The organism is Pseudomonas sp. 43NM1 (genome assembly GCF_002836905.1).
Classification (GTDB): Bacteria; Pseudomonadota; Gammaproteobacteria; order Pseudomonadales; family Pseudomonadaceae; genus Aquipseudomonas; species Aquipseudomonas prosekii.
The window spans coordinates 165,172-211,146 of sequence record NZ_MKGS01000001.1 but is presented as its reverse complement, the minus strand read 5'-3'; the positions used below and the strand labels follow the sequence as shown (position 1 = coordinate 211,146).

At 59.0% G+C, this 45,975-nt stretch carries 49 protein-coding genes and 1 pseudogene (1 of these 50 only partly in view); 31 read left to right on the top strand and 19 right to left on the bottom strand.

Annotated elements, in window-relative coordinates:
- Positions 1 to 310 precede the first annotated feature (310 nt).
- The 7 genes from BI292_RS01055 to BI292_RS01020 all read left to right on the top strand — a co-directional run bounded on the left by BI292_RS01055 (position 311) and on the right by BI292_RS01020 (position 8,738).
- Positions 311 to 1,570 carry an AGE family epimerase/isomerase gene (locus BI292_RS01055; RefSeq protein WP_101206634.1) on the top strand — a complete coding sequence of 420 codons (1,260 nt, stop codon included), beginning with the start codon at positions 311 to 313 and terminating at the stop codon, positions 1,568 to 1,570.
- A 117-nt stretch (positions 1,571 to 1,687) separates the two neighbouring features.
- Positions 1,688 to 2,980, top strand: coding sequence for an ABC transporter substrate-binding protein (locus tag BI292_RS01050; RefSeq protein WP_092278875.1), 1,293 nt, complete (start codon positions 1,688 to 1,690; stop codon positions 2,978 to 2,980).
- A 147-nt stretch (positions 2,981 to 3,127) separates the two neighbouring features.
- Positions 3,128 to 4,036 carry a carbohydrate ABC transporter permease gene (locus BI292_RS01045; protein ID WP_092278877.1) on the top strand — a complete coding sequence of 303 codons (909 nt, stop codon included), beginning with the start codon at positions 3,128 to 3,130 and terminating at the stop codon, positions 4,034 to 4,036.
- Positions 4,029 to 4,874, top strand: coding sequence for a carbohydrate ABC transporter permease (locus BI292_RS01040; RefSeq protein WP_092278879.1), 846 nt, complete (start codon positions 4,029 to 4,031; stop codon positions 4,872 to 4,874). The genes BI292_RS01045 and BI292_RS01040 overlap by 8 nt, the downstream gene beginning before the upstream one ends.
- A 2-nt stretch (positions 4,875 to 4,876) precedes the next feature.
- Positions 4,877 to 6,037, top strand: coding sequence for an ABC transporter ATP-binding protein (locus tag BI292_RS01035; RefSeq protein ID WP_092278881.1), 1,161 nt, complete (start codon positions 4,877 to 4,879; stop codon positions 6,035 to 6,037).
- A gap of 171 nt (positions 6,038 to 6,208) precedes the next feature.
- The gene (locus tag BI292_RS01030) at positions 6,209 to 7,555 is read left to right on the top strand and encodes a carbohydrate porin (RefSeq protein ID WP_092278883.1); all 1,347 of its coding nucleotides are present in this window, start codon (positions 6,209 to 6,211) and stop codon (positions 7,553 to 7,555) included.
- 328 nt (positions 7,556 to 7,883) lie between these two features.
- Complete coding sequence (locus BI292_RS01020; RefSeq protein ID WP_101206631.1) at positions 7,884 to 8,738, top strand: D-hexose-6-phosphate mutarotase; 855 nt, start codon at positions 7,884 to 7,886, stop codon at positions 8,736 to 8,738.
- 168 nt (positions 8,739 to 8,906) lie between these two features.
- Here BI292_RS01020 and BI292_RS01015 read toward each other — a convergent pair whose 3' ends face one another.
- A complete protein-coding gene (locus BI292_RS01015; RefSeq protein WP_177331417.1) occupies positions 8,907 to 9,767 on the bottom strand; it encodes a MurR/RpiR family transcriptional regulator in 861 nt (286 codons plus the stop codon).
- A gap of 226 nt (positions 9,768 to 9,993) precedes the next feature.
- Between BI292_RS01015 and zwf the strand changes: the two genes are divergently transcribed.
- The 4 genes from zwf (at position 9,994) to BI292_RS00995 (ending at position 13,856) form a co-directional block, all read left to right on the top strand.
- A complete protein-coding gene (gene zwf, locus BI292_RS01010) occupies positions 9,994 to 11,463 on the top strand; it encodes a glucose-6-phosphate dehydrogenase (RefSeq protein ID WP_101206629.1) in 1,470 nt (489 codons plus the stop codon).
- Complete coding sequence (gene pgl, locus BI292_RS01005) at positions 11,450 to 12,163, top strand: 6-phosphogluconolactonase (RefSeq protein WP_101206627.1); 714 nt, start codon at positions 11,450 to 11,452, stop codon at positions 12,161 to 12,163. Before zwf ends, pgl begins: the two co-directional genes overlap by 14 nt.
- Before the next feature lie 17 nt (positions 12,164 to 12,180).
- Positions 12,181 to 12,846: a bifunctional 4-hydroxy-2-oxoglutarate aldolase/2-dehydro-3-deoxy-phosphogluconate aldolase gene (locus tag BI292_RS01000; protein ID WP_092278891.1), complete on the top strand. Its 666-nt coding sequence runs from the start codon at positions 12,181 to 12,183 to the stop codon at positions 12,844 to 12,846.
- Positions 12,847 to 13,133: 287 nt separating this feature from the next.
- Positions 13,134 to 13,856 (top strand): intradiol ring-cleavage dioxygenase, encoded by a 723-nt coding sequence (locus BI292_RS00995; RefSeq protein ID WP_101206626.1) that lies wholly within the window; start codon positions 13,134 to 13,136, stop codon positions 13,854 to 13,856.
- A 24-nt stretch (positions 13,857 to 13,880) separates the two neighbouring features.
- On the opposite strand, the gene BI292_RS00990 is transcribed toward BI292_RS00995, so the two are convergent.
- On the bottom strand, positions 13,881 to 15,062 hold the full coding sequence (locus tag BI292_RS00990; RefSeq protein ID WP_101206624.1) for an aminotransferase class V-fold PLP-dependent enzyme: 1,182 nt from the start codon (positions 15,060 to 15,062) through the stop codon (positions 13,881 to 13,883).
- A gap of 16 nt (positions 15,063 to 15,078) precedes the next feature.
- On the bottom strand, positions 15,079 to 15,315 hold the full coding sequence (locus BI292_RS00985; RefSeq protein ID WP_092278897.1) for a DUF3820 family protein: 237 nt from the start codon (positions 15,313 to 15,315) through the stop codon (positions 15,079 to 15,081).
- A 203-nt stretch (positions 15,316 to 15,518) separates the two neighbouring features.
- On the opposite strand from BI292_RS00985, the gene BI292_RS00980 reads away from it, so the two are divergent.
- Positions 15,519 to 15,986 carry a PA2169 family four-helix-bundle protein gene (locus BI292_RS00980; protein ID WP_101206622.1) on the top strand — a complete coding sequence of 156 codons (468 nt, stop codon included), beginning with the start codon at positions 15,519 to 15,521 and terminating at the stop codon, positions 15,984 to 15,986.
- Between the two features lie 238 nt (positions 15,987 to 16,224).
- Here BI292_RS00980 and BI292_RS00975 read toward each other — a convergent pair whose 3' ends face one another.
- Entirely contained in the window at positions 16,225 to 16,695 is a 471-nt protein-coding gene (locus tag BI292_RS00975; protein ID WP_054044906.1) for a MaoC family dehydratase, read from the bottom strand.
- Positions 16,696 to 16,773: 78 nt separating this feature from the next.
- Positions 16,774 to 17,718: an alpha/beta hydrolase gene (locus BI292_RS00970; RefSeq protein ID WP_101206621.1), complete on the bottom strand. Its 945-nt coding sequence runs from the start codon at positions 17,716 to 17,718 to the stop codon at positions 16,774 to 16,776.
- Between the two features lie 248 nt (positions 17,719 to 17,966).
- Between BI292_RS00970 and fadD2 the strand changes: the two genes are divergently transcribed.
- Both fadD2 and fadD1 read left to right on the top strand, forming a co-directional pair.
- On the top strand, positions 17,967 to 19,655 hold the full coding sequence (fadD2, locus tag BI292_RS00965; protein WP_101206619.1) for a long-chain-fatty-acid--CoA ligase FadD2: 1,689 nt from the start codon (positions 17,967 to 17,969) through the stop codon (positions 19,653 to 19,655).
- Between the two features lie 353 nt (positions 19,656 to 20,008).
- Complete coding sequence (gene fadD1, locus BI292_RS00960) at positions 20,009 to 21,700, top strand: long-chain-fatty-acid--CoA ligase FadD1 (protein ID WP_092278905.1); 1,692 nt, start codon at positions 20,009 to 20,011, stop codon at positions 21,698 to 21,700.
- A 179-nt stretch (positions 21,701 to 21,879) separates the two neighbouring features.
- On the opposite strand, the gene BI292_RS00955 is transcribed toward fadD1, so the two are convergent.
- The gene (locus BI292_RS00955) at positions 21,880 to 22,257 is read right to left on the bottom strand and encodes a hypothetical protein (RefSeq protein ID WP_092278907.1); all 378 of its coding nucleotides are present in this window, start codon (positions 22,255 to 22,257) and stop codon (positions 21,880 to 21,882) included.
- A 199-nt stretch (positions 22,258 to 22,456) separates the two neighbouring features.
- Between BI292_RS00955 and BI292_RS00950 the strand changes: the two genes are divergently transcribed.
- The 3 genes from BI292_RS00950 (at position 22,457) to def (ending at position 24,316) form a co-directional block, all read left to right on the top strand.
- Entirely contained in the window at positions 22,457 to 22,648 is a 192-nt protein-coding gene (locus BI292_RS00950; RefSeq protein ID WP_092278909.1) for a CsbD family protein, read from the top strand.
- 172 nt (positions 22,649 to 22,820) lie between these two features.
- Positions 22,821 to 23,774: a YihY/virulence factor BrkB family protein gene (locus BI292_RS00945; protein WP_092278911.1), complete on the top strand. Its 954-nt coding sequence runs from the start codon at positions 22,821 to 22,823 to the stop codon at positions 23,772 to 23,774.
- A gap of 2 nt (positions 23,775 to 23,776) precedes the next feature.
- Complete coding sequence (def, locus tag BI292_RS00940) at positions 23,777 to 24,316, top strand: peptide deformylase (protein WP_101206617.1); 540 nt, start codon at positions 23,777 to 23,779, stop codon at positions 24,314 to 24,316.
- A 125-nt stretch (positions 24,317 to 24,441) separates the two neighbouring features.
- On the opposite strand, the gene BI292_RS00935 is transcribed toward def, so the two are convergent.
- Both BI292_RS00935 and gstA read right to left on the bottom strand, forming a co-directional pair.
- Complete coding sequence (locus tag BI292_RS00935) at positions 24,442 to 24,849, bottom strand: GNAT family N-acetyltransferase (protein WP_101206615.1); 408 nt, start codon at positions 24,847 to 24,849, stop codon at positions 24,442 to 24,444.
- A 287-nt stretch (positions 24,850 to 25,136) separates the two neighbouring features.
- Positions 25,137 to 25,739 carry a glutathione transferase GstA gene (gene gstA / locus BI292_RS00930; RefSeq protein ID WP_101206614.1) on the bottom strand — a complete coding sequence of 201 codons (603 nt, stop codon included), beginning with the start codon at positions 25,737 to 25,739 and terminating at the stop codon, positions 25,137 to 25,139.
- Between the two features lie 490 nt (positions 25,740 to 26,229).
- On the opposite strand from gstA, the pseudogene BI292_RS29390 reads away from it, so the two are divergent.
- Positions 26,230 to 27,006 (top strand): annotated as a pseudogene (locus tag BI292_RS29390) (PAS domain-containing protein); the annotation flags it as partial.
- Positions 26,980 to 27,549 (top strand): methyl-accepting chemotaxis protein, encoded by a 570-nt coding sequence (locus BI292_RS29385; RefSeq protein WP_371918699.1) that lies wholly within the window; start codon positions 26,980 to 26,982, stop codon positions 27,547 to 27,549. The pseudogene BI292_RS29390 and the gene BI292_RS29385, both read left to right, overlap by 27 nt.
- A gap of 48 nt (positions 27,550 to 27,597) precedes the next feature.
- Here the strand turns inward: BI292_RS29385 and BI292_RS00920 are convergent, their stop codons facing one another.
- From BI292_RS00920 to BI292_RS00900, 5 genes are all read right to left on the bottom strand, one after another.
- On the bottom strand, positions 27,598 to 28,044 hold the full coding sequence (locus tag BI292_RS00920; RefSeq protein WP_101206611.1) for a hypothetical protein: 447 nt from the start codon (positions 28,042 to 28,044) through the stop codon (positions 27,598 to 27,600).
- Positions 28,045 to 28,203: 159 nt separating this feature from the next.
- Positions 28,204 to 28,755, bottom strand: a complete 552-nt coding sequence (locus BI292_RS00915) for a hypothetical protein (RefSeq protein WP_101206609.1) — start codon at positions 28,753 to 28,755, stop codon at positions 28,204 to 28,206.
- A 136-nt stretch (positions 28,756 to 28,891) separates the two neighbouring features.
- Positions 28,892 to 30,316, bottom strand: a complete 1,425-nt coding sequence (locus BI292_RS00910; RefSeq protein WP_101206607.1) for an MFS transporter — start codon at positions 30,314 to 30,316, stop codon at positions 28,892 to 28,894.
- Between the two features lie 174 nt (positions 30,317 to 30,490).
- Positions 30,491 to 31,123 (bottom strand): glutathione S-transferase family protein, encoded by a 633-nt coding sequence (locus BI292_RS00905; protein ID WP_092278927.1) that lies wholly within the window; start codon positions 31,121 to 31,123, stop codon positions 30,491 to 30,493.
- Between the two features lie 42 nt (positions 31,124 to 31,165).
- Positions 31,166 to 31,600, bottom strand: a complete 435-nt coding sequence (locus BI292_RS00900; protein ID WP_092278929.1) for a PACE efflux transporter — start codon at positions 31,598 to 31,600, stop codon at positions 31,166 to 31,168.
- Positions 31,601 to 31,720: 120 nt separating this feature from the next.
- On the opposite strand from BI292_RS00900, the gene BI292_RS00895 reads away from it, so the two are divergent.
- Positions 31,721 to 32,593, top strand: a complete 873-nt coding sequence (locus BI292_RS00895; RefSeq protein WP_101206606.1) for a LysR family transcriptional regulator — start codon at positions 31,721 to 31,723, stop codon at positions 32,591 to 32,593.
- Between the two features lie 62 nt (positions 32,594 to 32,655).
- On the opposite strand, the gene BI292_RS00890 is transcribed toward BI292_RS00895, so the two are convergent.
- Positions 32,656 to 33,687 carry a LacI family DNA-binding transcriptional regulator gene (locus BI292_RS00890; RefSeq protein ID WP_092278933.1) on the bottom strand — a complete coding sequence of 344 codons (1,032 nt, stop codon included), beginning with the start codon at positions 33,685 to 33,687 and terminating at the stop codon, positions 32,656 to 32,658.
- A gap of 216 nt (positions 33,688 to 33,903) precedes the next feature.
- On the opposite strand from BI292_RS00890, the gene BI292_RS00885 reads away from it, so the two are divergent.
- Together BI292_RS00885 and BI292_RS00880 are read left to right on the top strand one after the other, a co-directional pair.
- On the top strand, positions 33,904 to 34,437 hold the full coding sequence (locus BI292_RS00885) for a gluconokinase (protein ID WP_092278935.1): 534 nt from the start codon (positions 33,904 to 33,906) through the stop codon (positions 34,435 to 34,437).
- Positions 34,438 to 34,519: 82 nt separating this feature from the next.
- A complete protein-coding gene (locus BI292_RS00880; protein WP_101206605.1) occupies positions 34,520 to 35,872 on the top strand; it encodes a GntP family permease in 1,353 nt (450 codons plus the stop codon).
- 130 nt (positions 35,873 to 36,002) lie between these two features.
- Here the strand turns inward: BI292_RS00880 and alaC are convergent, their stop codons facing one another.
- Positions 36,003 to 37,220, bottom strand: coding sequence for an alanine transaminase (alaC, locus tag BI292_RS00875; RefSeq protein ID WP_092278939.1), 1,218 nt, complete (start codon positions 37,218 to 37,220; stop codon positions 36,003 to 36,005).
- A gap of 139 nt (positions 37,221 to 37,359) precedes the next feature.
- Between alaC and BI292_RS00870 the strand changes: the two genes are divergently transcribed.
- The 3 genes from BI292_RS00870 to BI292_RS00860 all read left to right on the top strand — a co-directional run bounded on the left by BI292_RS00870 (position 37,360) and on the right by BI292_RS00860 (position 39,175).
- Positions 37,360 to 38,022 (top strand): LysE family translocator, encoded by a 663-nt coding sequence (locus BI292_RS00870; protein ID WP_092278941.1) that lies wholly within the window; start codon positions 37,360 to 37,362, stop codon positions 38,020 to 38,022.
- Between the two features lie 90 nt (positions 38,023 to 38,112).
- A complete protein-coding gene (locus tag BI292_RS00865) occupies positions 38,113 to 38,598 on the top strand; it encodes a GyrI-like domain-containing protein (RefSeq protein ID WP_101206604.1) in 486 nt (161 codons plus the stop codon).
- An 88-nt stretch (positions 38,599 to 38,686) separates the two neighbouring features.
- A complete protein-coding gene (locus BI292_RS00860) occupies positions 38,687 to 39,175 on the top strand; it encodes a GNAT family N-acetyltransferase (protein ID WP_101206602.1) in 489 nt (162 codons plus the stop codon).
- 162 nt (positions 39,176 to 39,337) lie between these two features.
- On the opposite strand, the gene BI292_RS00855 is transcribed toward BI292_RS00860, so the two are convergent.
- Together BI292_RS00855 and BI292_RS00850 are read right to left on the bottom strand one after the other, a co-directional pair.
- Positions 39,338 to 39,943, bottom strand: coding sequence for a pyridoxamine 5'-phosphate oxidase family protein (locus BI292_RS00855; protein WP_101206601.1), 606 nt, complete (start codon positions 39,941 to 39,943; stop codon positions 39,338 to 39,340).
- Between the two features lie 24 nt (positions 39,944 to 39,967).
- Positions 39,968 to 40,453 (bottom strand): N-acetyltransferase, encoded by a 486-nt coding sequence (locus BI292_RS00850; RefSeq protein WP_101206599.1) that lies wholly within the window; start codon positions 40,451 to 40,453, stop codon positions 39,968 to 39,970.
- A gap of 141 nt (positions 40,454 to 40,594) precedes the next feature.
- Between BI292_RS00850 and BI292_RS00845 the strand changes: the two genes are divergently transcribed.
- The 4 genes from BI292_RS00845 to BI292_RS00830 all read left to right on the top strand — a co-directional run bounded on the left by BI292_RS00845 (position 40,595) and on the right by BI292_RS00830 (position 43,265).
- A complete protein-coding gene (locus BI292_RS00845; protein WP_101206598.1) occupies positions 40,595 to 41,020 on the top strand; it encodes a nuclear transport factor 2 family protein in 426 nt (141 codons plus the stop codon).
- A 93-nt stretch (positions 41,021 to 41,113) separates the two neighbouring features.
- On the top strand, positions 41,114 to 41,458 hold the full coding sequence (locus tag BI292_RS00840) for a YciI family protein (protein ID WP_101206596.1): 345 nt from the start codon (positions 41,114 to 41,116) through the stop codon (positions 41,456 to 41,458).
- Positions 41,459 to 41,538: 80 nt separating this feature from the next.
- Positions 41,539 to 42,030, top strand: a complete 492-nt coding sequence (locus BI292_RS00835; protein WP_092278957.1) for an SRPBCC family protein — start codon at positions 41,539 to 41,541, stop codon at positions 42,028 to 42,030.
- Complete coding sequence (locus BI292_RS00830) at positions 42,030 to 43,265, top strand: RNA polymerase sigma factor (RefSeq protein WP_101206595.1); 1,236 nt, start codon at positions 42,030 to 42,032, stop codon at positions 43,263 to 43,265. Before BI292_RS00835 ends, BI292_RS00830 begins: the two co-directional genes overlap by 1 nt.
- Positions 43,266 to 43,305: 40 nt before the next feature.
- Here BI292_RS00830 and BI292_RS00825 read toward each other — a convergent pair whose 3' ends face one another.
- Entirely contained in the window at positions 43,306 to 44,160 is an 855-nt protein-coding gene (locus BI292_RS00825) for a LysR family transcriptional regulator (RefSeq protein ID WP_101206594.1), read from the bottom strand.
- Positions 44,161 to 44,249: 89 nt separating this feature from the next.
- On the opposite strand from BI292_RS00825, the gene BI292_RS00820 reads away from it, so the two are divergent.
- Positions 44,250 to 44,687 (top strand): multidrug/biocide efflux PACE transporter, encoded by a 438-nt coding sequence (locus tag BI292_RS00820; RefSeq protein WP_101206592.1) that lies wholly within the window; start codon positions 44,250 to 44,252, stop codon positions 44,685 to 44,687.
- 102 nt (positions 44,688 to 44,789) lie between these two features.
- Here BI292_RS00820 and BI292_RS00815 read toward each other — a convergent pair whose 3' ends face one another.
- Positions 44,790 to 45,548 carry an SDR family NAD(P)-dependent oxidoreductase gene (locus BI292_RS00815; RefSeq protein WP_101206591.1) on the bottom strand — a complete coding sequence of 253 codons (759 nt, stop codon included), beginning with the start codon at positions 45,546 to 45,548 and terminating at the stop codon, positions 44,790 to 44,792.
- Between the two features lie 118 nt (positions 45,549 to 45,666).
- Here BI292_RS00815 and BI292_RS00810 point away from each other — a divergent pair, with 118 nt between their 5' ends.
- A protein-coding gene (locus BI292_RS00810) for a LysR family transcriptional regulator (protein ID WP_101206589.1) crosses the window boundary here: on the top strand, positions 45,667 to 45,975 show its 5' end (the start). It continues 591 nt past the right edge of the window; the window shows 309 of its 900 coding nt (coding positions 1–309); its start codon is at positions 45,667 to 45,669; its stop codon lies off the right edge, out of view.

The following is a 45,975-nucleotide window of genomic DNA, read 5'->3' as shown; positions in this document are numbered from 1 at the left end:
CCTTAGACCCACCCCTCACCCCAGCCCTCTCCCCAGAGGGGAGAGGGGGAAAGGGAGCCGATCGGGGATTTTTCAGAACCTGAGTTCGACTCGGTAGTTCAGGTCGATGTACCTCCAAGAACAACTCGGTCGGCCCCCTCTACCCCTTGGGGAGAGGGCTGGGGTGAGGGGTGGCTCTTAAACTCAACACAAAACCAAAATCCCAACACATTTGTCACAACTCGGTGACAAAACCCGTCCCCTTCGTTACCTGCCGTTCCTCGGCCGTTGTTTAGACTGCCCGCAGTCATAACAACAAAAAAGGTACCCCATGGACACCTTCCAACCGAGCTTCGACAGTTGGCTCAATGCGCCTGCCCATCAGCACTGGCTCGCCGCCGAAGGCCTGCGCCTGCTGACGTTTGCCAAGGCTTCGAAGCTGCCGGCAGGCTTCGGCAATCTCGATGAAAAGGGCCTCCTCGCGCCCGACGCTCACGCAGAAACCATGAATACCGCGCGCATGACGCACAGCTTCGCCATGGCGCATATTCAAGGCCTGCCGGGGTTTGCCGAGTTGGTTGATCACGGTGTCCGAGCCCTCAGCGGTCCGCTGCGCGATGCCGAACATGGCGGCTGGTTCGCGGTCGCCGGGCATCGCGATGACAACACCGGCAAAGCCGCGTACCTGCACGCTTTCGTTGCGCTCGCCGCCAGTTCGGCCGTGGTCGCCAAGCGCCCTGGCGCGCAGGCGTTGCTCGATGAAGCGATCCGCGTGATCGACGCGCATTTCTGGAGCGAAGAGGAGGGCGCCATGCGCGAATCCTTCGCTCGCGACTGGAGTGGCGAAGAGGCCTATCGCGGCGCCAACAGCAACATGCACGCCACCGAAGCGTTCCTCGCGCTGGCCGATGTCACCGATGACCACCGCTGGCTGGTACGCGCGCAACGCATCGTCGAACGCGTGATCCACGGTCACGCTGCCGCCAACGATTACTTGGTGGTCGAGCATTTCGACCGCGACTGGCAGCCGCTGCGCGAGTACAACCACGACAACCCGGCGGACGGTTTTCGCCCTTATGGCACCACGCCGGGCCACGGTTTTGAATGGGCGCGGCTGTTGCTGCACCTCGAAGCCGCGCGGGTCCGGGCTGGCATGTTGACGCCGGGCTGGCTGGCCACGGATGCGCAGAAACTCTTCGATAACAATTGCCGCCACGGCTGGAACATCGACGGCGCGCCGGGGATTGTCTACACGCTCGACTGGGACAATCGCGCGGTGGTGCGCCATCGTTTGCATTGGACCCATTGCGAGGCCAGCGCTGCCGCCAGTGCCTTGCTCAAGCGCACCGGCGATGAGCAATACGAAACCTGGTATCGCCTGTTCTGGGAATTCTGTGACAGCCATTTCATCGATCGTTGTGACGGCAGTTGGCACCATGAACTCGACCCGCTGAACCGCCCGAGCGCGGATATCTGGGCGGGCAAACCCGATCTGTATCACGCCTGGCAAGCTGTGCTGATTCCACGTTTACCGCTTGCGCCAAGCATGGCGACTGCGCTGGGCCAGTGGTCACAGCGCGTTCCTGTGTAACCATGTGGTGACATTCAAGCGTCCCTTCGTTACCTGCGAAGGGATAACTCCTGTTTAAAATCCGTGCAGCGCAAGCACCAGACTTGCAATGCATAACAACAAGAAAGGTACTTCTAGATGAATGCGATTTCTCGCCTCGCTACTGTCATTTCTCTCGTTTCCCTGTCTGCGATCCCCCTCAGTGTGCTTGCCGCCGAATCCAAAGGTTCGGTAGAAGTCGTTCACTGGTGGACGTCCGGTGGCGAAAAAGCCGCTGTAGACGTGCTCAAGGCCCAAGTCGAAAAAGACGGCTTTACCTGGAAGGACGGCGCCGTTGCTGGTGGTGGTGGCGCTACGGCCATGACCGTTCTGAAAAGCCGCGCCGTGGCCGGTAACCCGCCAGGCGTTGCGCAAATCAAAGGCCCGGACATTCAGGAATGGGCGTCTACCGGCCTGCTCGACACCGACGCTTTGAAAGATGTCGCCAAGTCCGAAAAGTGGGACAGCCTGCTCGACAAGAAAGTCTCCGATACCGTGAAGTACGACGGTGATTACGTGGCCGTGCCGGTGAACATTCACCGCGTCAACTGGCTGTGGATCAACCCGGAAGTGTTCAAGAAAGCCGGGATCGAAAAAGCACCGACCACCCTCGAAGAATTCTATGCCGCGGGCGACAAGCTCAAGGCTGCCGGTTTCATCGCGCTGGCCCACGGTGGCCAACCTTGGCAGGACAGCACCGTGTTCGAAGCGGTGGTGCTCTCGGTGATGGGCGCCGACGGTTACAAGAAAGCTCTGGTTGACCTCGACAACGCGACCCTGACCGGTCCGGAAATGGTCAAGTCGCTGACCGAGCTGAAGAAAGTCGCGACCTACATGGACGCCGACGGCAAGGGCCAGGACTGGAACCTGGAAGCGGCCAAGGTCATCAACGGCAAGGCCGGCATGCAGATCATGGGTGACTGGGCCAAGAGCGAATGGACCGCCGCGAAGAAAGTCGCCGGCACCGACTACCAGTGCGTAGCGTTCCCGGGCACCGACAAGGCGTTCACCTACAACATCGACTCCCTGGCCGTGTTCAAGCAGAAAGACGCGGGCACCGCTGCCGCTCAGCAAGACATTGCCAAAGTGGTATTGGGTGAAAACTTCCAGAAAGTCTTCAGCATCAACAAAGGCTCGATCCCGGTTCGCAACGACATGCTCGCCGACATGGGCAAGTACGGTTTCGACGCGTGCGCCCAGACCGCTGCCAAAGACTTCCTGACCGATGCCAAGTCCGGCGGCCTGCAACCAAGCATGGCGCACAACATGGCGACCACGCTGGCGGTGCAAGGCGCGTTCTTTGATGTGGTGACCAACTACATCAACGACCCGAAAGCCGATCCGGCTGACGCCGCGAAGAAACTCGGCGCCGCGGTCAAGTCGGCCAAGTAATGCTTGGCCCTGTAGGAGCGAGCCTGCTCGCGATTGCAATCTGTCAGTTGATGATTGGCTGACGGATACACCGCTATCGCGAGCAGGCTCACTCCTACAGGGGTCAGCATTTCCAACGTAAATTTTCTCTTCGTACTGGATCTTCCCATGAGTTCTGTTGCTGTGTTCAGCAAGGCCTCGCCATTCGATGCGCTGCAGCGCTGGCTACCGAAACTGGTGCTGGCGCCCAGCATGTTCATCGTTCTGGTGGGCTTCTATGGCTATATCCTGTGGACGTTTGTCCTGTCGTTCACCAGTTCGACATTCCTGCCGACCTACAAATGGGCCGGCCTGGCGCAATACCAGCGGCTGTTTGAAAACGACCGCTGGTGGGTTGCGAGCAAAAACCTCGCGGTCTTCGGCGGCATGTTTATCGGCATCACGCTGGTGATCGGTGTACTGCTGGCGGTGTTTCTCGACCAGCGCATTCGTCGCGAAGGTTTCATCCGCACCATTTACCTGTACCCGATGGCGCTCTCGATGATCGTCACCGGTACTGCGTGGAAATGGCTGCTCAACCCGGGCATGGGCCTGGACAAATTGTTGCGTGACTGGGGCTGGGAAGGCTTTCGTCTCGACTGGCTGATCGACCCGGATCGCGTGGTGTATTGCCTGGTGATCGCTGCCGTCTGGCAAGCCTCGGGCTTCATCATGGCGATGTTCCTCGCCGGTCTGCGTGGGGTTGATCAATCGATCATCCGCGCCGCCCAGATCGACGGCGCGAGCATGCCGCGCATCTACCTCAAAGTGGTGTTGCCGAGCCTGCGCCCGGTGTTCTTCAGTGCGGTGATGATCCTCGCGCACATCGCGATCAAGAGTTTCGACCTGGTGGCGGCGATGACGGCCGGCGGTCCGGGTTATTCCTCCGACCTGCCAGCGATGTTCATGTATTCCTTCACCTTCAGCCGCGGCCAGATGGGCATGGGTTCGGCCAGTGCAATCCTGATGCTCGGGGCGATTCTCGCCATCATCGTGCCTTACCTGTATTCCGAGCTGAGGACCAAGCGCCATGACTAGTTTCGCTGCCAAACCGGCCATCAGCCTCAGCCGCATCGCGATCTACGCGGTGCTGATCCTCGCGGTGTTCCTGTACCTGATTCCGCTGGTGGTCATGCTGCTGACCAGTTTCAAGACACCGGAAGACATCAACACCGGCAACCTGCTGAGCTGGCCGACCGTGGTCAGCGGCATTGGCTGGGTCAAGGCCTGGGCCACGGTTGACGGGTATTTCTGGAACTCGATCAAGATCACCGTTCCGGCGGTGCTGATCTCCACCGCGATCGGCGCGCTCAACGGCTACGTGCTGTCGATGTGGCGCTTCCGTGGTTCGCAGTTGTTTTTCGGCCTGCTGTTGTTCGGCTGCTTCCTGCCGTTCCAGACCGTATTGCTGCCAGCCTCATTCACCCTCGGCAAAATGGGCCTGGCGAGCACCACCACCGGTCTGGTGTTTGTGCACGTGGTCTACGGATTGGCGTTCACCACGCTGTTTTTCCGCAACTACTACGTCAGCGTGCCGGATGCGCTGGTGAAAGCCGCGCGGCTCGATGGCGCCGGTTTCTTCACCATCTTCCGGTTGATCATCCTGCCGATGTCGACGCCGATCATCATGGTCTGCCTGATCTGGCAGTTCACCCAGATCTGGAACGACTTCCTGTTCGGCGTGGTGTTCTCCAGTGGTGATTCGCAACCCATTACCGTAGCGCTGAACAACTTGGTCAACACCAGTACCGGGGCCAAGGAATACAACGTTGATATGGCGGCGGCGATGATCGCCGGGCTGCCGACCCTGCTGGTCTATGTGGTCGCAGGCAAGTATTTCGTGCGCGGGCTGACGGCCGGCGCAGTCAAGGGGTAATCATGGCTACGCTCGAACTTCGCAATGTAAACAAGACCTATGGCCCAGGCCTGCCGGACACCCTCAAGGACATCGACCTGTCGATCAAGGACGGTGAGTTCCTGATCCTTGTCGGGCCTTCGGGTTGCGGCAAGTCGACCCTGATGAACTGCATCGCCGGCCTGGAAACCATCACCGGCGGCGCGATCATGATCGATGACCAGGACGTCAGCGGCATGAGCCCCAAGGATCGCGACATCGCCATGGTGTTCCAGTCCTACGCGCTGTACCCGACCATGAGCGTGCGCGAGAACATCGCGTTCGGCCTGAAGATTCGCAAGATGCCGGCAGCCGACATCGAAACCGAAGTGGCACGGGTGTCCAAGTTGCTGCAGATCGAACATCTGCTCAATCGCAAACCCGGCCAGCTCTCCGGTGGCCAGCAGCAGCGCGTGGCGATGGGCCGGGCGCTGGCGCGGCGGCCGAAGATTTATCTGTTCGATGAACCGCTGTCCAACCTCGACGCCAAGCTGCGCGTCGAGATGCGCACCGAAATGAAACTGATGCACCAGCGCCTGAAAACCACCACGGTTTACGTGACCCACGACCAGATCGAAGCGATGACCCTGGGCGATAAAGTGGCGGTGATGAAGGACGGCATCATTCAGCAGTTCGGTACGCCGAAAGACATCTACAACAACCCGGCCAACCTGTTTGTGGCGAGCTTCATTGGTTCACCGCCGATGAACTTCATCCCCCTGCGTTTGCAGCGCAAGGACGGTCGTCTGCTGGCCCTGCTCGACAGCGGTCAGGCGCGTTGCGAATTGCCGTTGGGCATGCAGGACGCCGGCCTCGAAGATCGCGAAGTGATCCTCGGTCTGCGCCCGGAACAGATCGTTCTGGCCAACGGCGAGCCGAACGGTTTGCCGACCATCCGCGCCGAAGTCCAGGTCACCGAGCCAACCGGGCCGGACACGCTCGTGTTCGTCAACCTCAACGACACCAAGGTCTGCTGCCGACTGGCGCCGGACGTTGCGCCGGGCGTGGGCGAGACCCTGACCTTGCAATTCGATCCGGCGAAAGTGCTGCTGTTCGATGCCAAGACCGGCGAGCGTCTCGGCGTTGCGGGTCAGCCGAAAACTGAAGCAGCGGTCGGCAACGTCGCGCAGTTCAAAGGGCGCTGAAAAACAAAAACTGTAGGAGCCAGGCTTGCCGGCGAAGGCGATTTCAAGGACGCCTTCGCCGGCAAGCCTGGCTCCTACAAGGGGATAAGTGGCGAATGGGCCCATTCGTCGCATTCGATGTAAACCGCGTTAGATAAAAACAGTTAATAACAATAAAACGAGGATGTAGGGATGAAGAAGAAGAACAACGCTCAGCTTATCTGCCAATTGTCAGCTGTTGCGGTAATGACCATGGCCGGTAGCGCTCACGCGGCTGACGCGTTCAGCGCCGACTCCCAGTGGATGACCGGTGACTGGGGTGGCGAGCGGACCAAGCTGATCGAGCAGGGTATCGACATCAAGGCCGATTACGTCGGTGAAGTGGGCGGCAACCTTCACGGCGGCTACAACAACGACAAGACGGCGCGGTACTCCGACCAGTTCGGTCTGGGCGTGGCGCTGGACTTGCAAAAACTCTGGGGCTGGGACAACACGCAAGCGAAGATCCAGCTGACCAACCGTAATGGCCAGAACATCTCCAACGACCGCGTTGGCGATCCGCGTGCCGGCACCTTGAGCTCCTCGCAGGAAGTCTACGGCCGTGGCCACATGGTCCGTCTGACCCAGTTGTGGATCAAACACCAGTTCCTCGACGGCAAACTCGACGTCAAGGCCGGTTACTTCGGCGAAGGTGAAGACTTCAACACCTTCCCGTGCGAATTCCAGAACCTGGCGTTCTGCGGTTCCCAGGTCGGTAACTGGGCGACCAACATCTGGTACAACTGGCCAGTCAGCCAAGCGGCGATTCGCGTGAAGTACAACATCTCGCCTGAGTTCTATGCGCAGATCGGCGCGTACAACCAGAACCCGTCGCAACTGGAACACGGTAACGGCTTCAAACTCAGCGGCAGCGGCACCAAAGGTACGGTCCTGCCCGTTGAACTGGTCTGGTTGCCGAACCCGAACAACTTGCCGGGCGAATACCGTGTCGGTTACTACAAAAGCACGGCCAAGGCGGATGACGTTCGCGAAGACGACAACGGCAATGACGCAGCCACCAGCGGCAACGCCTATCGCAGTCACAGCAGCAAATCCGGCTACTGGTTTGTGGCGCAACAGCAACTCACCACGCACAACGGTGACGCTTCGCGCGGTCTGAACATCGCTGCCAACGCGACGTTCCACGACAAGGACACCAACTTCATCGACAACTATCAGTCGCTGATGCTGGTGTACAAAGGCCCGTTTGATGCGCGTCCGAAGGATGACGTCGGTATCGGTTTCGCGCGTATTCATGTCAACGATGACGTGAAGAAAAACGCCGAGCTGATCAACGCGTCCAACGGCATCAGCGATTACAACGACCTGCAGTTCGCGCCACTGCGCAGCACCGAGTACAACTACGAAATCAACTACGGCTTCCACGTCACCAACTGGCTGACCGTGCGTCCGAACCTGCAATACATCACCCACCCGGGCGGTGTTGATGAAGTCGATAACGCGCTGGTGGCCGGTCTGAAAATTCAGTCGGTGTTCTAACGTTGTTGCGATAAGCTCCCCTCTATGTGCGCATTTATGCGGATGGCCAAGGCTATCCGCTTTTTTTTGCGCGGGACCAATGACAACCCTGTGGCCAAAGGGCTTGTCGTGCAGGGCCTGTTGTGAAGAGCGGATTGCTGTGGAGAGCGACCAGTTGTGGAGAGCAACCAGTTGTGGCGAGGGGGCTTGCCCCCGTTCGGCTGCGCAGCAGTCGTCGTTTTTCCAGCACATCGCAACGACAGTTCAGGGAGCGCTTCGCACTCCGACGGGGGCAAGCCCCCTCGCCACAGTGTGTTCGCTACACCAATGTATTTCAGGATCGCGGCACATGCATGAGCATCCGTTACAACGCTTCTTCAAATCCTTGCGCGAACGCCCGGTGTTTGCGTGGGAGCGCTATCAGATGCGCGATGTGCTGGTGATCGATCATCCGCTGTGCCAAGCGGTGTTCAGTCGCCAGGGCGCACAGTTGCTGCACTTTCAGCCAACCGGGCAAAAGCCCTGGTTGTGGTGCGCGGCGAAGTGGCCGCACGTCGGCGCGATTCGTGGCGGGGTGCCGGTGTGCTGGCCGTGGTTTGGCCGCCACCCGAGCGAAAACGCCTGGCCGTCGCATGGCTGGGCGCGGTTGCTCGACTGGAAGTTGCTCGATAGCCGCCACGACGAAGAAGGCGTGCATTTGCATTGGCAATTGCAGCTGTGTGACTGGACCGTTGACCTGCACGCGCACCTTGGCGAACGCATGGATTTGCGCCTGAGCACCGAGCATCAGGACAGCTCGCCGTGCCAGTTGAGTCAGGCTTTGCACGCTTACTGGCGTATTGGCGACGTTGGCGAGGTAGCGCTGTCTGGGCTCGACGGCGCGCAAGGTTATGACCAGTTAAGTCGGCAGGCCTGTCTTCAGGAAGGTGAGTTGCGCGTGGATGGCGGCTGTCAGCGGGTGTTCCAGCATGACGGCGAATTACAGCTCAAGGACCACGCCTGGCAGCGCGAATTGTGCATCGACACCGGTGACGATGGCGACACGGTGGTCTGGCATCCGGGGTCGCGGCCCTTGCTCGGGGTGAGCTGGAATGAAGTGCTGGAATTTGTCTGCGTGGAAGCGGCGAGCGGCGGCACCGACAGCCTGAGCCTGGCGCCGGGGGAGAGGGCGCATTTGAGTTTGCAGGCGCGGGCTGGGGTTTGAGCAACGTGTTGCGGTGCTGCTGCTGACGTCATCGCGAGCAAGCTCGCTCCCACATTTGCAATGCATTCCCCTGTGGTAGCTAGCTTGGTCGCACCTTTGGAATACATTCCCTGTGGGAGCGAGCTTGCTCGCGATGAGGCAGGAACAGGCGCTGAAGATCCCTCCGGGTTAGTTAAACTCATCCCCCACCGGATAGCGGCTCGCATTCAGACTCTCTTTGATCTTGCGCAAATGCGGCTGGAAATCCACGCCACGGCGCAGGGTCATGCCGGTCGCCAACACGTCCAGCACCGTCAATTGAATAATCCGCGAGGTCATCGGCATATAAATGTCGGTGTCTTCCGGCAGCGGAATGTTCAGGCTCAGCGTGCTGGCCTTGGCCAGTGGCGAACCTTCAGCAGTCAGGCCCAGCACCGAAGCGCCGTTTTCCCGGGCAATCCGCGCCACTTCCACCAATTCACGGGTACGCCCGGTGTAGGAAATGATCACGAACAGCTCGCCAGTGTGCGCCACCGACGCAATCATGCGTTGCATCAACACATCGGCATGCGCGGTCACGGCCAGGTTAAAACGGAAGAATTTATGCTGCGCATCCAGCGCCACCGGGGCCGAGGCGCCGAGGCCGAAGAAGTGAATCTGTCGGGCCTGAATCAACAGATCGACGGCGCGGCTGATCAGGTTCGGGTCGAGCGCCTGGCAGGCACTGTCCAGCGAGGCAATCGCGCTGCCGAAAATCTTCTGCGTGTAAGCCTCAGGATTGTCATCCGCCTCGACCGCACGGCTGACATACGCCGCGCCACTGGCCAGGCTCTGGGCTAATTGCAGTTTGAGTTCCGGGTAACCACTGACGCCGAACGAGCGGCAGAAACGGTTGACGGTCGGCTCGCTGACCTTCGAGGCCTGGGCGAGGGCGGCGATGCTGAACCGCGTGGCCTGCTGCGGATTGAGCAGGATCACTTCGGCGACTTTGCGCTCGGCCTTGTTCAGGTCTTCAAGGCGATTCTGGATTTGTTCCAGCAGATTTCGCACGCGGTCCATAGATGTTCCTTGAGTCAGCAGCGCAAAGATGCGCTCTGCTATGCAAAAAGGGCCTTTGATGCGGCCCGTCACGGTGGCCTATCCTACTGATGGCTCCGACCGACCACCACTCGGAATCTGTATTTTGCGAAAATGTTGTGGTTATTACTACATTTTCCCTTGAGTGATGCCTTGAAAAAAGGTATTTGTAGCTTAACTTGATAAAAGAACAAACATCATGCCTTCGATTACGGTAGAACCGTGCACCTTTGCCTTGTTCGGCGCCCTCGGCGATCTGGCCTTGCGCAAGCTGTTTCCTGCCCTGTATCAATTGGACGGTGCCGGCCTGTTGCACGAGGACTCGCGAATCATCGCGCTGGCCCGTGAGCCCGGCAGCGAACAGCAGCACCTCGCGTTCATTACCTCCGAGCTGCGCCGCTACGTTGATGCCAAAGAGCTGGACGAAGCGGTTCTCGAACGTTTCCTCGCACGCCTGACCTACCTGCACGTCGACTTCCTGCGCTCCGAAGACTACGTCGCCCTGGCCGAACAGGCGGGTACTGCTCAACGCGTAATCGCCTATTTCGCGACACCGGCGGCCGTTTACGGCGCGATTTGCGAGAACCTGTCGAAGGTTGGCCTCAGCGAAAACACCCGCGTCGTCCTCGAAAAACCGATCGGTTCGGACCTGGAATCGTCGCGCAAGGTCAACGATGCTGTGGCGCAGTATTTCCCGGAAAACCGCACCTACCGCATCGACCACTACCTGGGCAAAGAAACCGTCCAGAACCTGATTGCGCTGCGTTTCGCCAACAGCCTGTTCGAAACCCAGTGGAACCAGAACTACATCTCCCACGTGGAAATCACCGTGGTCGAGAAGGTCGGGATCGAAGGTCGCTGGGGTTATTTCGACAAGGCCGGCCAGCTGCGCGACATGATCCAGAATCACCTGCTGCAACTGCTCTGCCTGATCGCCATGGACCCGCCGGCCGACCTGTCCGCCGACAGCATCCGCGATGAGAAAGTCAAAGTGCTCAAGGCCCTCGCGCCGATCAGCCCCGAAGGCCTGACCACGCAAGTGGTGCGCGGCCAATACATCGCCGGTTACAGCGAAGGCAAACCGGTGCCGGGCTATCTCGAAGAACCGAATTCCAACACCCAGAGCGACACCGAAACCTTCGTTGCCCTGCGTGCCGACATTCGCAACTGGCGTTGGGCCGGCGTGCCGTTTTACCTGCGTACCGGCAAGCGCATGCCGCAAAAGCTGTCGCAGATCGTCATCCATTTCAAGGAACCGTCGCACTACATCTTCGCCCCGGAGCAGCGCCTGCAAATCAGCAACAAGCTGGTGATCCGCCTGCAGCCGGACGAAGGCATTTCCTTGCGTGTGATGACCAAAGAGCAAGGCCTGGACAAGGGCATGCAGCTGCGCAGCGGTCCGTTGCAGTTGAATTTTTCCGACACCTATCGCAGCGCGCGGATTCCCGATGCCTACGAGCGATTGTTGCTGGAAGTGATGCGCGGCAATCAGAACCTGTTTGTCCGTAAAGATGAAATCGAAGCCGCGTGGAAGTGGTGTGACCAGTTGATCGCCGGGTGGAAAAAATCCGGTGATGCGCCCAAGCCGTACGCGGCCGGGTCCTGGGGACCGATGAGCTCCATTGCACTGATTACGCGGGATGGGAGGTCGTGGTATGGCGATATCTGAATTGAAACTGCCTCAGGGCGTCAACGCCCATGAGTTCAAGAGCCCGGTGCTGCTGGCCGAAGGCCTGGCGCTGAATGTTGCCAAGCAACTGAGCGATGCGATTGACGCGCGTGGCGCCGCGACCCTGGTGGTTTCTGGCGGTCGCAGCCCGGTGGCGTTTTTCCAGCACCTGGCCAAGCAGACGCTGGACTGGTCCAAAGTCGTTGTGACCCTGGCCGACGAACGCTGGGTGCCGGTGGAGCACGCCGACAGCAACGCCGGCCTGCTCAAGCGTTATCTGCTGCAAGGCCCGGCGGCCAAGGCGCAGTTTTTGAGCTTGTACAGCGCCACTGCCACCGTCGAGCTGGCAGCCGAGCAAGCTGATCGCCTGCTCGCCGAATTGCCACCGATCGACGTGCTGATCCTCGGCATGGGCGATGACGGTCACACCGCGTCGCTGTTCCCCAACAGCCCGAATCTGCCCGAGGCCCTGGCGGCCAATGGCACGCGTCGCTGCTATCCGATGCTGGCGCCGACCGTGCCGCATCAACGCCTGACCATGAGTCGTGCGTTGCTGGCTTCGGCCAAGACCACCGTTTTGTCGATTTCCGGTCAGTCGAAACTGACGACCTTGAGTGCCGCATTGGCCGGTGACGATGTCGCCGCCATGCCGATTCGCGCGTTTCTGCAACCTACGTTAGAGATTTACTGGTGCCCATGAGCCAAGGATCAGCCGCTATGAAAAACACTCCCCCGACCGTTTCCATGGCGGATAAAGTTGCCCTGATCGACAGCCTCTGTGCCAAGGCGCGGATTTTGCCGGTGATTACCATCGCTCGCGAACAGGACGTGCTGCCACTGGCCGACGCCCTGGCCGCCGGTGGCCTGACGGCGCTGGAAGTGACCCTGCGTTCGCAGTTCGGCCTCAAAGCCATCCAGATCCTGCGCGAGCAGCGTCCGGAACTGGTGACCGGCGCCGGCACGGTGCTCGATCGCAGCATGCTTGCCGCTGCCGAAGCGGCCGGCTCGCAGTTCATCGTCACCCCGGGCATTACCCGCGACCTGCTTGAAGCCAGTGTCGACAGCGCGATTCCGCTGTTGCCCGGCATCAGCAACGCTTCCGGAATCATGGAAGGTTATGGTTTGGGTTATCGCCGCTTCAAGCTGTTCCCGGCGGAAGTCAGCGGCGGCGTCGCGGCGATCAAAGCCTTGGGCGGCCCGTTCGGCGAGGTCAAATTCTGCCCGACTGGCGGCGTCAGCCCGGCCAATATCAAAAGCTACATGGCGTTGAAAAACGTCATGTGCGTGGGCGGTAGCTGGATGCTTGATCCGGAGTGGATCAAGAACGGCGACTGGGCGCGCATTCAGGAATGCACCGCCGAGGCTCTCGCGCTGCTGGACTGATTTGATTGTTACCAGACACTTCGTTGTGTGTTCTACGGCTATAGCGGTGCACTTGGTCGGTGCACCGTTTTTTTTTGCCCGGAAAGTCATCGAGTCCTGTGGGCGCGAGGCTTGCCCGCGAAAGCGCCGGCACATTCAACACATTGGTTGGATCTGAAACCGCTTTCGCGGGCAAGCCTCGCTGCTACACAAGCAACGCGTTCAGATACACGCCTCGATACATAGATACCGCATGCCGGCGCGGTTCTCTCTCTATCCTTCAAAAATCTTAAGGAAGAGAGAACGTCATGGACTACACCACTGCTGCCCCTCGCGACACGGTTTTGCTGCTCTCGCCTGAGCACATCGCCGGCCCGTATTTCCGCAACCCCAAACTGATCCGCAGAAACATCAGCGAAAGCCAGGACGGCGTTCCGCTGGTGTTGCGCCTGTCAATTGTCGACGCCATGACCGGCGAGCCTGTAAGCGGCGCGCTGGTGGATATCTGGCACTGCAACGCGCGTGGCGCCTATTCGGGCTGGAGCAAGGTTGATCCGGATCAGGAAGTCGAAGCCGACCACATCGGCGCCGTCCCGCGCACCGATGACGACACCTACCTGCGCGGCGGGCAATTCAGCGATAACAAAGGCGTCGTGCGCTTCACCACGATTTATCCAGGCTTTTATGCCGGCCGCGCGCTGCACATTCACGTCGCAGTGCGCATCACCGGTGGCAACAACTACCTCGAAGAGCGCCACGTCGCGTGGGTCGGCCAACTGTATTTTCCCGAAGTGGCTTCCCGCTCAGTGCTCAATGGCAAAGCCTACAGAGGCCGCAGCCTGCTGCCGCTGGACAACCATCAGGATCAATATCATCAACAAATGAACGGCAACGCCTCGACCCTGACGGTCAACAGCATTGCGCGGGAAAGCCATGAAGACGGATTTTTCGGGCACATGACCATCGGCATCGACACCTTTGCGGTGTCGACTCAGATCAAACCCGAGGATTTCGATAAATACACGGTGTAGGTGCGTGCACGCGACTTGATGCGATCAACACAGCTCGGTCAGCGCTTTGATCAGCAGATCGATCTCGGCAGCAGTGGTGGTCAGCCCCGGCGTGATGCGAATACACGGCCCGCTCGCCGCACCGCTGCGCACCACGGTGAACAGGTTGTACTCACTGAGCAGCCGTTCGGCCATGACTTGCTGGTCCGCGTGATTGGTAAAGCGCATCGAGGTGATGCCGCAATACAACCGCGGATCGTCCGGGGTCATCACTTCGATGCCGGGCAGTTCATGCACGGCGCTGACCCAGCGATTACGCAGATAGTTGAGGCGTGCACCTTTGGCTGCCGAGCCGCCCATCGCCTGATGTTCTTCGAGCACCAGGGGCAAGGTCATCAGCGCCGGAATGTTCGGCGTGCTGTACGGCGTGCGGCCGCGAATGTCGTTGAGCGGGAAGTGCATCTCGCCCATGTCCGGGTCGATGTCGGCCAGGCGCTGCGGGGCGATATAAATGAAGCCAAGGGTCAGCGGCGCGCCGATCCATTTGTGCAGGTTGTAACCGGCGAAGGCGATGCCCAGCGATTCCAGATCGAATTCCAGCTGGCCGAGCGCATGCGCGCCGTCGAGAATCACATCTACGCCGTGTTCCTTCGCCAGCGCAGCAATCGCCTGGACTGGCATCACCAACCCGGTACGGTGGGTGACGTGGGTCAGGGCCATCAGTTTCAAGCGCGGGTAACGCACTAAGGCCTCGCGGTAGCTGGCCAGCAGGCTGTCAAAAGTCGCCGGGTGCTGGTGATCAATCTCGATCACCTCGACGCCACGATGACCGGCCAGCCAGCGCATGGCGCCTTTCACCGTGTCGTATTCCAGATCGCAGATCAGCACCTGATCGCCCGGCTGCAAGCGGTTGTAGTTGCGGATCAGCGCCTGCAAGCCGTCCGAGGCGTTGCGGGTGAGGGCGATCGAGTGCGCGCGCACGCCCAGCATCTCGGCAAGCTGCGCGCGGATGTCGAGGCTGTCCTGCGGCTCGAAACGCTGGCGCACCTGCACCGAATTGCTGCGATTGATCAGCTCGATATTGCGCTGGTATTCCTCGACCACCGTGCGCGACATGCGTCCGAAATAGCCATTCTCCAGATTGATCGGGCCAGGCTGGACGGCGTAACGGTCGGCGAAAGTCAGCCAGAAGTCTTCATCGCGGGCACGGCGGGTGTTATCGGGCATGGGCTACTCAGTCGATTCAGTGGCGAGGTGCGGGTTTGCCATGTTTGGCGCGCAGCGGGTCGAGCAACTCGGACAAACCGTTGTGATCGATTTCCTGCATCAGCGCAAGCAAACCGCCGAGCTCGCCGTGCGGGAAACCTTCGCGGGCGAACCAGTTGAGATATTGGCCGGGCAGATCGGCAATGATCCGGCCCTTGTATTTGCCGAAGGGCATTTCGCGGGTAATCAGCAATTCGAGCTTTTCAGGATTCATTCATCAGTCGTCTGGATTCAAACAGTCTGGAAAATACAGGCATTCTGCATGCAGGCCAAATGACAGATCATGCAAATAACACTGATACAGATTTTGGTGAAAAAGATAAGTCATTGAAATATAACGATTAAATATTCAATCCAAAGCTGGCATGCAGGCTGCAATAGCTATTGCATCTCTCATCAAACCGCGAGGAATTGAAAATGACCGACGTGAATAAAGAAGCCATCTCTGTACTCAACGACCTGATCGAAACCAGCAAAGACGGTCAGGAAGGGTTCAAGACTTGCGCTGAAGATATCAAGCATCCAGAACTGAAATCTCTGTTTGTTACCCGTTCCGCTGATTGCGCTGCCGCTGCTGCAGAACTGCAAGCCGCTGTACGCTCGATGGGCGGCGACCCGGAAACTTCGACCAGCGTCAGCGGTGACCTGCACCGTCGCTGGGTAGACGTGAAAGCAATGTTCACCGGCAAAGATGAAGAAGCCGTACTGAACGAAGCTGAACGCGGTGAAGACCACGCGCTGAAGGCTTACAAAGAAGCGCTGGAAAAAATCACCAAGCACAATCTGGTAGGCATTCGTGACCTGGTTGAGCGTCAGTACCACGGCGTACAACGCAACCACGACCAGGTAAAAGCCCTGCGTAACCAGGCTCGTGCTCGCTCGTAATTGCTTGTCGCTGTAACAAAAAACGCCAGTTTGACTGGCGTTTTTTTATGCCCGCAATAAAGCGGCGCGTACCTGTGGCGAGGGGGGCTTGCCCCCGTTCGGCTGCGTAGCAGTCGCAAAACCATCTTGCTCGGTCTTGCTGATGCATCGTGGTTGCAGGGTTTGGGGGCGCTTCGCGGCCCAACGGGGGCAAGCCCCCTCGCCACACAAGCCCGATCATCACAAATGCAGGGCTTGATCAGCCGATGCTGATCGCCGGCAGTACTGGCAATGTCACGGTCTGCTGCTTGCGTGGCGCCAGGATCTCCGCTTCGCCGTCTACTACCAATTCATCGCGCTGGTTGAATACTCGGGTGGCAATGCGCACGCGAAACTTTGGCAGCTTCTCGAGAATTTCCAGGCGCACGGTCAGTGTGTCGCCGATTTTCACTGGTTTCTGAAAGCTCATCTGCTGACCGATATAAATAGTCCCCGGTCCAGGCAACTCACAAGCCACCGCTGCGCTGATCAACGCGCCGCTGAACATGCCATGGGCGATGCGTTCCTTGAACATGGTGCCGGCGGCGAATTCGGCGTCCAGGTGCACCGGGTTATGGTCACCGGACATCGCGGCGAACAACTGAATGTCGCGCTCTTCGACGGTTTTGCTGTAGCTGGCGGTCTGGCCGACTTCAAGGGCTTCGTAAGGGGTGTTGGTAACCTGGGTCATTTGTCTCAATTCCTGTGACGAATTTAAAAATCCACAAAAACAACGATTGGAAAATCGGTTGTGAAAACCATCTGAAAACTATTCGGTTCTGGCCGGGCGGCGGTGGCTCAGCGCCTCGGCAATCCAGTTCAATACGTCGGCGGTCACTTCATCGCGGTTGCTCTCGTTGAACAGTTCGTGGCGTGCCTGCGGGTAAATATTCAGTTGCAGGTTCTGGCTGCCGGCGGTGCGCAGCGCATTGGCCAGATCTTTCAGACGCTTGCCGTCGCTCACCGGATCACATTCACCGCCCATTACCAACAAGGGCAGGCCCGGATCGACCTGGGCGAGATTGGACGCTTTGCTGATTTGCTGCAAGCCGCCGAGCAAGTCGATCCACAGCTGATTGGTGCAACGAAAGCCGCAGAGCGGGTCGTTGGCGTACAGATCGACCTGCGCCGGGTCGCGGCTCAGCCAGTCGAATCGGGTGCGGGTCGGTTTGAATTTGTTGTTGAACGAGCCGAACGAGAGATATTCGATCAGCGCACTGCGCCCCTTCGGCCCCTGACGCAAGCGTTCCAGCCGGGCAATCTGCCGCGCCGCGCGATACAGCGCGATCGGCTGAAAATTCGAGCCGCTGAGGATCGCCCCGTGCAGGCTGGCGCTGTGATGCAGCAAATACGCTTGGGCGATGTAGCTGCCCATGCTGTGGCCCAACAGCACAATCGGCACGCCGGGATGCTGCTGGCCGATGTGTTGATTGAGGCTGGCGAGATCGCCGACTACCTTGCACCAGCCATCGTCATCGGCGAAATGCCCGAGCGTGGCGTTTTCGGCAGTTTTGCCATGTCCGCGCAAGTCCGGTGCGTAGACGCCATACCCCTGCGCGCAGAAACTTTGCGCCAGCCGGTCATAGCGACCGCTGTGTTCGGCCATCCCGTGGGCCAGCAGAATCAGCGCTTTCAACGGCGCGTCGGGCAACCACTGGTTGACGAAGAGACGGCTGTGATCACTTGCGGTCAGCCAGAAAGTGTCGTGGGTCATGGCGATTCCTTTGCACAGTGTTGCTGCGGGTGTTGCTGTGTGTCGTTGCATTGTATAGCGCATCCGACGCGCCTCGTCTGATCAGCCCACGGCGGGGCAGGAAGATTCACACGATCTATGACGCACTTGGCCATATTTGCCTGATTCGCCATAACTGCTAGTGTCCGTGAAGCTCCGCTTTCCGTTGTTGGTGTTTCACAAATGACAGAAGTGGCCCCGGATAGATTCAGGTAAAGAGGACAAGAACAATGCAACCTGATTTCTGGAATGACAAACGCCCGGCCGGCGTGCCCCTGGATATCGAGCTGGGCGCTTACAAGTCGGTGATCGAGGTGTTCGAGCGCTCCTGCAAGAAATTCGCCGATCGTCCGGCCTTCAGCAATATGGGCGTGACCCTGACCTACGCCCAGCTGGAACGCTACAGCGCTGCATTCGCCGGTTATCTGCAGGCCCACACCGACCTGGTGCCGGGCGACCGCATCGCGGTGCAGATGCCCAACGTCCTGCATTACCCGATTGCGGTGTTCGGTGCCCTGCGCGCCGGGCTGATCGTGGTCAACACCAACCCGCTGTATACCCCGCGCGAGATGCGCCACCAGTTCAAGGATTCCGGCGCCCGGGCGCTGGTCTACCTCAATGTGTTCGGTTCCAAGGTCCAGGAAGTGCTGGCCGACACCGAGATCCAGTACCTGATCGAAGCGAAGATGGGCGACCTGATGCCCGCCGCCAAGGGCTGGCTGATCAACACCGTGGTCAACAAAGTGAAGAAGATGGTCCCGGCGTATTCCTTGCCGCAGGCCATTTCCTTCAAAAGCGCGCTGCGTCAGGGCCGAGGCCTGGGGATCAAGCCACTGAATGCCGGGCTCGGCGACATTGCCGTGCTGCAATACACCGGCGGCACCACCGGTTTGGCCAAGGGTGCGATGCTCACCCACGGCAATCTGGTGGCAAACATGCAACAGGCGCGCGCGTGTCTCGGCCAGTTCGGCAGCGACGGCCAGCCGTTGTTGCGTGAAGGTCAGGAAGTGATGATCGCGCCGCTGCCGCTGTACCACATCTATGCATTCACGGCGAACTGCATGTGCATGATGGTCACCGGCAACCACAACGTGCTGATCACCAATCCGCGCGACATCAAGGGCTTTATCAAAGAGCTGAAAAACTGGCGATTCTCGGCGCTGCTCGGGTTGAACACGCTGTTTGTGGCGTTGATGGATCACCCGGATTTCAAGACGCTGGATTTCTCCAGTCTCAAACTCACCAACTCCGGTGGCACCGCGCTGGTCAAAGCCACCGCCGAGCGCTGGGAGCAGCTCACCGGTTGCCGGATCACCGAAGGCTACGGCCTGACCGAAACCTCGCCGGTGGCCTGCACTAACCCGTATGGCGATAAATCGCGCATCGGCACGGTCGGCCTGCCGGTGCCGGGCACCACGCTGAAAATCATCAACGACGAAGGTGTCGAGCAAGCGCTGGGCGAGCGGGGCGAGTTGTGCATCAAAGGCCCGCAGATCATGAAGGGCTACTGGCAGAAACCCGAGGCCACCGCCGAAGTGCTGGATGCCGAGGGCTGGTTCAAGTCCGGTGACATCGCGGTGATCGACCCGGACGGTTTTGTGCGCATCGTCGATCGCAAGAAAGACATGATCATCGTCTCGGGTTTCAACGTGTACCCGAATGAAATCGAAGACGTGGTCATGGCCCACCCGAAAGTCGCCAATTGCGCGGTAATCGGCGTGCCGGACGAGCGTTCGGGGGAGGCGGTGAAGTTGTTTGTGGTGGCGCGTGAATCGGGGGTCAGCCTCGAAGAGCTTAAGGCTTACTGCAAGGAAAACTTCACCGCGTACAAAGTGCCGAAGCACATTGTGTTGCGTGAGTCGTTGCCGATGACGCCGGTGGGCAAGATTTTGCGCCGCGAGTTGCGGGATATTGCATAAGGGTTGAATAGCCGCGCTTAGCGCGATCGCGAGCAAGCTCGCTCCCACAGGGTTTTCGATGATCCTGCGGGAGCGAGCTCGCTCGCGATTTTTTTTGGATAACCCCCGAATTCCGGGGGTTTCACGGAGGTATAGAATTTTTGCTCTAAAATGACTGCTTGCTATTCTTGAGTCATTAAAGTGACTGTAGAGGCTCTTTTTGGCTCTAGTCGGCCCTTGGCAAAGCTGCTACTCTCGGCGCGCTTTTGTGACTTCTCGGCCTATATAAAAGCCAGATTCACCCTAAAAACACACACCAATAATAATCGCATCAAATGCGGTGATGAATTCGCGTTGCTGAGGAGTGGGCTTCCATGATCGAAGACTTTTGGAAGGATAAGTACCCTGCCGGGATTGCTGCCGACATCAATCCAGACGAGTATCCGAATATTCAGGCAGTGTTGAAGCAATCCTGCCAACGCTTCGCCAACAAACCGGCTTTCAGCAACCTGGGCAAGACAATCACCTACGGTGAACTGTACGAATTGTCCGGTGCCTTTGCCGCTTACCTGCAACAGCATACCGACTTGCAGCCCGGTGATCGAATCGCCGTGCAACTGCCTAACGTGTTGCAGTACCCGGTCGCCGTATTCGGCGCCATCCGCGCCGGGCTGATCGTGGTCAACACCAACCCGCTGTACACCGCGCGGGAAATGGAACACCAATTCAACGACTCCGGGGCCAAAGCCCTCGTCTGCCTCGCCAACATGGCACACCTGGCCCAGACTGTCGTGCCGAAAACCGGCGTCAAACATGTCATCGTCACTGAAGTCGCCGACCTGCTGCCGCCGCTCAAGCGCCTGCTGATCAACAGCGTCATCAAGTACGTGAAGAAAATGGTCCCGGCGTATCACCTGCCGAAAGCCGTCAAGTTCAACGACGTGTTGAGCAAGGGCCACGGCCAACCGGTCGCCGAAGCCAACCCGGACAGCGGCGACGTTGCCGTGCTGCAATACACCGGCGGCACCACCGGCGTGGCGAAGGGTGCAATGTTGACCCACCGCAACCTCGTGGCGAACATGCTGCAATGCAAGGCGCTGATGGGTTCCAACCTCAATGAAGGCTGCGAAATCCTCATCACGCCGCTGCCGCTTTACCACATCTATGCCTTCACCTTTCATTGCATGGCGATGATGCTGATCGGCAACCACAACATCCTGATCAGCAATCCGCGCGACTTGTCGGCGATGGTCAAGGAACTGTCGAAGTGGAAGTTCAGCGGTTTTGTCGGCCTCAACACGCTGTTTGTTGCGCTGTGCAATAACGAAGCGTTCCGCAAACTGGATTTCTCGGCGCTGAAAGTCACTTTGTCCGGCGGCATGGCCCTGCAATTGGCCGCTGCCGAGCGCTGGAAAGCGGTGACCGGTTGCGCCATCTGCGAAGGTTACGGCATGACCGAAACCAGCCCGGTGGCCACGGTCAACCCGATCCAGAACATCCAGATCGGCACCATCGGCATTCCGGTGCCGTCGACCCTGTGCAAAGTCATCGACGATGCCGGCGTTGAACAGCCACTGGGCGAAATCGGCGAGCTGTGCGTCAAGGGCCCGCAGGTGATGAAGGGCTACTGGCAGCGCCAGGACGCCACCGATGAAATGCTCGACAGCGAAGGCTGGTTGAAAACCGGCGACATCGCGATCATTCAGCCAGACGGCTACATGCGCATTGTCGATCGCAAGAAAGACATGATTCTGGTCTCCGGTTTCAACGTTTATCCGAATGAGCTCGAAGACGTTTTGGCGACTCTGCCAGGCGTGCTGCAATGCGCAGCCATCGGCGTGCCGGACGAGAAGTCGGGCGAGGCGATCAAGATTTTCATCGTCGCCAAACCGGGCGTGACGCTGACCAAGGAACAGGTGATGGAGCACATGCGCGCCAACGTCACCGGTTACAAAGTCCCGCGTTCCGTGGAATTCCGCGATGCGCTGCCGACCACCAACGTCGGCAAGATCCTGCGCCGCGAACTGCGCGACGAAGAACTGAAAAAGCTCGGTCTGAAGAAATAAAACACGCTGAAACACAAAAGCCCCGCAGATGCGGGGCTTTTTGTTTGCAGCTCAACTTCACGAGGACTCTGTGGCGAGAGGGCTTGCCCCCGTTGGGCCGCGAAGCGCCCCCGAACGTGCGATTTTACGACTGCTTCGCAGCTGGACGGGGCAAGGCCCCTCGCCACAGTGGTCCGGCGTTACAGGCGGAACGGCGCGAAATTGACGTTGGTCCCCGTCGGACGCATGTCCTGCAGGTACGAGTCCTTGTCGGCGCTCAACTCCAGGCTCAACGCCGCTTTGCGCTTGCCTTCGTTGCGCACCACCAGGCCTTCGAGTTTCTCGCGCAGGAACACCGTCGGCACTTTCAAATGCACCAGCTCGTCGGTGTCCGGCGTGTGCATCAGCAAATGCACCCATTCGTACTGACCGACGGCCAGCCGTGCGACCGGAATATCAAACCACCAGATGTTGCGATTGCGGTTCAATTCGGTGAAATGGCAGTTGTTGACGCCAAGCACAGCACCGCCGAGTTCCTGGTTTCTGCGGGCAATGGCCTGCTTTTTATCGAGTTTCATAACATTCCTACGGGATTGGATCTTCAGCGCCTGAGCCTGAATACGTTGCGCATTCTCGGGGGTTGGCGGGCAAACATAAAGCCCAACCTTTGCGCCGCGATGAAATGTCGCTGAAAAAATAAATGAAACTCCCGCCAATGGCCGCCGGTCAATCTTTGTGTAACGACTTTCCCCGTTAAATGTTCACAGGAGAAACACCATGAGCAGCACTGGCGATAAAGTTAAAGGCATGGCAAACGAAGCAGTCGGCAACGTCAAACAAGGCGTAGGCAAAGCGACTGACAACGACAAATTGCAAGTCGAAGGCAAGGTTCAGGAAAAGAAAGGCGAAGCTCAGCAAGCTGTGGGCAAAGCCAAGGACGCCGTCAAGAAGGGCGTCGACAAGGCGTGATCGCCTGGTTAAATGCAGCAAAAAAACGGCCATTCACGGATGGCCGTTTTTGTGTCAGATGCACCGGATTAAAACGAAATTGTTTCAAAGTCGCCAAACAGGCTACTTTGATGTAGAAAACGGACCCTGAGTCGCCACGACTTCAACCTTTTTGCGGCGAAAGGAGACGCTAATGATTTTCCCGGACATGAAACGCCTGCCCCTGCACCGCGTGATGGTGCGTACGGTCAAAGAATTCATCGATGATGAAATGTCGACCTACGCTTCCGCGCTGGCTTACCAAATGCTGTTCTCGCTGTTCCCCTTCATTCTCTTCCTGATTGCCCTGATCGGTTTCCTGCACCTGCCGGACTTTTTCTCGTGGCTGCGCCTGCAATCGGAACTGGTGCTGCCGCCTCAGGCGCTGGAACAAGTGAACCCGGTCATCGACCAGTTGCAGCAATCGAAAGGTGGTCTGCTCTCGATCGGTATCGTCATCGCCCTCTACACCGCCTCGTCGGGCGTGCGCCTGATGATGAGCGCGATGAACGCGGCGTATGACGTGGTCGAAGGCCGGCCAGTGTGGAAGCGCTTTCCGCTGTCGATTTTCTACACCATCGGCATTGCCGGGATGCTGTTGATCGCCGCCGCGTTGATGGTGCTCGGGCCGCAAGTGATGGGCTGGATTGCCGCGCAAGTCGGGCTCGAAGACTTCATCGTCACGGTGTGGACCATCGCCCGTTGGCCGGTGATCGTGATTCTGATGATGGTCGCGGTGGCGTTGATCTACTACGTGATGCCCGACGTTAAACAGGAATTCCGTTTCATCACGCCAGGCTCGGTATTGGCCGTGGTGGTGTGGATCAGCGCGTCGCTGGGTTTCGCGTTCTACGTCAAAACATTCGCCGATTACAACGCCATGTATGGGAGTATCGGCGCGATCATTGTGCTGTTGCTGTACTTCTACATTTCCGCTGCCGTGTTGCTGCTCGGTGCGGAGATGAATGCGGTGATCGAGCACATGTCGACCGAGGGTAAAGACCCCGGTGAAAAAGTCCCCGGCGAAAACGACCAGGAAGACACCAAACAACACGTTTCGGGACTGGGACGAGATCACTCGCTCAAGCCGAACACTGACGAAGTCTGAACATGATCCGTGAAATCCTGAAAATGGGTGATGAGCGCATGCTGCGCATCGCCCCGCCTGTACCGTCAGAAATGTTCGACAGCCCTGAACTATGGGAATTGATCGACGACATGTTCCAGACCATGGAAAGCGTCGGCGGCGTTGGCCTGGCCGCGCCGCAAGTGGGCGTCGATCTGCAACTGGTGATCTTCGGTTTCGAGCACAGCGAACGCTATCCCGACGCCGAAGCGGTGCCGCAGACGATTCTGATCAACCCGTTGATCACGCCGCTCAGCCCGACCCTGGAAGAGGGGTTCGAAGGTTGCCTGTCCGTGCCCGGTTTGCGTGGTGCGGTGCAGCGTTACGAGCATATTCGTTATGAAGGTTTTGACCCGAAGGGCCAGCCGATTGTGCGCATCGCTTCGGGGTTTCATGCGCGGGTGGTGCAGCACGAATGTGATCACCTGATCGGCCGTTTGTACCCGTCGCGGATTACCGATTTCAGCAAATTCGGCTTCACCGAAGTGCTGTTCCCGGAACTCGACCCGGCCGCAGACGAATAACCCTGCAACAGCAAAAATCTACTGCAGGAGCGAGCCAGCTCGCGATGGGGCCATGTCAGCCACCTTGATAGTGACTGGCACAGCGCTTTCGCGAGCAGGCTCGCTCCTGCAGGTTTGATGTGTCTCTAGCCCAATCCCATCGCAATCATCGGTTTGCTCCGTGCATACCGCGCCAATCGCTCGACCATCGCGTAGGGCATTTGCGGGTCGAACGTAAACCCGCGTCGCTCATAAAACCCGCGCAAATCCGGATGGCAGTACAACCACACCGGGCTGTCGAGGCCCTTGACCGCTTCGGCTATCAGCGCCGCCGCGATCCCTTGTTCGCGACACGCCGGATCGACAAACAACCCGGTCAGCCAATAACCGCCCGCCACCGGCCGCAAGCATAACGCAGCGACGATTTCGCCACGCCGCGCCACCCACAATTGCGCATCGCGCACCGCTTTCATCGGCGATTGGTGGGCACGGTAAAACTTGTTCATCAGCGGCCATAACGGCTCGTCGAGCAGGGCGTATTGGGTGTCTGGCATGGGCCTGGGCTGTCAGTCGGTAAAGTCGGCGATTATAAAAGAACGCGCGCGCGGCGATAGGTGTATACCTGACCTCACATCCCGTATGAGTGGAGTACGTATCATGGCCAAAGGCATGGATTCAAAGAAAGCAGCGAAGAAAAAACCGGCAAAAACCGCCGATGAAAAACGCGCGGACAAGAAGGCCAAAAAGGTGGACGTGTTCGGGCATTAACAACGAGTTTTAACAATCAACAAAAAACCTGTGGCGAGCGAGCAAGCTCGCTCGCCACACATGCTCTCAAGTCTTACGCCGTTTCTTCCGCCAGTACCGCTTTCACCGCGGGCCGCGCCTCTACCCGCGCCTGAAACTGCGCCAACGCTGGCCACTGATTCAAATCAATCGCAAACAACGACGTCCAGCGCAGCACGGTAAACAGGTACGCATCCACCACGCTGAACCCGCTGGCCAGCAAATAATCCTGCTTTTCCAGGGTTGCGGTCAGCACCTTGAAGCGCTTGAACAACTTCTCTTTGATCTGCGCTTTAGTCTCTTCCGGAAACTGCGAGTTGAACAGCCAACCCAGTCCGCCATGAATCTCGGTCGATACAAAGTTCAGCCATTCCTGCAAACGCACGCGCTCGAAACTGCCGTTGGCCGGTGCCAGTTTGGCCTCGGGGCGCAGGTCTGCGAGGTATTGCAAAATGGCCGGGCCTTCGGTCAACACCTGACCGTCGTCCAGTTGCAGCGCCGCAACATAACCTTTGGGATTGATCGCGAGAAAGTCGTCACCGGCGGCGGTTTTCTTGGTTTTGTTATCGACACGAACCAACTCGAACGGCAGATCGAGTTCGCGCAGCACAATGTGCGGCGCCATCGAGCAGGCTTGCGGGGCGAAATATAACTTCATGGGAAGCGCTCCAGGTGGACGAAGCCTTCCAGTGTCAGGCGTGCAACGCGGCTGGGTAAAATGAAATTTTAAATAGTTGATGGCGCCGAAACCGTCGGCCAAGTCCGGCATTTGTCCTGAACACCCTGAATACTGGCCGATTGCTGGCCTTGCGCGGTTGATGGCGCTGGCTATGCTTAGCCATAACTAAGTGTCCAGATCAGATTTCACCGCGTTCGACATCACCAGAGTGCGCAACCAACGCACCGATTTTCACAACACGGAGCTGTGCGGTAAATGGAGTTACTTACCAAATCGTTAGGGCTGGCCCGACCGGGCTATCAAGAGAAGGATGTCTTGATAAGAGCGTTGCTGCATGGACGTTCCGATTGAACATCACCTATCACCTGACACTTCCTGCCCTTGGCGGGATGCGTGTGCCTGTTTCATGAGCATTTGAAAGACCGACAACTTTCATCAATCAGAAGACCGCGCTTAAGGTGATAGAACCATGTTCAACCTACATCACAAGGCTGATTTGCAGCAGATCGAGCGCTTCAGTTGCGCGCTGACCGAAGCCAACGCCAAGTTGGCGGCGGTGAGTCGCTCGATGGCGATGATCGAGTTCAGCCCGGAAGGCATTGTGCTCGACGCCAATGAACACTTCTGCGCGACCATGGGTTACAGCGTCGAAGAAGTGCGCGGTAAACATCACCGTATATTCTGTGAAGAAGCGTTCTACCGCAGCGAGGAATACGCCAGGTTATGGCGTGACTTGGCGCGCGGCGAGCCGGTCAGCGGTACGTTCCAGCGGTTGAACAAGGCCGGTCGGGAGATTTGGCTCGAGGCCAGTTACATGCCGGTCTATGCGTCGGACCGTCAGGTTAAAAGTGTGATCAAAGTGGCGTCGGACATTTCCGATCGCATCTACCAAGAGCATGAAAACGAAAGCATGCTCGCCGCTATCGGGCGCTCGATGGCAGTGATCGAGTTCACCCCGGATGGCCGGGTGATTACCGCCAATGAGAACTTCCTGAAGACCATGCATTTCTCGCTGAATGAAGTAGTCGGTCAGCATCACAGCCTGTTTTGCCATCGCGCCGAGGCCGAGTCGGCGCAGTACAAGGCGTTCTGGGCATCACTCAATCGTGGCGAATATCACTCGCACCGCTTTGAACGCAAAGACAAGCACGGCCATACGGTTTATCTGGAAGCGTCATACAACCCGCTGTTCGACAGCAGAGGCCGGTTGTACAAAGTGGTGAAGTTCGCCAGCGACATCACCAACCAGGTCACCACTCTGCAATCTGCTGCGGAATCCGCGCACAGCACCTCGGTACAAAACGACGCCTGCGCGCAGAAAGGGTCGCAAGTGGTTCAGCAGACCGTGCAGATCATTCAGGACATTTCCCGCGACCTTAACGAAGCCGCCGTCAGCATTGATGCTGTAAGCAAACAGTCGGACATCATCGGCAGCATCGTCCAGACCATCCGCGGCATTGCCGACCAGACCAACTTGCTGGCACTTAACGCGGCCATTGAAGCGGCGCGCGCGGGCGAGCATGGGCGTGGGTTTGCGGTGGTCGCCGACGAAGTCCGCAGCCTCGCCGCGCGAACTAGCCAGGCAACTTTGGAGATTGTCGAAGTGGTGCGCAAAAACCATGATTTGTCGCTGAGCGCGGTCACCAGCATGCAATCGAGTCTGAGCCGAACCGGTCTAGGGGTGGAACTGGCCAACGAGGCAGGGGAGGTGATTCTGGAGATTCAACAAGGTTCGCGGCATGTCGTCGATGCGATCAGCCAGTTCAACTCGACGTTGCAGTTGAACTGAAAAATTGAACAATACCCCTCCGCAAGATAAGTCCGGAGGGGTAGCACATCAGATCGCGTAAATATCGAATACGCCTTCTTCAATGCTTAACGTTTCCTCGCCGCCACCGCTTGGATTTCCCGTCACTTTCAGCTTGAAGTTGCCAGTGCAATTGCCATTAGTGACGGTGAGGATCAAATCGCCCTCGACGATATTAAATCCATATCTGTTGTAGGTGAACCGTGCATTGCTACTGGTCAGAGGGATTGGATACGTGCCGTCGCCACGGGGTGGCTCGATGGTGAAATCAAAATAGCGACCGCCGTCGACGGTATCGCCGATATGGATATAGTTGATCCTTTTCGGAAAGAGCGAGCCATAGTTGATCACGAAGCTTGAACCTTCAAAATCAATAGGCAGATGCTCTCCGTCACTCAGGAACTTGGCCGTGCACGTCCCGGAAAAGTTTTTTGGCGATTGGGCTGACGTGAGTGATTGGGTGCCTTTTGCTGACATGTAAACCTCCAGTGTTTATCGATCATCAGGGGCGCGCATGTGAATGCCGTGCGCATTCATGATTCTTCGAGCGCCATGGAGTGTCTACTGTCAGAACTTACAGGTCAGCCGCAACACCGCCCGAATAGGGGCAGTGTTTGCCAGGTTGTGGCTGTTCGCTTAGAGCGCAGCGAGGAACTTGTCGACCACTTGCTGGCCGTCAGCCTTGTCACTGCTGCCGTTGTCCTTGTCGGCCTGCGCCAGTTTCATTTTGTCTTGCAGACGTTCGGCGATCTCTTTGCCAATCGCCACTTGCTGCGCCGGCGGCATGGCTTTCAGTTGGTCTTCGGTAATGCCCATCTCTTGCAGAATGCTGTCGCGCAAACGCTGTTCCGGGGTCTTGCTCATGTAGTCCTTGAAGTTGGCCATGGCCGCGCTGTCGGTGGACTTGCTCTTGTCTTCTTCCGGCACCGAGGCCTGCAACGCCACGCGGGTTTTGGCGAAGGCTTCATCCACGTTGTCGTTGATGGTGCTCGCCGCGCTGATTTGTTGGGTCGCGGACGTCAGCCCGGAGGACTGCGCGTTGGTGCTGTCCTGCTTGATTTGCGCGATGGTGTTTTGCGCGTTCTGGATCAAACCGCTGTACAGCGCGCTCGCGGCGGCCGTGGTCGGGTCCATGTCCGTGCGTTGGGTTTGCTGAATGATCGAAGCTTTCTGGGCACTGACCAACATGATGAATAGCCTGTAGGTAATTGCTGTTGATTGTGTAGGAGCAATTAGCGTGCCGCCGCTGAAACGCCGGTTTTACGCGGCGATGCAGGCATGGCGGCGGTCAGTTATTGCCGCTCGGCGGCAGACGGTCACCGCTTCAGCGGTGGGCAATGTTCTCCAGTGCCAGGTTGCGCGTACGCGGGCCGAAGTAACCGATGGTGATCATCACGATCAACATGCTGCTGACAATGAAGGCCAGCACCCCCGGTGTGCCGAAGTGTTCGAGGAAAATCCCGATCAGCAGACTGCTGAACACCGTCGACAAACGGCTGAACGAGTAACAGAAGCCCACGGCCCGTGCGCGGATGTTGGTCGGGAACAATTCACTTTGGTAGGAGTGGTAGGCGAAGCTCAGCCAGGCGTTGCAGAACGTGATCATCACCCCGCAGACGATCAGCCCCAACGCGCTGGTTTGCAGGGCGAACAAAGTGCCGAAGGTCATGGCGCCGAGGGCCGAGCCGACGATCTGCCATTTGTTTTCGAAACGGTTGGCGAACTTCACAAACAGCAACGGCCCGAGCGGGTAGGCGAGGGTGATGATGAAGGCGTACATCAAACTGTGCGTCACGCTGACGCCCTGACCGGACAAAAGCGCCGGCAGCCAGTTGCCGAAACCGAAAAAACCGATCGCCTGAAACACGTGGAAAACAATCAGCATCAGCGCCCGACGTCGATACGGCGGCTGCCAGATATCAGCGAATCGCCCCGCGCCCTGCACGTCTACCGCCGCCAGTTCCGGCTCATCCAGCGCTTTGCCCTGATCTTTCACGCAACGCGCTTCGATGTTATCGAGAATCCTGCTCGCCTCATCGAAGCGCCCATGCTGTGCCAACCAGCGCGGCGACTCCGGCAGGCGCGAGCGCAGCCACCAGATAAACAGCGCAAACACCGCACTCGCCAACACCACCCAACGCCAGCCGGACACGCCGAACGGCGCTTGCGGCACCAGCCACCAGGACATCAGCGCCACCGCCGGCACTGACAGAAACTGCACGAAAAACGCGAAGGCAAACGCCGAACTGCGCATGCGTTTCGGCACCAGTTCCGAGAGGTAGGCGTCGATGGTCACCAACTCGATGCCCAAGCCAATGCCCACCAGAAAGCGCATGCAGATGATGCCCAGTGCCGAACTCTGCACGCCCATCGCCACGGTCGCGACCGTGTACCAGATCAGCGCAAAAGTGAAAATCGCTCGCCGGCCGAAGCGGTCGGCCAATGGGCTGAGCAGGCTCGCACCGAGGAACAGACCGAGAAATGTCGCCGAGGCAAACGCGGCTTGATCGGAAAAACCAAACACCCCGCCACTGCCGGTGGCGAAGATGCCATCGCGGATCAGACCGGGGCTGATGTAAGCGGTCTGAAACAAATCGTACAGCTCGAAAAAACCGCCAATCGACAGCAACGCCACCAGTTTCCAGATCGTGGAAACGGCGGGCAGGCGGTCGATACGAGCGGAAATCTGCGCGGCACGAACGGGGTCGACGCCGTCGGTTGGGGCGACAGCAGGGGAGTAGGCAGGCATGGGCTGATCCGATTCTTGTTGAAGGGAAAGCTTAGCCTGCTATCGGTTATCAAAGATTGTGAACATTTGCTGGGTTGAGAGAAGATTCGCTAGGTTATTGCAATATCTTTTTACGTTTTAGGCGTTTATGGCGCAGTCGGGGTGATGCCGACCCTGGGGTGGTGAGGCTGACTGCTATGGCAAACCGTTACAGCCGAACTTGAGGAAGCCCGCTCGCTGTGCCAGTCGCTGGAAGTACTCATCGACGGCAGGCAAGTCGGGGCGCTCCATGGGCGTCATCAGCCAGCGGTTGACCGACAGGCCGATGACGATGTCGGCCAGGCTGAACCGTGGCCCGGCAACGTAGGCTTTGGTGGCCGCGAGTTGGTGTTCGAGGATGGTCATTTTGCGGTTCCAGTCATCGACGCCAACGGCGATCTGATGCGGGTCCTGGCACTCCGGATCTTTGCGCACCAGCGCGGTAAAGGCATAACCCCACGAGCGATTGAGCTCGGTGGCTTGCCAGTCCATCCACTGCTCGACGCGCGCGCGGGCAGCCGGTTCGCCGGGCAGCAATTGCTGATTGTGATGTTTGCCGGCGAGGTAGCGGCAGATGGTGTTGGATTCCCACAACACCCCGGCGTCATCAATGATCACCGGCACCTGCGCATTCGGATTGAGCCGGGTGAACTCGGGGCTGTGGGTCGAGGCAAAACCGCTGCCCCAATCCTCGCGTTCGTAAGAAATGCCCAGCTCCTCACAGGTCCACAGGACTTTTCTGACGTTGATCGATGACGCTTTCCCAAGAATTTTCAGTGCATGTTCCATGGTGCTACTCCTTCAGCGAAACGACGCCTCGGGAATCTACCATCAAGCAGCAGGATCCGGCAGCGCTGACGCTGGCAAACCAAACGTGCGATCAAACAGCCAGTTGAAAGCGAAGGTGTAGCACGGGATGAAAATGATCAGCGCCAGGTCGAGCAAAAAGGCCTGCACCAGGCTGATGTTCATCCACCAGGCAATCAACGGGATGAGAAACACAATCAAGGTTAGTTGAAAACCCACGGCATGGCCGATGCGCCGTTTGACCGTGCGGGTGCGTGATGGCTGGCGGCTTTCCCAGCGCTCGAACAGCGAGGTGTAGATGAAATTCCAGGTCACGGCGATGGTGGTGATGATCACCGCCAGCGGCCCGGTGCTGCCCGGCGAAGTGCCGGAAAGCAGCGCCAGACCCAGCGCCGAGAAGGTCATGCCGATGATTTCGTACAACGACACGTAGACCAGTTTGCGTTTGACGCCTTGCATGTTTTTTTGCCTCTTTGTTGCAACTTGATGCCAGTAGCACTGGCGGAGGCGGCGAAAGATAGCTTCAATGGCGCTGACAGAAAAAGTCAGCAGCTTTCAGTTTTATTGATAGGACGGCAAATGAACTTCAACAGCGACAGCATCGAATTGTTTCTCGCGGTGATCGAGCGCGGCTCGTTTTCCGCCGCCGCTCGGGCGCTGGGCAAGGTGCCGTCGGCGGTGAGCATGGGCATCGGCAACCTCGAAGCCGAACTCGGTTATTCGCTGTTTGATCGCAGCCACCGCGAACCGGTGCCGACCGCCATGGCCAACGCGCTGGTGCCGCACGCGCGGCTGATCGCCGAGCAACTCAAGCAATTGCAGGTGCACGCGGTGGAGTTGTCGTTGGGGTTGGAGAGCAAGCTGTCGATCGGCGTGGTCGCGGACCTTGATAAAAGCCGTTTGATGGCCGCGATCAAAGTGATTGCCGAGCGGCATCCGCTGCTCGATATCGAAGTGCTCAGCGCGCCGCAGGACGACGTGTTGGCGATGCTCCACAGCGGTCGCGTCAGTGTCTGTCTGGCGTTCGCCGGGTTGAGCGTGAACGGGCTCGAACGATTCCAGTTCGTCGGCAGCGAACGGATGATTGCCACGCTGGCGGCGGACAATCCGCTGTTTCAGGGCCAGGATTTGTACCTGGAAGACTTGCTGCACTTGCGCCAGATCATCGTCGCCAGCCGCGACTTGCCGATCAGCGATACGCGGCCGCTGGTCGCGCAATCCTATTGGCGCACCGACACCTTGGCCATGGCGCTGGAGATGGTCGAGGCCGGTTTGGGCTGGGGCAATTTCCCGCTGTCGGTGGTGCAACCGCTGCTGGACGCGGGACGCCTCAAACGCTTGAGTTTTCGCAACATCGAGAATGGTTTGCTGCTGCCAGTGCACGCGGTGTGGCTAAAAAGCCAGCCACTGCAGAAAGCAGCGCTGGCGTTCGTAGGCCTGATGTCTGCCTGAAACCCCAGGCAACCCACCATTACCCCCGTGGGTAGTTGAGGAGCGGTAATAGGCCGGACAGGTCAGGTGCTTTCGCGCACTTTCAGTTCGAAGCCCATGTCCTGCACCGGTTTGGCCACGGTGTTGCCGGCCATCAGCGTGAGCATTTGTTCGGCGGCGCGGCGGCCGATGGCTTCGCGCGGGGTGCTGATGCTGCTCAGGCGCGGGACCATGTGCGCGGAGGCGGGGAGGTCGTTGAAGCCGAGAATCGCCACTTGCTGCGGGATTTTGATCCCGCAGCGCATCGCCTCAAGCAACGCGCCTTGGGCCAGGTCATCGTTACCAAAGAAGATCGCATCGACATCGGGATGGCTCGCCAGCAATTGCACAAACAACTCGCCGCCCAGCCCTACCGAAGAAGCACGCGGCGTCAGCACTTCCAGATCCGGGTCATACAAACCGGCCTTCTGCAGCGCCTTGCGAAAACCTTCGCCGCGCAGCAACGTGCGCTGATCGAGCTGCGCGCCAATGTAGGCCAGGCGTTTGCGACCACGCGAGAGCAAGTGCTCTGCCGCCGTTTCACCCGCCGCCAATTGCGAGAATCCCACGCAATTCAGGCCCGCCGCCGTGTCCAGTTCCATCATGTAGACGCAAGGAATGTTGCTCGCCTCGATCATTCGCCGCGAACTTTCGGTGCGATCAAAACCGGTCAGCAGCAAGCCGCGCGGCTGATACGCCATGTAGTTGCGCAGGAGGTTTTCTTCTTCATCGCGCGAGTAGTGGAAGTTGCCGATCAGCACTTCGAAGCCCTTGGGCCGCAAGACCTGATGAATCGCTTCCAGCGTGTCGATGAACAGCAGGTTGGACAGCGAAGGCACCAGCACCACCACCGAATGGCTCTGCGCCGAGGCCAGCGCGCGGGCGGCGGGGTTGACCACGTAGTTGAGGTCGAGCGCGGCTTTCTGGACTTTCTCCACCAGTTCGGTGGCCACTGTGCTGACACCACGCAACGCGCGCGAGGCCGTGATCGGGCTGACGCCGGCCAGGCGTGCGACTTCGTTGAGGGTAGGGCGGCCGGTGGTGCGGGTATTTTTATCGTTTTTAGAGGTGGTCATCGGGGCGGCTTGCCAAACAAAATTCAAGGCACTAAGGTAGCGCTGTCTCGATGCAGCTGCAAATGCGTGAGCGGGGTTTGCCTGAACCTCGTTCCTTGGCGTCGCGAACGAACATGCTGCAACCCACAAAAATGACAAGAAGGCGTCGGCAACTTCTGCTTTTGGTCTAGTGTCATAACTGGCAAAGGTAGCGCTGTCTGCGCGCTGAGGTGTTTCATGAATCATCCCATCACCGCCCTGGTCATCATGGGCGTTGCCGGTTGCGGCAAGACCTGCGTCAGCGAGGCCTTGTGCCAGCTCAGCGGCGCGACTGCCATTGAAGGCGACACTTTTCACCCTGCCGCCAATATCGAAAAGATGAGCGCGGGCATTCCCCTGAACGACGACGACCGTGCCGGCTGGCTGCAAAGCCTGTGCGTCGAACTGCGCCGCGTCGACGCCGAGGGCAAACACCCCGTGCTGACGTGCTCGGCGCTCAAACACAGTTATCGCGAAGTGTTGCGCAGTGCCTTGCCGGGCCTGGGTTTCGTATTCCTTGAGCTGACGCCGGAAGTCGCCGCCGAACGTGTGTCCCACCGTCCCGGCCACTTCATGCCATCGACCTTGATCGACAGCCAGTTCGCCACGCTTGAATCGCCGGTCGGCGAGCCGCTGACCCTGGCACTGGACGCCTCCAACCACAGCGTCGAGCAACTGGCTGGCCAGGCTCACGTCTGGTGGCTGCAACACGGTTTGAAACGTGCGGTATGAGTTTTCTTCGAAGAGATAGCGCTGTCATCGCGCCTGGCGAATTTCCCGCTTTAATAACAACAACAATCAGGAGACACCCCTAATGTTCGGCATGTCCCACGAGACGTTCCTGCTGCTCGATGCAGTGGTCACGGTAATCGGACTTATTGTCCTGATCACCAAGTTCAAATTTCACCCGTTTATCGCGCTGATCATCGCCGCGCTGTTCCTCGGCCTGACGTCGGGCATGCCGGTGGGCACCATTCTCAAAGCGTTCCAGGACGGCTTCGGTGGTGTGCTCGGGTTTGTCGGGATCATCCTCGCGCTGGGCACCATGCTCGGCAAAATGATGGCCGAATCCGGCGGTGCGGATCAGATTGCGCAAACGCTGATTCGCGTGTTCGGCAAGGACAAAGTGCAGTGGGCGATGATGTTCGCGGCGTTCCTGGTCGGCATTCCGCTGTTCTTCGAAATCGGCTTTGTGCTGTTGATCCCGCTGGTGTTCATCGTTGCGCGGCGCACCGGCGTGTCGATCATCAAGATCGGTATCCCGCTGCTGGCCGGCCTGTCGGCGGTGCACGGTCTGGTTCCGCCACACCCGGGCCCGCTGCTGGCCATCGGCGTGTTTGGTGCCGACATCGGTAAAACCATTCTGTACGGTCTGATCGTGGCGCTGCCGACGGCGATTATTGCCGGTCCGATTTTCGGTACGTTCATCGCCAAACACATTCCGGGCCACGCCAATCAGGAACTGGTTGATCAACTGGCGCGCGAACCGCAGGCGACCACGTTGCCGAGTTTCAGCATCACCCTGATCACCGTGTTGTTGCCGGTGTTCCTGATGTTGCTGAAGACCTTTGCTGACGTGGCGCTGCCGGAAGGGCACTTCTTCCGTGCCTGGATGGACATGATCGGTCACCCGATCTCGGCGCTGTTGCTGGCCTTGCTGCTGTCGCTGTACACCTTTGGCTACCGTCAGGGCATGGGCTCGAACAAGATTCTGAAATTGCTCGACGCCAGCCTTGCGCCGACCGCCGCGATCATTCTGATCATCGGTGCCGGTGGTGGCTTCAAGCAGATGCTGGTAACAAGCGGTGTCGGTGATGTGATCGGCCACATGGCCGTGAACGCGCAAATTTCGCCGATCCTGTTGGCGTGGCTGGTGGCTGCGGTGATTCGTGTTGCGACCGGTTCGGCGACTGTGGCGACCATTACTGGCGCGGGCATTGTGGTGCCGGTGGTGGGGATGATTCCGGGCGTCAACCGTGAGCTGCTGGTGCTGGCCACCGGTGCCGGTTCGCTGGTGTTATCGCACGTCAACGACGCCGGTTTCTGGCTGGTGAAGCAGTACTTCAACATGACCGTCGTGGAAACCTTCAAGACCTGGACTGCGATGGAAACCATCCTGTCCGTGGTGGCGCTTGGCTTCATCCTGCTGCTGTCGATGTTCGTTTAAGCCACACAGGCAGCAACACCGCAAAACAACTGTGGGAGCGAGCGTGCTCGCGATGGCGGACTGACATTCAACCTCTTCGCTGAATGTCAGGTCCTCATCGCGAGCAAGCTCGCTCCCACAGTGTTATGTGTTAACCGTTGGTTTTTGCGACCAGCCCATCCGCGCGGAACATCCCGCGTATGCCGCGCACGGCCTGACGAATCCGGTCCTGGTTTTCGATCAGCGCGAAGCGCACGTGATCATCGCCATACTCGCCAAATCCTACGCCCGGCGAGACACAAACCTTCGCCTCGGCGAGCATCTTCTTGGCAAATTCCAGCGAACCCAGGTGCGCGTACGCTTCAGGAATCTTCGCCCAGACATACATCGAAGCCTTCGGATTCTCGACCATCCAGCCCAGTTCATGCAGGCCTTTGACCAGCACGTTACGGCGCTGGCGATACTGCTCGGCGATGTCTTTGACGCACTGCTGATCACCTTCAAGCGCAGCAATCGCCGCCACCTGCAACGGCGTGAACGTGCCGTAGTCGTGGTAACTCTTGATCCGTGCCAAAGCGTTGACCAATTCCGCGTTACCGACCATGAAACCGATGCGCCACCCGGCCATGTTGTAGCTCTTGGACAAGGTGAAAAACTCCACCGCAATGTCCTTGGCGCCCGGCACTTGCATGATCGACGGGGCTTTCCAGCCGTCGTAGACGATGTCGGCGTACGCCAGATCGTGCACCACCAAGACGTCGTATTGCTTGGCGAGGGCGATCACCCGTTCGAAGAAATCCAACTCCACGCATTGCGCGGTCGGGTTCGACGGGAAACCGAGGATCATCATTTTCGGTTTCGGGATCGAGCCACGAATCGCGCTTTCCAGTTCGGCGAAGAAATCCACGCCCGGAACCAGCGGCACCGAACGCACCTGCGCGCCGGCAATCACCGCGCCGTAAATGTGAATCGGGTAGCTCGGGTTCGGCACCAGCACGGTGTCGCCCTGGTCGAGGGTGGCCAGCATCAAATGCGCCAGGCCTTCCTTGGAACCGATGGTGACAATGGCTTCGGTTTCCGGGTCGATGTCGACCTCGTAACGATTCTTGTACCAATTGGAAATCGCCCGGCGCAGCCGCGGAATTCCCTTCGACGTCGAGTAACCGTGGGTGTCTTCGCGCTGGGCGACGGTCACCAGTTTTTCGACGATGTGCGGCGGGGTCGGGCCGTCGGGGTTGCCCATGCTGAAGTCGATGATGTCTTCGCCGCGACGACGCGCGGCCATCTTCAGCTCGGCAGTGATGTTGAAAACGTAAGGGGGGAGTCGATCTATGCGCGCAAAGCGGCGCGGCGAACCTGGGTTGGCCATTGTTGCCTCGGAGAACGTGAGCGCCCGGAACCGTCCGAGCGACGCTGGCCACTGCGGTGGCCTGTGGCGGAATGTAAGGGCGGATGTGGCAAACTGTCCAGCCACTTTGTAAACAAAATTGTCCGAAGGAAACGGGTTGATGGAATTTAGCAGCGGCTTCTTGTTGAGCCTTTCGTTGTGCCTGGATATCGGCGTCGCCAACATCGCCATGATCACGTTGGCCATGCAACGCGGCTATTTTCAAGGCTTTGCGCTGGGTTTGGGGACCTGTGTCGGTGACCTGATCTATGCCGTTCTGGCGCTCGCCGGCATGACCGTTTTGCTGCAATACGAAACCGTGCGCTGGGTGCTGTGGATCGGCGGTTCCGCGCTGTTGCTGTACTTCGCGGCGAAGATGATCTACTCGGCCATCCACCACGAAGCGCTGTTGACGCAGACCGCAGACGTGGGAAACAACTCGCATCGACGTGAGTTTTTTCGGGGGATCTTCCTCGCCATGTCCTCGCCCAGCGCGATTCTCTGGTTCGCCGCGGTGGGCGGTACGCTGATCGCCCGCTCCGGCGGCGGCGGTGCCGTCAGTTCTGCGCTTTTCCTTGGCGGATTCCTTAGCGCCGGGGTGCTCTGGTGCGTGGCTCTGTGCTTTGCCGCGAGCCACGGCGGCAAGTTGCTCGGCGATAAATTGCTGCGCTATTCGTACATGGCATCGGCAGCGATCTTCTGCTATTTCGCGGTGTACGTGATCCTATCGGGTTACAACGAGTTTATCGGCAAGGCTGCCGTCGGGCAGATGCCGGGGATTTGAACGGCCAATCGCTGGGGGAATCGGGCATGAGTTCTATACTTTTTCCGCTGAGCTTCACAACGCCCACTTTTCCATCAAAGGAGTTGAATCATGGATGAACAAACGCAGGTCAAACTCGCCGAACCACGCTTTGAGCACGGGCACTTTCTACTCATCGCCGGGCTGGGTGGGCGCTTCACACAGGAGTCTTCGAAGGATATTCCCAAGCTCTGGGAACAATTCGTTCCAGAGATTGGCAAGATTCCCGGGCAAAAAAGCGAAGTGACCTACGGCATCTGCTGCAATCCCGACGGCCAGGGTGGTTTCGAATACATTGCCGGCGTCGAAATCGACAAGCTTGATGACCTGCCGGAAAAGTACCGCTGGGTCGAAGTGCAACCGCAGCAATACGCGGTGTTCGAGCACAAGGGTTCGCTGGACAGCTTGCCCGCGACCTTCCAATACATCTGGAAAACCTGGCTGCCGCAGTCGGGCCGGCAAGCGGCGGATGCGCCGGAGTTCGAACGCTACAGCGAAGATTTCAACCCGAAGCTCAATACTGGCGTGCTGGAAATCTGGTTGCCGCTCAAGGATTGAATCAGCGCGAGAGTGCGGACGGCCGGTCCGCCTCTCCAGCGTTTTAATTTATGATCTGCGATCTTTCCTACGCTGATCCCGAGTTGCCATGAACACCGTAATCCGCAACGTCACGCCCGCCGACCTCGACCGCTGCTACACCATCGAAACCGTTGCCTACGAAGGCGACGAAGCCGCCACCCGCGAAAAAATTGCCACGCGCATTGCCACTTGGCCCGAGGGTTTTATCGTCGCTGACGTGGACGGCGTTGTAGGCGGTTTCGTCAATTCCGGTACGGCATTTGACGTCGAGATGTCGGACGAAGCGTTCAAGGAACTGATCGGCCACGACCCGGCTGGCCCGCACGTGGTGATCATGTCAGTGGTGGTGCACCCGGATTTTCAGGGGCAGGGGTTGGCCAAAAGCTTGCTAGCAGAATTCATCGAACGCATGCGCGCGCTGGGCAAAACCCACATTCACCTGATGTGCAAGGAACGGCACATTGCGCTGTACGCCGGGTTCGGCTTCGCCTACATCAAGCCCTCGGCATCGGACCACGGCGGAATGGCCTGGCATGAAATGGTGCTGGAACTCTGATTGATTTGAAGCCCCCTGTAGGAGTGAGCTTGCTCGCGATTGGGCCGGCACTTTCAACATCAATGTTGGCGGTGACTACGCCTTCGCGGGCAAGCCTCGCTCCTACAGGGGGCCGGTGTTGTGCGGGAACCCCGGGCCACTGGGTTTTAGCTTGTTGGGGATTTAATACAAGCTATCGCGCACTCGCGCCGGGGCTTCGCGGTCGTAGGTGTCGGCGTCGAACTGTCCGTCATTCAAGCGTTTGTGAAACGCGCCTGCCGTCGGCAGTGCCGAGCGGTCGAGGAAGCGTTCGGGGTTCCACAGCTCTGATCGCACAATCGCTTTCGAACAATGGAAATACGCCGCGTCCACCGTCACCAGCAGCACCGTGCGCGCCGGTTTGCCGTTGACCGCGAAACTCTCCAGCAGCGTCGGTTCGGCGCTGATTTTTGCCGTACCGTTGACGCGCAATGTTTCGCCAATCCCCGGAATGATGAACAGCAGCGACACTCGCGGATCGAGCACCACGTTGCGCAGCGTGTCGATGCGGTTGTTGCCCGGACGATCCGGGATCGCCAGCGTGCGCTCATCGATGATCCGCACAAACCCCGGCGCATCGCCGCGCGGCGAGCCGTCCATGCCTTCCGGGCCGACCGAGCTGATGATGATCAGCGGCGAGGCGCGGACCATCGCCTGATAATCCTCGTTCAGAAACGCGATCTGCTTGCGCACTGCACGGTCGTGCGGTTGGCCGTAAATCGCTTCGAGTGCTTCGATTGAATCCACCATGATTTTCCCCTCAACCCATCTGCATCAGAACACCAGACTCATGCGCCGCTCATAGCCAATTCGGCCGCGATACGCCTCGCCGCTGTCGACGTAGCCGAACCGTGCATACAGCGCAATTGCCGCGTCATTGTCGGCGTCGACCGACAATTCAATCGCCTTGATTTCGGGAAATGCCTGGCGCGCAACCTCGGGCAGGGTTTCCAGGCAGGCCTTGCCGTAACCTTTGCCCTGAGCGTGTTGATCGACCTGCAAAGCGTGCAGCGTGGCGCTGTGTTCGTCGGCCCAGGCCGGCAAAACCGGCGGGCGTTTGAGCAGCAGGAACGCGACGGGAATGTCCTCGGCCAGCAGCGCGAAACCTTTGACGCCGGGGCCGGGTTTGGACAGTAAGGTGTGCAAGGCACCGTGGATGTCGCCGCTGAATCTGATCTGTTCCTGATGAACTTCAATGGCCTCGACCTGCTGGCGCTGCAACGCGTTCAGGCTCTCGTATGGCACGAGTACGACTGTCACTGGAGGTGTCCTTTTCCAACCGATATGAGTGGCGGATTCTAGCGAGTTTGTGCGGCTGGATTATTTTTATTTCGACTGTCGATTGGCCGTGATGCCGAACGACTAAAGGTGTCTTCCCAACCAAAACCACGGAGAAACACCATGAATCCGCTCAGCCAGATCCATCATCTGATCGATAGCTATCGCCAGGCTGTTGTCGCTAAAGACGTGGAAAAAGTCATGGCGTTGTACGCCGACGACATCGTCTCGTTCGACGCGGTCAAGGCCCTGCAATTCAAGGGCAAAGCGGCGTACCGCGCGCATTGGCAGGAATGCATGGAAATGTGCCCCGGCCCGCACATCTTCGAATTCCACGAGATCGACATCGTGCCCTCGCCGGAAATCGCCTTCGCCCATTGGCTGGCGCACTGCGGCGGCACCAACGAACAGGGCGAAACCCAGGCCTGCTGGATGCGCGTTACCCAGTGCTACCGGCAAGAGGCGGGGCTGTGGCAGATCGTCCACGAACACTGGTCGGCACCGTTCGACATGGTCAGCGGCGCGGCGTTGTTCGAGCTCAAGCCCTGAGCGACGGACTGATTCATCCGGGCTTGCTCGTCGGAAAAACCGCCGACTCGCCGCACAGCAGCCATAGTTGATCAGCCGATCACGGAGAGCCACATGAAATACCTATGCCTGGTTTACAGCAACGAGCAGACCTTGCATTCGTTGCCCGAAAGCCCTGAAGACGCCGAGTGCATGGCCTACGCCGAGTCGATTCAGGGCAGTGGCCGGATGATCGCCGCTGAAGCGCTGGAGTCGGTGCAGACCGCCACCACGGTGCGCATGCGCAACGGCAAATTGTCGATCACCGACGGCCCGTTTGCCGAAACCAAAGAACAGCTCGCCGGTTTTTACCTGATCGATGCCAAGGACCTCAACGAAGCGCTGCAGGTCGCCGGCAATATCCCGGCGGCCCGCGTCGGCTGTGTCGAAGTGCGCCCGGTGCGCCAGTTGAAACCCTGAGCAATCGCCACGCGCACATAAAAAAAGCAGTCTCGAAACCACAATCTCAAGACAACAATCACAAAAAAACAGGAGATCCCATGAGCCCGCAGTCCTTGAAAAACCAGCCTGCGCCGTTCCAATTGTCGATCAGCCGTTTGATCGACGCGCCACGCCGCAAAATCTTCCGCGCCTGGACCGAGCCAGCGTTGCTCGCGCAATGGTGGGGCCCGCACGGCATGACCACGCCGGAGTGCGAAATGGACCTGTGGGTCGGCGGCCAGTTTCGCACCTTGATGCGCGCGCCGGACGGCAGCGAATACCCGACGCTGGGCGTGTTTCTGGAGATCGTCGCGCCCGAGCGATTGGTCTTTACCGACGCGTTTGCGCCGGGTTGGATTCCGTCGGGCAAACCGTTCATGAGCGCCGAAGTGACGCTCGAAGAGCAGGGCGGCCAAACCCTGTATACCGCCCGGGCCATGCACTGGAGCGAAGAAGATCGCCAGGCCCACGAGGCCATGGGTTTCCACGACGGCTGGGGGCAAAGCCTTGATCGGCTGGTGACACTGGTGACCGAAGGCATGCCGGACTGATGTCCGCCGAATCGGTGAAAGCGCGGGTCGAGCAGGTTTATCGCGAAGACTCGCGGCGCATTCTGGCGACGTTGATCCGTTTGCTCGGCGATTTCGACCTCGCCGAGGAGGCGCTGCACGAAGCGTTTTTCGTCGCCGTCGCGCGTTGGCAAACCGACGGCGTGCCGGCCAATCCACGCACGTGGCTGGTGTCCACGGGGCGCTTCAAGGCGATTGACGTGTTGCGCCGACGTGCGCGGTTCAACGCCTCGCGGCCGCTGCTGATCGCCCAGTTGGAAGAACTGGAGCAGGCCGACTGGAGTGACGAAGACGTGGAAGACGATCGCTTGCGCCTGATCTTCACTTGTTGCCACCCGGCCCTCGCGGCGGATGCCCAGGTGCCGCTGACCTTGCGCGAAGTCTGCGACCTGACCACCGAAGAAATCGCCCGCGCGTTTCTCTCGGCGCCGGCGACCATTGCCCAGCGCATCGTGCGCGCGAAAGCGAAAATTCGTGATGCGAAGATCCCGTATCAAGTGCCGTCGCTGGCCGAGTTGCCCGAGCGCCTCGACAGCGTTTTGCGGGTGATTTATCTGGTGTTCAACGAAGGTTATTCGGCGTCGATTGGTGCCGAGCTGACCCGTGAAGATCTGACCCGCGAAGCGATTCGCCTGGGTCGATTACTGGTGGAATTGTTGCCCGAAGCAGAAGTGTTGGGGTTGCTCGGGTTGATGCTGTTGCACGCGTCGCGGCGCCCGGCGCGGACCTCGGCGGACGGTGAGCTGATCTTGCTGGATGAGCAGGACCGTACGTTGTGGGACGCCACGCTGATTGCCGAAGGCTGCGCGCTGGTGGAACGCGCGTTGACCCTGCGCCGCTTCGGCCCTTATTGCCTGCAAGCAGCGATTGCGGCGGTGCACGCCGAAGCGCCGACGGCGGCGCAAACCGACTGGCCGCAGATTGTCGGTTTATACGATTTGCTGCTGCGCGCGCAGCCGTCACCGGTGATTGAACTGAACCGCGCGGTGGCATTGGCCATGCGCGACGGGCCGTTGGCGGGACTGACGGTGGTGGCGGCGATTCTGGCGCGCGGCGAATTGCTCGATTACCACTTGGCGCACTCGGCGCGGGCGCAGTTTTGTCGGCAGTTGGGCAGGGTGGACGAGGCGCGGTCGGCGTATCGACGAGCGCTGGAATTGACCCGGCAAGCGCCAGAGCGGCGGTTTATCGAGCGGCGCCTGCAAGAATTGCAGTAGCCCCGATCGGCATCAAGGCTTGCCCGCAATGAGCGCGGCGCTATTCCAGCATCTTGCGCAAAAACCAGCTGCCCGCCGGCCCCGGTGGGTGCAGCCGCGACCACAGCGCATCGACAAACACCGCTTTCGGCCAGCCGCGCACCTGCAATTCCACCAGCGACCCGGCACCGAAACGCCCGACCAGCCAGCGCGGCAGCGGCGCCCAGCCAAATCCGCCCTGAGCCATTTCCAGCAGCATCAGATAACTCGGCGCCGACCAAACCCGGCCCTTTGCCCGGCTTTCATATGGATTGACGATGGTCGCCAGCCGCAACTCGCGATGTTGCTGCAGTACGTCTTGATCGATGCCGCTGAGCGCCGCCAATGGGTGAGTTTGCGCGACAAACAGGGCAATTTCCGTGCGTTCATCGACCGTTGAACTGACCAGATCCGGCGGATAGCTGTCCTGCATTTCCGCAAACGCCACATGCGCTCGACCGCGTTGCACCAGCGCCACGAGGTCATCGCATTCGGCGATCAGGCATTCAAGTTCCAGTTCCGGATAACGCTGCTCGAACACGCTGAGCGCCGCTTCGAAACGGTTCGACTGGTAAGTGTCGGAAATCGCCACGGTCAGCTTCGCCTCGACCCCTTGTGATAGCTGGCTGGCGGTCAATTGCAGACGACTGCTGGCGGCGAGGATTTCTTCGGCGCGTTGCAACATCACGTGGCCGGCCGGGGTCAGGCTGGGCTTGCGGCTGCTGCGGTCGAACAGCGTCAGGTTGAGATCGATTTCCAGGCTGGCAATCGCCGCACTGATAGTCGACTGACTGCGCCCGAGTTTGCGCGCCGCCGCCGAAAACGAACCCTGCGTCGCCGCTTGCACAAACGCCAACAATACTTCGTGAGAGGCCATGAACTATCGCCCTGGTCGATGGTTATTGGTTTTGAAGTATCGGTGTGCTCGCGGATGATCGCAACCTCAGTCACTCAGGGAGTCTGGCCATGAACGCCAACAAATCCATTACTGAACGAGTTTTCCAGGCCATCGGTTTTGAACTGCTGGCCGTGTTGATCTGCACCCCGCTGCTGGCCTGGGTGATGGACAAACCGATGCTGGAAATGGGCGTCGCCACCGTCGCTATCGCTGCACTGGCATTGGCGTGGAACGTGCTGTTCAACGGCGTGTTCGACCGTTTGCTCAAGCGCTACGCGATCGTGCGTAACGCGTGGGTTCGTGTGGTCCACGCGCTGTTGTTCGAGGGCGGTTTGATCGTAATGGGCGTGCCGTTGATTGCCTGGTGGCTGAGCATCAGCCTGTGGCAGGCGTTCTTGCTCGACATCGGCGTGCTGCTGTTCTTTTTGCCGTACACCTACGTTTACCACTGGGGTTACGACGTACTGCGCGAGCGTTTGCTGCTGCGCGATACCTGCCAAAACTGAATGCTTTTGTAGCAGCTGCCGAGCCCCGCGAGGTTGCGTTCGATGACAAGTCGGACGCAGCCTCGCGGGGCTCGGCAGCTGCTACATGGATTGATGGTTCAGTTAGAGGAACATGCCGCCCGAGGCTTCGATGCGCTGGCCGTTGATCCACTGGGCGCCCGGCGACAGCAGCAGCGCAATCGCGGCGCCGATGTCATCCGGTTGACCGGCACGGCCCAGCGCGGTGTTGCTCGCGACCATCTGATTGACCGCCGAAATATCGCGCACCGCGCCGCCACCAAAATCAGTTTCAATCGCCCCCGGCGCCAGAATATTCACCGAAATCCCGCGCTCGCCGAGCTCCTTGGCCTGATACCGCGTCAGCACTTCCATCGCGCCTTTCATCGCCGCATAAGTGCCGTAACCCGGCAGGCTGAAGCGCGCCAGACCGCTGGAGATATTGACGATGCGCCCGCCGTCATTCATCAGCGGCAACAATTTCTGCGTGAGGAAAAACGGCCCTTTCAAATGGATATTCATCAGCAGATCAAACTGCTCGAGCGTGGTGTCGACGAAGTTTGCGTGTACGCCGACCCCGGCGTTGTTCACCAGAAAATCAAAATGCGCTTGAGCAAAATGGCTGTTCAGCACCTCGCTGACGGCGCTGGCGAATGCGTCGAAACCCTCACTTTTGCCGACATCGAGTTGCAGCATCGCGGCGCGGCCACCGAGGCTTTCGATCTCCGCCACCAGAGCTTGCGCCTCGTCAGCGCGACTGTTGTAAGTACCGATGATGTCGATGCCTTGCGCGACCAGATTCAACGCGGTGCTCTTGCCCAAGCCGCGGCTGGCGCCGGTGATCAATGCGATTTTGCGATTCATGAGATTTCCTCAAACAGTGGGGGACCGATGGGAGGAAGTGTATTTATCCGGCGCGGGGTGATGAACAGAGCGAAACCGGAATCACTGGTCGGGCAATCCGAACAATCTAGGTCAACTTATGAACAAACTGGAATTGCTGCGCACTTTCGTTCGCGTCAGCGAAATGTCGAGTTTTACCCTCGCGGGCGAGAGCTTGGGCCTGCCGCGATCCACCGTCTCCGAACACGTGCAATCGCTGGAAAAACTGCTCGGCACACGCCTGTTGCAACGCACCACACGCAAGGTGCAGGCGACGCAGGACGGCTTGGCGTTATACGAGCGCAGCAAGGATCTGCTGTCGCACATGGATGAAATCGAAGGGCTGTTCCGGCAGGACGAGGCGTCGCTGGCCGGGCGAATTCGTTTCGACATGCCGAGCATCATGGCG

What these genes read in the sequence shown, in the direction of transcription:
- BI292_RS01055 (WP_101206634.1), top strand. Translation starts at nt 311, where the DNA reads ATGGACACCTTCCAACCGAGCTTCGACAGTTGGCTCAATGCGCCTGCC.
- BI292_RS01050 (WP_092278875.1), top strand. Translation starts at nt 1,688, where the DNA reads ATGAATGCGATTTCTCGCCTCGCTACTGTCATTTCTCTCGTTTCCCTG.
- BI292_RS01045 (WP_092278877.1), top strand. Translation starts at nt 3,128, where the DNA reads ATGAGTTCTGTTGCTGTGTTCAGCAAGGCCTCGCCATTCGATGCGCTG.
- BI292_RS01040 (WP_092278879.1), top strand. Translation starts at nt 4,029, where the DNA reads ATGACTAGTTTCGCTGCCAAACCGGCCATCAGCCTCAGCCGCATCGCG.
- BI292_RS01035 (WP_092278881.1), top strand. Translation starts at nt 4,877, where the DNA reads ATGGCTACGCTCGAACTTCGCAATGTAAACAAGACCTATGGCCCAGGC.
- BI292_RS01030 (WP_092278883.1), top strand. Translation starts at nt 6,209, where the DNA reads ATGAAGAAGAAGAACAACGCTCAGCTTATCTGCCAATTGTCAGCTGTT.
- BI292_RS01020 (WP_101206631.1), top strand. Translation starts at nt 7,884, where the DNA reads ATGCATGAGCATCCGTTACAACGCTTCTTCAAATCCTTGCGCGAACGC.
- zwf (WP_101206629.1), top strand. Translation starts at nt 9,994, where the DNA reads ATGCCTTCGATTACGGTAGAACCGTGCACCTTTGCCTTGTTCGGCGCC.
- pgl (WP_101206627.1), top strand. Translation starts at nt 11,450, where the DNA reads ATGGCGATATCTGAATTGAAACTGCCTCAGGGCGTCAACGCCCATGAG.
- BI292_RS01000 (WP_092278891.1), top strand. Translation starts at nt 12,181, where the DNA reads ATGAAAAACACTCCCCCGACCGTTTCCATGGCGGATAAAGTTGCCCTG.
- BI292_RS00995 (WP_101206626.1), top strand. Translation starts at nt 13,134, where the DNA reads ATGGACTACACCACTGCTGCCCCTCGCGACACGGTTTTGCTGCTCTCG.
- BI292_RS00990 (WP_101206624.1), bottom strand. Translation starts at nt 15,062, where the DNA reads ATGCCCGATAACACCCGCCGTGCCCGCGATGAAGACTTCTGGCTGACT.
- BI292_RS00985 (WP_092278897.1), bottom strand. Translation starts at nt 15,315, where the DNA reads ATGAATCCTGAAAAGCTCGAATTGCTGATTACCCGCGAAATGCCCTTC.
- BI292_RS00980 (WP_101206622.1), top strand. Translation starts at nt 15,519, where the DNA reads ATGACCGACGTGAATAAAGAAGCCATCTCTGTACTCAACGACCTGATC.
- BI292_RS00975 (WP_054044906.1), bottom strand. Translation starts at nt 16,695, where the DNA reads ATGACCCAGGTTACCAACACCCCTTACGAAGCCCTTGAAGTCGGCCAG.
- BI292_RS00970 (WP_101206621.1), bottom strand. Translation starts at nt 17,718, where the DNA reads ATGACCCACGACACTTTCTGGCTGACCGCAAGTGATCACAGCCGTCTC.
- fadD2 (WP_101206619.1), top strand. Translation starts at nt 17,967, where the DNA reads ATGCAACCTGATTTCTGGAATGACAAACGCCCGGCCGGCGTGCCCCTG.
- fadD1 (WP_092278905.1), top strand. Translation starts at nt 20,009, where the DNA reads ATGATCGAAGACTTTTGGAAGGATAAGTACCCTGCCGGGATTGCTGCC.
- BI292_RS00955 (WP_092278907.1), bottom strand. Translation starts at nt 22,257, where the DNA reads ATGAAACTCGATAAAAAGCAGGCCATTGCCCGCAGAAACCAGGAACTC.
- BI292_RS00950 (WP_092278909.1), top strand. Translation starts at nt 22,457, where the DNA reads ATGAGCAGCACTGGCGATAAAGTTAAAGGCATGGCAAACGAAGCAGTC.
- BI292_RS00945 (WP_092278911.1), top strand. Translation starts at nt 22,821, where the DNA reads ATGATTTTCCCGGACATGAAACGCCTGCCCCTGCACCGCGTGATGGTG.
- def (WP_101206617.1), top strand. Translation starts at nt 23,777, where the DNA reads ATGATCCGTGAAATCCTGAAAATGGGTGATGAGCGCATGCTGCGCATC.
- BI292_RS00935 (WP_101206615.1), bottom strand. Translation starts at nt 24,849, where the DNA reads ATGCCAGACACCCAATACGCCCTGCTCGACGAGCCGTTATGGCCGCTG.
- gstA (WP_101206614.1), bottom strand. Translation starts at nt 25,739, where the DNA reads ATGAAGTTATATTTCGCCCCGCAAGCCTGCTCGATGGCGCCGCACATT.
- BI292_RS00920 (WP_101206611.1), bottom strand. Translation starts at nt 28,044, where the DNA reads ATGTCAGCAAAAGGCACCCAATCACTCACGTCAGCCCAATCGCCAAAA.
- BI292_RS00915 (WP_101206609.1), bottom strand. Translation starts at nt 28,755, where the DNA reads ATGTTGGTCAGTGCCCAGAAAGCTTCGATCATTCAGCAAACCCAACGC.
- BI292_RS00910 (WP_101206607.1), bottom strand. Translation starts at nt 30,316, where the DNA reads ATGCCTGCCTACTCCCCTGCTGTCGCCCCAACCGACGGCGTCGACCCC.
- BI292_RS00905 (WP_092278927.1), bottom strand. Translation starts at nt 31,123, where the DNA reads ATGGAACATGCACTGAAAATTCTTGGGAAAGCGTCATCGATCAACGTC.
- BI292_RS00900 (WP_092278929.1), bottom strand. Translation starts at nt 31,600, where the DNA reads ATGCAAGGCGTCAAACGCAAACTGGTCTACGTGTCGTTGTACGAAATC.
- BI292_RS00895 (WP_101206606.1), top strand. Translation starts at nt 31,721, where the DNA reads ATGAACTTCAACAGCGACAGCATCGAATTGTTTCTCGCGGTGATCGAG.
- BI292_RS00890 (WP_092278933.1), bottom strand. Translation starts at nt 33,687, where the DNA reads ATGACCACCTCTAAAAACGATAAAAATACCCGCACCACCGGCCGCCCT.
- BI292_RS00885 (WP_092278935.1), top strand. Translation starts at nt 33,904, where the DNA reads ATGAATCATCCCATCACCGCCCTGGTCATCATGGGCGTTGCCGGTTGC.
- BI292_RS00880 (WP_101206605.1), top strand. Translation starts at nt 34,520, where the DNA reads ATGTTCGGCATGTCCCACGAGACGTTCCTGCTGCTCGATGCAGTGGTC.
- alaC (WP_092278939.1), bottom strand. Translation starts at nt 37,220, where the DNA reads ATGGCCAACCCAGGTTCGCCGCGCCGCTTTGCGCGCATAGATCGACTC.
- BI292_RS00870 (WP_092278941.1), top strand. Translation starts at nt 37,360, where the DNA reads ATGGAATTTAGCAGCGGCTTCTTGTTGAGCCTTTCGTTGTGCCTGGAT.
- BI292_RS00865 (WP_101206604.1), top strand. Translation starts at nt 38,113, where the DNA reads ATGGATGAACAAACGCAGGTCAAACTCGCCGAACCACGCTTTGAGCAC.
- BI292_RS00860 (WP_101206602.1), top strand. Translation starts at nt 38,687, where the DNA reads ATGAACACCGTAATCCGCAACGTCACGCCCGCCGACCTCGACCGCTGC.
- BI292_RS00855 (WP_101206601.1), bottom strand. Translation starts at nt 39,943, where the DNA reads ATGGTGGATTCAATCGAAGCACTCGAAGCGATTTACGGCCAACCGCAC.
- BI292_RS00845 (WP_101206598.1), top strand. Translation starts at nt 40,595, where the DNA reads ATGAATCCGCTCAGCCAGATCCATCATCTGATCGATAGCTATCGCCAG.
- BI292_RS00840 (WP_101206596.1), top strand. Translation starts at nt 41,114, where the DNA reads ATGAAATACCTATGCCTGGTTTACAGCAACGAGCAGACCTTGCATTCG.
- BI292_RS00835 (WP_092278957.1), top strand. Translation starts at nt 41,539, where the DNA reads ATGAGCCCGCAGTCCTTGAAAAACCAGCCTGCGCCGTTCCAATTGTCG.
- BI292_RS00830 (WP_101206595.1), top strand. Translation starts at nt 42,030, where the DNA reads ATGTCCGCCGAATCGGTGAAAGCGCGGGTCGAGCAGGTTTATCGCGAA.
- BI292_RS00825 (WP_101206594.1), bottom strand. Translation starts at nt 44,160, where the DNA reads ATGGCCTCTCACGAAGTATTGTTGGCGTTTGTGCAAGCGGCGACGCAG.
- BI292_RS00820 (WP_101206592.1), top strand. Translation starts at nt 44,250, where the DNA reads ATGAACGCCAACAAATCCATTACTGAACGAGTTTTCCAGGCCATCGGT.
- BI292_RS00815 (WP_101206591.1), bottom strand. Translation starts at nt 45,548, where the DNA reads ATGAATCGCAAAATCGCATTGATCACCGGCGCCAGCCGCGGCTTGGGC.